A 55,147-nucleotide genomic window follows, 5' to 3' on the forward strand; every position below is an offset into this window, starting at 1 on the left:
CGGGCTCAACGCCCCGCCGGCCCGGCCGGCGAAGAGCGTCATCTCGTACGCCACGGTGCCGAGGTTGGCCGAGCGGTCGGCGACCACGCCGAGCAACGAGCCGCTGCTGATCGCGCTGATCAGCAGATAGCCCTCGGCCAGGTCCACGATCACCCGGTTGAGGCCGCCCAGCGCGTACCAGTTGGCGGCGCCTCCGGCCAGGCTGGCCATGCTGGAGACGACGGCGGCGAGCCGCTCCGCGTTGGACCGGTCGCGGATCGGGGACATGGCCATGAGCAGCCCGTCGGAGGAGACCGCGATCGCCTCCAGCACCCCCGCGGTGCTGGACGTGAACGAGTCGAGAAGCCAGTGGAAGGTGCGGGCCTCGGGACTGGGCCTCGCGACGGGTTTGTGCTTGTCGACGTTGGGCGGGAAGGAACTGGTCACCCTGCTGGATCCTCTTCGTGACGACGGTCTGGTGCACCCGGGGCGGAACTAGTCGACCACGTGGGGGTGCGTCGGCCGTCGCCGAGTCAGCTTGGCGTCACTTCCGGTCGGGTCACGTTTCGTCGTACGGCGGATCTCAGGTATCACTCAGCGTCCGGGACGTACCGTGTGCCGCATGAGATCACCGCTCTCCGCCGCGCGGATCCGGCGTGCCCTGGCCACCCGCCGTCGGCGGGTCGTCGCCGCGGTGGTGGTGGTCGTCCTGGTGGCCGCCGCCGCGGTCTGGGCGGCCCGCCCGCAGCGGCCCGACTTCCGGACGGAGTCGGCGCTGGTGACCGTCCGCTCCGGACCGGCCGGCGACCAGCCGGTCGACCTGGACACGACGCTCTACCTGCCCCGGGACGCGTCGGCCCGGCACCGGGTGCCGGCCGTGCTGCTGGCGCACGGATTCGGCGGCACCAAGGAGTCGGTCCGCTCCGACGCGGAGGACCTGGCGGCCCGGGGGTACGCCGTGCTCACCTGGACCGCCCGGGGCTTTGGTCGCAGCGGCGGTGAGATCCACCTGGACAGCCCGGACTACGAGGTGCGGGACGCCTCCCGCCTCCTCGACCGGCTCGCCGCCCGCCCGGACATCCGCCTGGACGCCGCCGGTGACCCCCGGGTCGGCGTGGTCGGGGGCTCGTACGGCGGCGGCCTGGCCCTGCTGCTGGCCGCGCAGGACCGCCGGGTCGACGCGATCGTCCCGATGGTCACCTGGAACGACATGTCTCGGGCGTTCCTGCCGGAGAGCACCGGCAAGGCGCCCACCGAGGGTGTGTTCAAGAAGGGCTGGGCCGGCATCTTCTTCGGCGGCGGCGGGAACGCCGGCTCCGGCCCGGCCGGCATCTCCGGCAGCACCGCGGGACAACCCGAGGGCGACCCCGCGTCGGCCGGCGCACCCAGTCCACAGCCCGGCGCCGGTCCCGGCACCAGCTCCGGGCGTGCCCCCGGCCGCGCCGCCGACCCGTCCTGCGGCCGGTTCGCCGCCGACGTCTGTGCCGCGTACCTGCGGATCGCCACCACCGGGCGGGCCGACGCCCAGGCGGTCGACCTGCTGCGCCGCTCCTCCCCGGCCGGGGTGCTCGACCGGATCAAGGCGCCGACCCTGCTGGTGCAGGGCGAGGCGGACACCCTCTTCCCGCTCACCGAGGCGGACGCCAACGCGCGCGGCATCGCCGCCGCCGGCACCCCCGTGCGGGTGGCCTGGTTCACCGGCGGCCACGACGGTGGCAGCGGGCCCACCTCCGACTCGGACCGGGTGAAGTTCCTGACCGCGCAGTGGCTCGACCACTACGTCAAGGGCGAGGGCCCGGCACCGGGGACGGTCTTCACGTTCTCCCGGATCGCCGGCTTCGACGCGCTCGACCGGGGTCTGGTGGCCACCGGCTACCGCACCGCCGACTACCCCGGCGTGGCCGGGCAGGGCCGTCGCGAGGTCACACTCAACGGGCCGGCCCAGCCGATCGCCAACCCGCCCAACGGCAACCCGGCGGCGATCTCGTCGGTGCCGTTCGCCGGGGCGATCGGCTCGCTGCTCGACGGGGTGGCCGGAGACATCCCCGGCCAGCACGCCCGGTTCGAGTCCGCGCCGCTGGCCGAACCGGTCGACGTGGTCGGCGCGCCGACCGTGCTGATCAGGGCGGCCTCGCCCACCGGCGAGGCGGTGCTCTTCGTCAAGCTCTACGACGTCGACCCGAACGGCGCGGCCACTCTCCCCGACGGCCTGGTCGCCCCGATCCGGCTCACCGGCCTGCCGGCGGCGATCGACGCCGCCCAGCCGGTCACGGTCGCGCTGCCGGCGATCGTGCGCCGGATCGAGGCCGGGCACCGGCTGCGGGTCGTGGTGGCCACCTCCGACCAGGCGTACGCCACCCCGGCCGCGCCGGCCGTGCACACCGTCGCCCTCGGCGGCGGCCCGCTGGCCCTGCCCACGGTCGACGCCCAGCCGATCCCCACCGCGGAAACGGTGTGGCGCTGGGCGCTGGTCGGCCTGCTCGCCGCGATCGCGGTCGGGCTCGTCGTGGTCATCCTGGTCGTCCGCCGCCGGCACCGCCGCCAGGACAGCTCGGTCCACCCCCGGTACGCGGGCGTCCCGCTGGCGGTCCGCCAGCTCCGCAAGGAGTACGCGGACGGCTTCGTCGCCGTCTCCAACGTGGACTTCGAGGTGCACCCCGGTCAGGTGGTCGGCCTGCTCGGGCCGAACGGCGCCGGCAAGACCACGACCCTGCGGGTGCTGATGGGGCTGACCCAGCCCACCGCCGGCGAGATCTACGTCTTCGGTCACCGGCTGGTGCCCGGCTCGCCGGTGCTCTCCCGGATCGGCGCGCTGGTGGAGGGGCCGGGTTTCCTGCCGCACCTGTCCGGCCTGGAGAACCTCAAGGCGTACTGGCGGGCGACCGGGCGGCCCTGGGCGGACGCGCACTTCGACGAGGCGTTGGCGATCGCCGGGCTGGGCGACTCGGTGCACCGCAAGACCCGCAAGTACAGCCACGGCATGCGGCAGCGGCTCGCCATCGCGCAGGCCATGCTGGGCCTGCCCGAGCTGCTGGTGCTCGACGAGCCGACGGACGGACTGGACCCGCCGCAGATCGCCGAGATGCGCCGGGTGCTCCAGCGGTACGCCACCGACGGCCGGGCGGTGCTGGTCTCCAGCCACCTGCTGGCGGAGGTGGAGCAGACCTGCACCCACGCGGTGGTGGTGAACAAGGGCCGGATCGTGGCCTCCGGCCCGGTCGAGGAGATCGTCGGCGAGTCGCCGAGCGTGTTGTTCGAGGTGAGCGACCCGGACGCGGCGCGCAGCGTGCTCGACCGGCTGACCGGCGTACGGGTGCTGCCGGACGGCGACGGCGGGCTGGTGGTGGACACCAACGGGACGGCCCGCAGCGAGGTGGTGGCCGAGCTGGTCCGGGCCGGCATCGGGGTGGACCGGGTGGTGCCCCGGCGCCGCCTGGAGGACGCGTTCCTCGCCCTGGTCGGCGAGAACTCTCGGGGAAGCGGGGACCGGTGATGGGACAGTCGTCATCCGTGGGCACGGTGGGCCGCGGCGGGGCGGCGGCGGGCTACCGGCCGGCGGCGACCCTGTCGTTCGGGGCCGAGTTCCGCCGACAGGCGTCCCGGCGGCGTACCCAGCTCGCGCTCGGGTTCATGGTGCTGCTGCCGCTGATCATCCTGGTCGCGTTCCAGTTCAACTCCGGCAACGAGGACCGGAACCGGAACAACCAGTTCGGCAGTCTGGTCGACCTGGCCGTCTCGGGCGGGTTGAACTTCACCCTGTTCTCGATCTTCGTGTCGTCATCCTTCCTGCTGGTCGTGGTGGTGGCGCTGTTCTGCGGGGACACGGTGGCCAGCGAGGCGAGCTGGGGCAGCCTGCGCTACCTGCTGGCCGTGCCGGTGCCCCGGGCCCGGCTGCTCACGGTGAAGCTGCTGGTCGCGCTCGCGTACTCGGCGCTGGCCCTGCTGCTGCTCGCCGGCACCGCGCTGCTCGCCGGCACCCTCCGGTACGGCTGGTCCCCGCTGCGCAGCCAGGTCTCCGCCGAGCTGGCCCCGGCGGAGGGGCTGCTCCGCATCCTCGCGGTGCTCGGCTACCTGGCGGTCGTCCTGCTGGTGGTGGCCGGCCTGGCGTTCCTGCTCTCGGTGACCACGGACGCCGCGCTCGGCGCGGTCGGCGGGGCGGTGCTGCTCTGGATCCTCTCCAGCATCCTGGACCAGATCACCGCGCTGGGCGGGCTGCGCGCCTTCCTGCCGACGCACTACAGCAGCGCCTGGCTGGGCCTGCTCTCCACACCGGTGCAGACCGACGACGTGGTACGCGGCGCCATCTCGGCGATCGCCTACGCCACCGGATTCTGGGGGTTGGCCTTCTGGCGCTTCACCCGCAAGGACGTGACGAGCTGATCTCTACCAAGCGCCGCCGCCGTGACCGACCGCCCGGCCGTCGTCGACTCTGTCGCCGCCCTCGCCCGCTGACCCCAGGCCCTCCCGCGCCACCCAGAAGGGCGTCGGCAGCTCACAAGGTGGGAACCGCCGGTGATGCGGGCGGTGGACCTGCATAGACTCGGCGGTACAACTGCATACCTCATCCAGAGGGGCTGAGGGATACGGCCCGACGACGCCCCGGCAACCACCCGCGTGCTCGACGACGAGCGACGCCGGCAGGTGCCAATTCCGTCCCCGCCGCACGAGGCGATGCGGGGAAAGATGAGAGGACATCCTCGACATGACGTCGACGCTTCCCGCCAGCTCCGGCATCGACACCACGCTCAGCCCGGCCCGCGCCCTGGTCTGTCGCGCCTGTTCCGCGCGCTACCCGCTCGCCGCCCAGCACGCCTGCTACGAGTGCTTCGGCCCGTTGGAGGTCGACTACGACATCGCCGCCCTGGCCACGGTCACCCGCGAGCAGATCGAGGCAGGCCCGAAGAACCTCTGGCGGTACGCCGGCCTGCTCCCCGCCGGTCAGGCCCCGGCCACCCGGGTGACCCTCGACCCGGGGTTCACCCCGCTGGTCGCCGCCCCGCACCTGGCCGCCGAGCTGGGCATCACCGCCCCGCTCTGGGTCAAGGACGACAGCGGCAACCCCACCCACTCGTTCAAGGACCGGGTGGTCTCGGTGGCGCTGACCGCCGCCCGGGCGCTCGGCTTCAGCCGGTACGCCTGCGCCTCCACCGGCAACCTGGCCAACTCGGTGGCCGCCCACGCGGCCCGGTCCGGGGCGCCCTCGGTGGTCTTCATCCCCAGCGACCTGGAGCAGGGCAAGGTGGTGACCACCGCCGTCTACGCCGGCGACCTGGTCGCCGTCGACGGCTCGTACGACGACGTGAACCGGCTCTGCGGCGAGCTGGTGGAGACCGACGAGTTCGAGGACACCGCCTTCGTCAACGTCAACGTCCGGCCGTACTACGCCGAGGGCTCCAAGACCCTCGGATACGAGGTGGCCGAGCAGCTCGGCTGGCGCATCCCCGCCCAGGTGGTGATCCCGATGGCCAGCGGCGAGCTGCTCACGAAGATCGACAAGGCGTTCTCCGAGCTGGTCGAGATCGGGCTGGTCGAGGCGCCGGCCGGGGGCTGGAAGGTGTTCGGCGCCCAGTCCGCCGGCTGCAACCCGATCGCCACCGCGCTGCACAACGGCAGCGACACCATCGTCCCGGTCAAGCCGACCGGCATCGCCAAGTCGTTGAACATCGGCGACCCCGCCGCCGGCCTGTACGCGCTGGAGGCGGTCCGCCGCACCGGTGGCTGGATGGAGTACGTCGACGACGAGGAGATCCGCGCCGGCATCCGGCTGCTTGCCCGGACCACCGGGGTCTTCGCCGAGACCGCCGGCGGCGTCACCGTGGCCGTGCTCCGCAAGCTGGTCGAGTCCGGGCGACTCGACCCGGCCGCCGAGACCGTCGTCTACAACACCGGCGAGGGTCTCAAGACCCTCGATGCGGTGGCTCCCCTGGTCGGTCCCACCCACCGGATCAAGCCCTCCCTCCGTGCCGCCCGCGACGCCGGCCTGCTCGGCTGACCCGGCGGTGCGGGGGAGGGTGGATCGCCCGGACGGGGGATCGGGCCGATCCGCCGGGTAACTGGATATTCGCTGTGAGTGTGAGAAACCCACCGACAAGGACTTGACGGCAGGAACCGGACGGCGCAAGATGCTCGGTGCGGGAGGGCATCCGCCGAAGACTTTTTAAGTTCTTGCGACCCAACGCCGGAGGCGTTGTGCGGACGACCCTCCCGACCAACCTCCGAAGGGGCCAGCGGAAAACCGCTGGCCCCTTCGCTGTGCGTGACGCAGGCTCAGCCCATGGGCATCACGATCGCACCGTTCGACGCCGCCAACCCGTCCGCGATCGACGAGGCGTACCGGATCGGCGTGGCGGTCGGGAAGGCCGACGTGCCGGACCTGCCGCCGTTCTGCCGGCAGCGCTTCACCGGCGCCGTCCGGCATCCGATGCCGGGCACCGTGCGGCTCTGGGCGCTGGCCCGGCTCGACGGGGTGCCGGCCGGCTACCTCGCGCTCGACCTGCCGCAGCTCGACAACACCGACAACTCCGACGTCGAGCTGGTGGTGCACCCGGCGTACCGGCGCCGGGGCGTCGGGCGGGCGCTGCACGAGCACGGCCTGCGCCTGCTGCGCGAGCGCGGCCGCAAGCGGGTCATCGCGGTGACGGTCTCGGCACTGCCCGGCGGAGTTGCCCGGCCGAAGGCGGGTGACGCCTTCGCCGCCGCCATGGGGGCCCGGCCGGCGCTCGCCGAGGTGCGCCGCCGGCTGGACGCCGACCGGCTCGACCTGGCGGCGCTGGACGGCCTGGCCGCCGAGGCGCGGGCCCACGCGACCGGCTACCGCATCGTCCGCTGGCGCGGTGACACGCCCGAGGAGTATGCCGCCGACGTGGCCTACCTCGACGGCCGGTTGATGGCCGACGCGCCTCTCGGGGATCTGGAGTGGGAGCCCGAGCAGGTCGACGTCGAGCGGCTGCGGGGCACGGAACGGGCGTTGGACGCCCGGGGCCGCCGCCGGTACCACCACGCGGCGGTGCACGAGGCGTCCGGCCGGGTGGTCGCCTGGACCCTGGTCGACCTGGGCCCGAACGCGGACTGGCACGCCTATCAGCAGATCACCATCGTCGACCCGGCGCACCGCGGCCACCGGCTCGGCCTGCTCGTCAAGATCGAGAATCTGCGGTACGTGCTCGACCACGAGCCGGCCCTGCGGTCGATCGACACCTGGAACGCCGCCGAGAACGGGCACATGGTCGGGATCAACGAGCAGCTCGGCTTCCGGCCGGTGGACGCGTGGACGGACTGGCAGCTGACGATCTGAGTTGTGACACGCCACTACTGATCTGGTGGCTTGCTGTTGCATGATGGCGGGCATGACGGAGACCCCGCACCCCCTGTACGACAGGCACGCCGACACCCTCAGCCGAGCGCTGACCGCCATCACGGAGCGCGGGTACTGGTCCGCCTATCCCGAGTCGCCCAGCCCGCGGGTGTACGGCGAGACCGCCGCCGCCGACGGCAAGGCGGCCTTCGAGGCGTACCTGAACGGTGACTTCCCTCTCGACCAGCCGGCTGACGGCACGACCGTCGCCACGGAGGTCAGCCCGTTCGGAGTGGCGCTGGACGTGCGCTACCCGCACGCCACCCCCGACCAGCTCGTGGCCGCCGCCTCCGCCGCCCTGCCGGCCTGGCGGGACGCCGGCCCGCAGGCCCGGGTGGGTGTCTGCCTCGAGATCCTCGACCGGCTGCACCGCAACGTCTTCGAGTTGGCCAACGCGGTGCAGTTCACCAGCGGCCAGGCGTTCGTGATGGCCTTCCAGGCCGGCGGCACGCACGCGCTGGACCGGGCGCTGGAGGCGATCGCCTACGCGTACGCCGAGATGACCCGCCACCCGGGCGCGGCCGGCTGGGAGAAGGCCGCCGGCAAGGGTGAGCCGCTGCGGATGAACAAGACCTTCCACGTGGTGCCGCGCGGCGTGGCGTTGGTGATCGGCTGCAACACCTTCCCGACCTGGAACTCGTACCCGGGGCTCTTCGCCTCGCTGGCCACCGGCAACCCGGTAATCATCAAGCCGCACCCGCGGGCGGTGCTGCCGCTCGCGATCACCGTGAAGTACGCCCGCCAGGTGCTCGCCGAGGCCGGCTTCGACCCGAACCTGGTGCAGCTCGCGCCAGAGGCGCCGGGCGAGAAGCTCGCCTCCACCCTGGCGCTGCACCCGGCCGTGAAGATCGTCGACTTCACCGGTTCCACCGAGTACGGCGACTGGCTGGAGGCCAACGCCCGGCAGGCGGCCGTCTACACGGAGAAGGCCGGCCTGAACACGGTCGTCATCGACTCCACCGACGACTTCGTCGGGATGTGCCGCAACCTGGGCTTCACGCTCACGCTGTACAGCGGCCAGATGTGCACCACCTCGCAGAACCTGCTGATCCCCCGGGACGGCATCGAGACCGACCAGGGCCACAAGAGCTTCGACGAGGTGGCCGCCGGGCTCGCCCAGACGGTCGGCAAGCTCACCGCCGACCCGGCCCGGGGCGTCGAGCTGACCGGCGCGATCGTCAACGACGGCGTGCTGGAGCGGCTCGAGGAGGTCACCAAGGTCGGCGAGCCGGTGCTGGAGTCGCGGACCGTCGAGCACCCGTCCTTCCCCGACGCGGTGGTGCGAACGCCGACGATCGTGAAGCTGGACGCGGCCGACACCGCGACATACTCGCAGGAGTGGTTCGGGCCGATCTCGTTCGCCATCGCGACCGACTCGACCGCGCACAGCCTGGAGATCCTGCGAACCACGGTGGGGGAGAAGGGCGCGCTGACCGCCGGCGTCTACGCCACCGACGAGGCGGTGCTGGACGCGGCCGAGGCGGCGGCGATCGACGCCGGCGTGCACCTGTCCTGCAACCTGACCGGCGGGGTCTTCGTCAACCAGTCGGCGGCGTTCTCCGACTTCCACGGCAGCGGCGCCAACCCGGCCGCCAACGCGGCGCTCACCGACGGCGCGTACGTGGCGAACCGGTTCCGCATCGTCCAGAGCCGCCGGCACGCCTGAGCCTGCGAGGAGGGGCCCTTCTCAACGCCTCCGCTGGAGGAGGGGCCCCTTCTCCGCACCTCAGGTGGCCCGTGGCGTCAGGCCGCCCTCCGCATCTGGAGTTCGCGGAGGGCGGGGATCTTGGGGTGGGGGACCCGCACGCCGGTGTCCACGAAGCCCAACCTCTGGTACGCCCGGTAGGCGCGCTCGTTGCCGACCACCACCTCCAGCATCAGTTCCGGCCGGCCACAGGCGCGGGACCAGGCGGCCACCTCGTCCACCAGCGCGCCGAGCAGTCCGGTGCCGCGCCGGGCCGGTGTCACGTAGACGGCGTAGATCACGGTCAGCCCCGGTTCGCCCGGGGCGACCGTGCCACCGGCGTGCCCGACCAGGCGACCACCGGGGTCGGCGACGAACTGGGCCGTCTCGGCGCCGTGGGAGACCGCGGCTATCCGGGCCGCGTAGTCGGCGTGCGGCCGGGCGGCGGCCTCGGCGACGGTCTCCAGGAACGCCAGCGGCGAGTCGGCGAGCATCTCCAGCCGAAGCGCCCGCATCCGGCCCGCATCTGCCGGGCGAACCCGGTGAACCGTCGTCGCGGTGCTCGCCCGGGTGATGGTGGTCGCGCTGGCCATATCGCATGCATACCGGAGAGCGGATGCCTCTCGCCCTTCCGGGTCCATGGTCGGCCCGAATATGCCCGATTTGTGGTCGTGCGCGCTTGTCACGCCTGGTGTACCGTGCGATTTCGGTCACCGATTCAGTGGTCGTCGCCGATCGCTGAACGGTGCTCCGCCGGTGCCGGTCCGCCGGTCTCCGGATCGTGGAACGCCGCGCAGAGTGAGGAAGTGCACCGTGGCACAGGGCACCGTCAAGTGGTTCAACTCCGAAAAGGGCTACGGCTTCATCGCCGTCGACGGCGGGCAGGACGTCTTCGTCCACTTCTCCGCGATCGAGATGGACGGCTACAAGGCGCTGGACGACGGCCAGCGGGTCGAGTTCGAGATCGCCCAGGGGCAGAAGGGTCCGCAGGCCGAGGGCGTCCGGGTCATCGCCTGACCCGCCGCCGCCCGTCCGGCGGTTTTTCCACCCGACCAGGGGCTGCGGTGCGGGCGCGCACCGAGGAAGATCATGAGCCGTTCCAGCCAACGCCGCTGAGGAGGGTTCATGTCCGAGCAGCCCCCGTCGGGTCCTACCGAGCCGGTGCCCCCGGCGTCGTCGGGTGCCCCGGCAGACCCGACCCGGTCCACGCCGCCGGTCGCTGGGCCGGCCTCGACGCCGGAGCATGCGGATCGGCCGGCTTCGGCCGCGCCGGGGCAGTCCACCCCGACGGATCCGGGCAGGCCCGCTGAGCCCACCCAGGCCGCCCCGGCCGCACCGCCGCAACCCGGTCAGCCCGGGTATCCGCCAGCGCCCGGCCAGCCCGGATATCCGGTGGCACCGGGCCAGCCCGGGTATCCGCCAGTGTCGGGCCAGTTCGGGTATCCGGCGGCGCCCGGTCAGTTCGGGTATCCCGTGGCACCGGGTCAGCCCGGTCAGCCCTGGTATCCGCCGGCAGGCCAGGCCGGTGAGCCGCCCGTGCCTGGTCAGTTCGCGGCGCCCGCGCCGCCCGGCCAGCCGGGGCAACCGGGGTACGGCGCGTATGGCCAGCAGCACTGGGGGGCGTACCCGCCCGATCCGGCCGGGCAGCCGCAAGGCTGGGTGTGGCCGGCCGCCGGCGGCCCCGCGCCGGTCGGTACGTACCCCGGCCACCCGTTGCCCGGCCAGCCGTACGGCTGGCACCCGGGCGTCGACCCCAACGACCCGCTGGTCACGCCGCCGTACGCGGGGATCGCCGGCTGGTTCTCCCGCTGCACGGGCGCGGTGCGCCGCGGCTGGCGGCAGCTGCTGCCGATCATGCTGCTCACCCAGGCGCTCCCGGCGGCGGTGATCTCGGTCCTCTCGCTCACCCTCGCCCCGTCGGACCAGTTCGGCACCGGGCCGGACGGTGCCCCGATCCTGCCGGACCAGTACTTCCCGGACCTCCTCACCCTCTACGGCGCGGTGTTCGTGGTGAGCCTGCTCCTCGGCCCGGTGCAGGCCACCGGGTGGGCCGCGGGCTCCTGGGTGGTCACCCGCCAGGCGGCCGGCGAGGCCGTCGGGATCGGCGCCGCCTTCCGGTACGGCCTGCGGCGCGCCCTCGGCCTCTGGGGCTGGAACATCGTCGCCACGCTGCTGATCACGGTCGGCCTGCTCTTCTGCGTGGTGCCCGGGATCTACGCGATGTTCGCGCTGGCCGTGGCCGGCCCGGTCTACCTCTTCGAGCGGGACAACCCGATCGGCCGCTCGTTCCAGATGCTCCACCGGCGGTTCGGGATGATGGTGGGCCGGGTCGCGTTGGTCGCCGTCGCGCTGGTCGTCGGCTCCGTGATCGGCGGCATGGTGGAGTTGCTCGGGCAGTTGCCGTTCGGCACCCAGCCGATGGACTCAGCGGGTACGGCGGTGGGAGCCGTCGCGGTGGCCGTGCTCTCCGCCGCGCTGGTCACTCCCGCCTACCTGGCGCAGCTCGTCGGACTGCTGGTCACGTACGCCGAGCAGCGGGCCCAGGAAGGCCCGGTGAACACCGCCCGACTGGCCGCGGAACTCGGCTGAGGGTGGGCATCGTGCTTGCACTCGGCTAGGGAGAGTGCTAAACAGGTCATTGGCACTCGCACACTGTGAGTGCCAATGGTCGGGGCGGTGGGGCCACGGCCGCATCGGCGTCTCGATGGCGCCGGTGGGGCACGAGGCCGGTCGTCGCGGGCTATCCGGCCCGGCCGAGGAGACGTCGTCGTCGCCAGGTGGCGACGTCCCCAAGGTGCGTACACCAGGCGGCCCATCCGGGGGCACACCCTCGGGTGGCCCGTGAGTGTCCAGGAGGACAACGCCGTATGGCCAAGATGATCGCGTTCGACGAAGAGGCGCGCCGCGGCCTCGAGCGGGGCATGAACCAGCTCGCCGACGCCGTGAAGGTGACGCTCGGCCCGAAGGGCCGCAACGTCGTGCTCGAGAAGAAGTGGGGTGCCCCCACCATCACCAACGATGGTGTGAGCATCGCCAAGGAGATCGAGCTCGAGGACCCGTACGAGAAGATCGGCGCCGAGCTGGTCAAGGAGGTCGCGAAGAAGACCGATGACGTGGCCGGTGACGGCACGACGACGGCGACCGTTCTGGCCCAGGCCCTGGTCCGCGAGGGCCTGCGCAACGTGGCCGCCGGCGCCAACCCGATGGCCCTGAAGCGGGGCATCGAGGCCGCCGTGGCCAGCGTCTCGGAGGAGCTGCTCAAGCTCGCCAAGGACGTGGAGACCAAGGAGCAGATCGCCTCCACCGCCTCCATTTCGGCCGGTGACCCCAGCGTCGGCGAGATCATCGCCGAGGCGATGGACAAGGTCGGCAAGGAAGGCGTCATCACCGTCGAGGAGAGCAACACCTTCGGTCTGGAGCTGGAGCTCACCGAGGGTATGCGCTTCGACAAGGGCTACATCTCCGCGTACTTCATGACCGACCCGGAGCGTATGGAGGCCGTCTTCGACGACCCGTACCTCCTGATCGTCAACAGCAAGATCTCTTCGGTGAAGGACCTGCTCCCGATCCTGGAGAAGGTCATGCAGTCCGGCAAGCCGCTGCTGATCATCGCCGAGGACATCGAGGGCGAGGCCCTGGCCACCCTCGTGGTCAACAAGGTCCGCGGCACCTTCAAGTCGGTCGCCGTCAAGGCGCCGGGCTTCGGTGACCGCCGCAAGGCCATGCTGGCCGACATCGCCATCCTCACCGGTGGCCAGGTCATCAGCGAGGAGGTCGGCCTCAAGCTGGACGCCGTCGGCCTCGACATGCTGGGCCGCGCCCGCAAGGTCGTGGTGACCAAGGACGAGACCACCATCGTCGACGGTGCCGGCGACGCCGAGCAGATCCAGGGCCGGGTCAACCAGATCCGGGCCGAGATCGAGAAGAGCGACTCCGACTACGACCGGGAGAAGCTGCAGGAGCGCCTGGCCAAGCTGGCCGGCGGTGTTGCGGTGATCAAGGTCGGCGCGGCCACCGAGGTCGAGCTCAAGGAGCGCAAGCACCGTATCGAGGACGCCGTCCGCAACGCGAAGGCGGCCGTCGAGGAGGGCATCGTCCCGGGTGGTGGCGTCGCGCTGGTGCAGGCCGGCAAGACCGCCTTCGACAAGCTGGACCTGACCGGCGACGAGGCGACCGGTGCCCAGATCGTCAAGATCGCGCTGGACGCCCCGCTGCGGCAGATCGCCGTCAACGCCGGCCTTGAGGGTGGCGTCGTCGTCGAGCACGTCCGCAACATCGAGCCGGGTCACGGCCTCAACGCCGCGACCGGCGAGTACGTCGACCTGCTCGCGTCGGGCATCATCGACCCGGCCAAGGTGACCCGTTCCGCGCTGCAGAACGCGTCGTCGATCGCCGCGCTGTTCCTCACCACCGAGGCGGTCGTGGCGGACAAGCCGGAGAAGACCCCGGCCGCCCCGGCTGGCCCGGGTGGCGGCGAGATGGACTTCTGAGTCCAGCTCCACCAGCACGATCGAAAGGGGCGGGCCGCGTCAGCGGTCCGCCCCTTTCCGTGTGCTCAGGTCGGCAGCGGCCGCTGGTTGCGTCGCTTGTGGGTCCGGTCGTACGGCGGCACGATGCGGATCGGTTCGTCCACCAGTTGCAGCGGTTCCTCGGTGGACGGCTCGTCCGCCATCTCCGCCAGTTGCTCGGCGTCGCCATAGTCGAGCCGGTCGAACGGCGGTTGGCCGGGGAGTTCGCCGACCGGGCGCCAGCTCGCCGGCTGGTCGCCGGTCCGTTCGTCATCCGTCGTCATGGCTGCCTCCTCTATTACCTGACGGTAGGCGGCGATCGATGACCGACGGGCCGGAATGGCGTTATTGGCGTCTATCTGCCTTTCGCCCTATTAATCATTCCTGTCCGGTCAACGTCTTGCGATACAGGAAGAACACCCGCTCGATCCGCGCGCCCGCGGCGCCGGAGTAGAACGGCACCGGACCCACCCAGCCGATCTGCGCCGCGCCGATGCCCGCCGTCGCCTGGTCGCGCAGGCAGCGCCGGAGCAGCACACCGCCGATGCCCGAGCCCTCGGCAGCCGGCGCCGTTCCCATCGGCCCGAACCAGCTCGGCCGGGACGAGCCGTACGCGGCGAAGCCCAGGATCTCGCCGTCCCGCTCGGCCAGGTGTGCGCCCGCGCCCGGCCGGCCCAGCGAGCCGGCCAGTTCGCCGTCCCACGTCCCGCCGAAGGTGGTGCGGGCGAACGCGGCCAGCGCCGGCAGGTCCGCCGGCTCAGCCCGGCGTACGGTCACGCCCCGCTCAGCCAGCCGGCGCTCGGCGGGCTCCGCCGTCCGCAGCGCCGGGGAGCCGTCCGCCAGGTCCGCGGTCATGTTCCACGCCGTACGGTCCTGCCGGTAGCCGAGCCGCAGCGCCGCGCAGACCGCCGGGGTGTAGCGCACGTCGATGCCCGGCCAGGCGTAGTACGGCGGATTCCCGGCGAGCACCAGCTCGGCCGCGCCGAGCCCGGCCAGCCGCCGCTCCGCCTCGGCCAGCAGGGCCCGCCCGACTCCCCGCCGTCGCTCCTGCGGCGCCACCGCCAGCAGGTCGACATGGCCGAGCCGGGGATCCCGCTGCGCCACCGAGCCGACCAGCACTCCGATCAGCTCGCCGTCGCGTACCGCGCCGAGCGGCAGCACCGGCCGGTCGGCCGCGGCGCGAACGGCGAGGGTGTCCACGATGGCCGACGCCTCGGCCGCGTCCTCCGGCAGGTCGAGGGCCCGCCGGCAGAGGTCGACGACCGCCGGCAGGCGGCCCGGGTCCAGTTCGATGATCTCCACCTTCATGTGGCTGACCATAGTGTCCCGCTGCTCCCGCCCGGTTTTAGGAACGAGCGGCGCGGACCTGCTCGAAGCGGAACTCGCGGATGAAGCAGTCCCGCGGCTGGCCGACCGCGAACAGCACGCAGTCCACGACGGATTGGGCGGTGAGGTCACCGTCCGCCTCGCGCGGACCGTCCTGCACGAAGTCCGGCGGGAAGAGAGAGATCACCCGGATCCCCTCGACTCGCAGCCGATGGGAGATGATCTCGGCGAACCCGGCCTGGGCGTGCTTGGCGGCGTAGAAGGCCGGGTGGGCGTGTGAGCGGTGGTGGCCGGACTCGCCGCAGGCGGAGATCATGTTGACGATGTCGGGTCGTACCGAGGCCCGCAGCAGCGGCAGCAGGTGCTTGGTCAGCAGCATCGTGCCGGTCACGGCACCGTCGACAGTGGCGATGAGGGCGTCGTCCTCGACATCGCCGAGGTCGACACCGTGAACGTAGCCGGCGCCGTTGTTCACCAGGACATCGACGTGGTCTGTGCGATTGGCCAGCGCTGCCGCGAAGGTGCGCACCGAGTCGGGGCGCGCCAGATCGCAGGCGAGCGCTTCGCTTGTTCCCCGGCCGCGTTGCTTGATCCATTCTGCGGTGCGCTCGGCCGCTGCCGCTTCACGGGCGGAGAGGTAGACGTGTGCGCCACGCTCAGCGAAGGCCATCGCCAGGATGCGGCCAGTGCCGCGTCCAGCGCCGGTGACAGCAACGCGCAGTCCGTCGAAGTCCACCGTGAGATCACACCAGTTGAACCTCCGTTGAGGTCAAGCGGGCTCGGGGCGCAGCCGGAATGAGGTGCTGGCCTGGCCCACGCCTGAAGGTGCGCGGGTCCTCCCCTCAGGCGGCGCGCGCGGCGCGTACGGCGGCGTAGGCGTCGATCAGGCCGGCTCCGGTCAGGTTCCGGATGCCGCCGCAGGTGTCCGTGCCGGCAGGCACGCCGGCGGGCGAGGCGGTGTCCAGGAGGATCCGCCGGGTCCGCGCCAGGTCACCGACGAGCGCCGGGTTCGCCGACCACATCAGTGCCACCACCCCCGCCACCTGCGGGGTCGCCATCGACGTGCCGTCGAGAGTGGCGTAGCCGCCCCCGGGGAACGCCGACAGCACCCCCGCCCCGGGTGCGACCAGGTCCGGCTTGGCGAGACCACCGGCGGCCGGGCCCCGGCTGGAGAAGCGGGTGACCTGGCGCGCCCGGTCCACCGCGCCGACCGTCAGCACGTCGGCGTACGGGGCCGGCGGGTCGGCGACCGAGTCGCAGTACGGGCCGGTGTTGCCGGCGGCGGCCACCACCAGGATGCCGGCGACGGCGAGCGCGGCGGTGGCCGGCCGCAGCGCCCCCGGGTCGCAGCCCTCGATCGGCGGGCAGCCCCACGAGTTGGTCAGCACATCCGGCGCCCGGTCCGGCCGGCCCTCGGTGAACGGGTTCCCGCCCACCGGGAAGGGAGCCAGCATGAACTGGAGGCAGTCGAGATAGTGGGCCGGGCTGCCCAGGTTGCGGTCCAGGTTGACGCAGCCCACCCACTGCGCACCGGGAGCGACGCCGATCCCGTCCCGGCCCACCGCGCTGCCCAGCGTGTGGGTGCCGTGCCCACCCCGGTCGCCCGGCGTGCGGCGGTGCTCCCACGGGTCGTACCAGGAGTCGTCACCGCCCCGGAAACCGGCGGCCAGCGCGGGGTGCCGGCCGTCCACTCCCGAGTCCGAACTGCCGACCACGACGCCCGCCCCGGTCACGCCCAGCTCCGACCAGACCCGGTCGGCGCCGAGCAGCGCGACGTTCCAGACCGGGCCGGTGGGCGCCGGCTGGTTCCCGCGGGCCGGGGGCGCCTCCGCCGGCAACGGGCGCAGTCGCTGACTGACCAGCACGCGGGCCACCTCCGGGCGCCCGGACAGCCAGGCCCGCACCTCCGGCCCGCCGTCCGTCTCGATGGCGTTGACCAGGTAGTACGGCGTGGGGTGCAGGCGCAGCCGGGTCAGCTCGCGGCGCAGGTCCCCCTGGGTCCGGTCGGCGGTGGTCACCAGCCGCCGGTACACCTCGGTCGCCCGGGCGTTTCGGCCGTCCCGCCCGGGCCCCCCGGCCGGGATGCCGGTCAGGTCGGCCTGTTCGCGCAGCACCACGAACAGCCGTTCGCCGTACAGGCCGGGTTGGCCGGGGACGAGGTAGACCACGGCAACGGCGGCGAGCAGCGCCGCGGCGGTCGCCGCGGCCACCCCGCGTCGGGGCGCGCGGGCACGGGGCCGGGCCAGCAGCACGCCGTACCCGATGGCGAGCAGGACCGCGGCGGCGAACGCGGCGCCGGTCGCGACCGTCACCCAGAACGGCACGTCGCGGCTGGTGGCCAGCAGTACGGTGATCTCCTCCGGGTCGGCGAACGCCAGCGGCCCGAGAAGCGCGAGGCCGACCAGCCACCGGACCGGGCGGGGGCCGGCGGGCCGACCGGCCCGTCGGGCTGCGGCCTCCAGCGCGCCCAGCACGAGGCCGAGCGGCGGCAGCAGGAACAGCGCCGGCAGTTGCGCCCCGGACTGCCCGGCCCCGGCGGCCACCAGCGCCAGGGTGACCCCGGCCACCAGGCCGCCGACCAGCACCAGGCGGGCCGGCCGGGGCGGCGTCCCGACGGCGAACCGGGCCCAGAACCTCGCCTCGAGCAGGACCCCGGCGAGTGCGCCGAGCGCGGCGGCGGCCAGGCCGGCGAGCAGCGTCTCCAGCGCCCCGCCGAGCGCGCCCACCCAGGCCCAGGGCAGCAGCGAGACGAGCCCGGCGGCGACCGCCAGCAGGATCACCGCGTCGAACCGCCGCCGGCCGGCCCGCCCGCCCCCGGGGCCGGTCACGCCGGCGGAGGCGCCGCCCGCCCGGCCGCGCGCCAGCCGGCCGAGGACCACCGCGAGCAGGGCGGCGGTGGCGGCCAGCGCGGCGAGGTACGCCTCCTCGTGCACCGGCGGCACCGCCCGCAGCAGGGTCAGCACGCCGAGCGCCAGCACCCCGGCCAGCCAGGCGCGGCCGGTGGCCCGGACCGCCCGAGAGCGGGGCAACAGCGCGAGCGCGAGGGCGGGCGCGCCCGCCAGCAGCACGGTGGCCAGCGCGACCGCCGGCCACAGCAGCACCACCCGGTCCATCCCGCTGGCCAGCACCACCTGGTCGACCACCCAGCCGACGGCCTGGCCCGGCACGGTCACGAACACGGCCCAGGCGCCGGTGAGCACCGCCGCGACCACCGGCCAGGGCCCGGTGGAGCGAGGAGCGGGAACCGGCGGCGGGAGCGGGGCTGCGGGGGGACCGACGTCCATGACCATCACGGTACGGCCCGGCGGGCACGTGTCGCCGGAGCGCCGGGACGGTTACCGTGGACAGGTGCGCGACCCCAACGTGTCCCGATCCGTGGCCGGTCAGCTCTCCGCCGAGCGCCGCGCCGACGACCTGCGCCGACTCCGTGCCGAGCGGTTCGACGTACTGGTCATCGGTGGTGGGGTGACCGGGGCCGGCGCCGCCCTCGACGCCGCGTCCCGGGGGCTGAAGGTGGCCCTGGTGGAGGCGCGGGACTTCGCGGCCGGCACCTCCAGCCGGTCCAGCAAGCTGATCCACGGCGGGCTGCGCTACCTGGAGCAGTTGGAGTTCCACCTGGTCCACGAGGCGTTGACCGAGCGTGGGCTGCTCGCCACCCGGCTCGCCCCGCACCTGGTCCGCCCGGTGCCGTTCCTGGTCCCGCTCCCCGCCGAGGGCGGGCTGCGCGATCTGCCGAGCCGCTTGTTCCGCCGCTCGTACTACGGCGCCGGAGTGGCCGCCTACGACGCGTTCGCCGGGGTGTTCGGCGGCGGGCGGGGCATGCCGTTGCACCGCCACCTCACCCGTGAGGGCGCCCACCGAGTCTTCCCGAGCCTGCGGGCGGACAAGCTGGCCGGGGCGATCCGCTACTACGACGGGCAGGTCGACGACGCCCGCCTGGTGGTGACCCTGGCCCGGACGGCGGCCAGCCTCGGCGCGACCGTGGTGACCAGCGCCCGGGCGGTCGGCCTGATCCGGCAGGCCCGCGAGGTGACCGGGGTCCGGGTCCGCGACCTGGAGGCGCCCGCCGGCTCGCCGGACGCCGAGTTCGAGGTGCGCGCCCGCACGGTGATCGCCGCGACCGGCGTGTGGAGCGACGACATGTCCCGGATGCTCAACGACGTCGGGCTGCGCCCCGGCCTGCGGGTCCGGGCCTCCAAGGGCGTGCACCTGGTGGTGCCCCGCTCGGCGATCACCGGCGAGACCGGGCTGATCCTGCGGACCGCCTCCAGCGTGCTCTTCGTCATCCCGTGGGGCGGTCACTGGATCATCGGCACCACCGACACCGACTGGCGCCTGGACCGGTCCCACCCGGCGGCGACCGCGAAGGACATCGGCTACCTGCTGGAGCAGGTCAACACGGTGCTGGAGCGGCCGCTCACCGTCGACGACATCGAAGGCGTGTACGCCGGGCTGCGCCCGCTGCTGGCCGGCGAGGCGGACTCCACCTCCAAGCTCTCCCGGGAGCACGCGGTGGTCGAGCCGATGCTCGGGCTGCTCCTGGTGGCCGGCGGCAAGTACACGACATACCGGGTGATGGCCGCGGACGTGGTCGACCGGGCCGTGCACCGGTTGGGCGGGACGCGCCCGTCGCGTACGGCCGACCTGCCGCTGCTCGGCGCCGACGGGTACGCGGCGATGTGGCGGGACCGGGCCGACCTGGCCCGCCGGCACGGGGTGCCGGTCGGGGTGGTCGAGCACCTGCTGGAGCGGTACGGCACGCTCACCCTGGACCTGCTCGCCCTGATCGACGCCGACCCGCTGCTCGGCTCCCCGCTGGCCGGCGCCCCGGAGTACCTGGCCGCCGAGGTGACGTACGCGGCTCGGGCGGAAGGGGCGGTGCATCTGGAGGACGTGCTGACCCGGCGTACCCGGATCTCCTTCGAGACCAGCCACCGGGGCCTGGAGTCGGCCGAGCACGCCGCGGAGCTGATGGGCGCGGTGCTCGGCTGGGACGAGGCGACCCGGGCCCGCGAGGTGGCCCACTACCGGGCCCGGGTGGAGGCCGAGCGGCGGTCGCAACTGATGCCCGACGACGTGGCCGCCGACGCGGCCCGGCTGGGCGCTCCGGACGTCCGTGGTTTCGCCTCGGACCGGGGTGGCGAGGGCGACAGCGTCGAGCTTCCGTCGTCCCGCTAGGCGCTCCTCGGCGGGGCCGGGCGGAGGGTGGTGGCGCTACCTGCGGGAGTGTAGGTTGCCCTGCGTGGTTCGCCCATTATGGCCCCGCGTGCTCCCGGCGTCCGCCGGTGTCCTGCTGGCGATCGCCCTGACCAGTTGCATGGTGTCCAGCCGCGCCGAGGGCGCCGGCGGACCGGACCTGGCGGGCGAGGCTTCGACCTTGGCCACCGAGGCGCGCCGGGTCTCGCTGGTGCAGAAGCTCGGCGTCGACGGCCCGGTCCGGACGCTCTACGTGGACCCGAGCGGGCGGTGGACGTGCCAGGACTGCGCCGGCGACGGGGTCGAGTCGAACGGGACACTCAAGCCGGACCAGACGCAGCGGCTGCAGCGGTTGCTCGCCGACCCGGCCCTGGTCGGGGAGACCGACGAGGCTCGCCAGTACAAGCAGGGCTGCATCGACGCGCTGACCTCCACCCTGCTGATTCCGCCGGGGCTGGCCATCTCCTCGCAGGACTGCCCGGGCGAGGAGAAGCCACCGGTGGCGAACAAGATCCTGCTCCTGCTCACCCAGGCCACCCCGGCCGAGTACCAGGGCTGAGCGGTCACACCGGGGGCTAGATTTGCCGCCATGCTCTACCTGGACCGGCCCTCGGTGCCCTGGCGGGGACGGCTCTGGTCACACCTGATCAGCGACGTCTCGTACGCGGAACTGCACGCCTTCGCCGAGGCGCTGGGCGCACCGCGCCGCGGCTTCGACCGGGACCACTACGACCTGCCGGCCGACCGGTTCCCGATGGCGGTCTGGCTCGGCGCCCGGGTGGTCCCCTCTCGCGACCTCGTCCGCCTCCTCCGCGACTCCGGTCTCCGCCGCCCGAAGCACCTCACCCGGCCCGAAGGGCCGCGAGTTCGCGGGTGAGGTTGGCCCGGGCCGGGGCCTCCCAGCGGGCGTGCGGCGTGGGGAGGCGGTAGAGGGCGGGCAGGGCCAGCAGGCTCTCCAGCACCGCCGCCCGGCCCGTGCGGAAGTTCGGGTCGGGGACGTGGGCGTACTCGTGGCGGACCGCGGCGGCGTAGTGGTCGTACCGGTCGGGTGGGGCGGCCAGGATCGCCAGGTCGGCGTCGCAGAGCAGCGCCCCGTCAGGGTCGTCCGGCCGCACCGCGTGCCCGGCGGTGAGCAGCACCAACCGGCGTACCTCGATCACCGCCTCCGTCGGCAGTCCGGCGGCGGCGAGCAGGTCGCCGGCCAGGTCGGCACTGGCCCGCTCGTTGGCGTCCCCGCCGGCCCGGGGGTCGTAGACCGCGTCGTGGCACCAGGCGGCCAGCCGGACCAGCGCCGGCCGGCGAGCCGACCCCGCGTACGCGTCGACCACGTCCAGCACCGCTCGCAGGTGTGTCGTGGTGTGGTACCGCCGGTGCGGCTCCCGCCAGGCGGCCAGCAGCCGGGCCCCGGCCCGTTCCACCCCGGCCGGTTCGGACGCCCCCGCCGCGCGGGCCGCGTCCCGCCACCGCTCGATCAGCTCGTCCACCCGGTGCAGTCTGCCCCACCGCCGCCCAGACCGGAGGATTCACCGGGTGTGGGACGGGTAGTCCCGGCCATGGCCATTGCTCGGGATCGACTACCGTCGTTCATGCGGCGTACCGCCCTGCGCGAAGGGCTGGCCGACGTCGACACGGTGCGCATCGCCGACGCGATGCAGGAGCTGCGAAACAAGGGCAAGGCGACGCTGCACGACCGGGTGCACCGGGTGCGTAAGACGTTCGGGCTGGCCCTCCAGTCCGGGGTGGCCGCCGCGCTGAGCTGGATCATCGCCTACAAGGTCCTGGGCAACCCGCAACCGGTCTTCGCCCCGATCTCCGCGGTCGGCACCCTGGCCGCCTCGGTCGGCCAGCGGTTCCGCCGGACCGTGGAGCTGATCGTCGGGGTGGCGATCGGGGTGGCCATCGGCGACTTTCTGATCTATCTGCTCGGCTCCGGCGCGTGGCAGCTCGGCCTGGTGGTGACCGCGGGGATTCTGCTCTCCATCTTCGCGGGCGCCAGCGTGGCCGTCGTGATCCAGGCCGCGGCCACCGCCGTGCTGATCGTGACGCTCAGCCCGGTCAGCAAGCACCTGGAGATCCCACGCTTCGTGGACGCGGCCGTGGGCGGCTCGGTCGCACTGCTGGTGTCCTCGATTCTGCTTCCGCTCAATCCGCTGAGCGTGATCAACCGGGCCGCCCGGCCGGCGCTGGACCTGCTCGCGGGGCAGCTCGACATCTGTGCGGAGGCGCTGCGTACGAGGGATCGGGGCGCGGCGCAGCGGGCGCTGTTCCGGTTACGGGAGAACAAGACGGAGCTGGCCGAGTTCTCGGAGGCGATCGATGGCGCCAAGGAGACCTCCACCATCTCGCCGGCCCGCTGGCACCGGCGCAACGAGTTGACCCACTACGCCGAAGCGGCCGACCCGATCGACCGGGCGATGCGCAACACCGGCACGCTGATCCGCCGTTCGGTCACCATGATCGAGGACGAGGAACCGGTCCCCGAACCGATGCCCGCCGCCGTCGCCCACCTCGCCGAGTCGGTACGCCTGCTCCGGCACGAGTTCGCCGTCGGTGAGGAGCCGCAGAAGGCCCGCGAGCGGTCGCTGCGCGCGGTCAGCGAGGCCGGCCGGGCGTACGCCGAAGGCGTGGGTTTCTCCGGGAGCGTGGTGATCGCGCAGGTCCGTACCACGGCGAGTGACCTGATGGTGGCCTCCGGGATCGAACAGGAGGAGGCGAACCGGCTGGTCCGGGAGGCGTTCGGCGGGCGGGAGCAGCGGACGGGTGGCGAGGCCGAGCAGAGCGGCGCCCCCAAACCCCCCGTCGCGCCCCCACTCGGCTGACCCCGCCCGTCAAGGTCAGGCCAGGGTGGCGAGGGCGGTGAGGAGGGCGTCCACCTCGGCGGCGGTGGTGCCGAGGCCGAGGCTGGCCCGCAGCGCGGTCGGGGGCAGGTCGCGCCGGCCGCTGCGCGTCGCCGCCTCGGCCAGCAGCCGCCGGGCCAACGGATGGGCGCAGAAGAGACCGTCCCGCACCCCGATCCGGTGCGCGCCGGCCAGCTGGGCGGCGACCTCGGCGGAGTCCCGCCCGGCGACCACGAAGGAGACGATGCCCACCCGGGGCGCGTCCGCCGCGAAGGTGCGCAGCTCCACGACATGCGGCAGGGCGGCGATCCCGTCCCGCAGCCGGGTCAGCAGCGCCCGCTCGCGGGCGTGCAGCGCGTCCCGATCCGCCGCGGCGAGCGCGGTGCAGACCGCCGCGAGAGCCACCGCGCCCAGCAGGTTCGGCGTGCCGGCCTCGTGCCGGGCCGGCCCGGTGGCCCAGTGCACCTCGTGGGTGGCCGCGCCGACGTGGCTGGTCGCCCCGCCGCCCGCCAAGTACGGCGGTGCCGCGTCCAGCCAGTCGCCGCGGCCGACCAGCACGCCGGCGCCGAACGGGGCATACAGCTTGTGGCCGGAGAGCGCCAGGTAGTCCACGTCCAGCGCGGCCAGGTCGACCGGGGCGTGCGGGGCGAGCTGCGCGGCGTCCACCAGGATCCGGGCGTCGTGCCGGCGGGCCACCCGGGCCAGCTCGGCCACCGGCCAGCGTTCCCCGGTCACGTTGCTCGCGCCGGTCACCGCGACCAGCACCGGCAGGCCCGGCCGGCCGTCGGCCACCGCCCCCGATCGGCTCGCGTCCACCCGCCGCAGCTCGCGTAGTGCGGCGTCGAGGGCGCGTACCGCCTCGGCGGGGCTGGCCGGCACGGGCAGCCGGACCGAGCCGCGTGGCCAGGGGAGCAGGTTGGCGTGGTGCTCGCCGGCGAACGTGACCACGGTGGTGCCGGCGGGCAACGCCCGGGCCAGCAGGTTGACCGAGTCGGTGGTGTTCCGGGTGAAGACCACGTGGTCGTCCGGGCGGGCGCCGACGAAGTCGGCCACCGTCTGCCGGGCCCGCTCGTAGGCCAGGGTGCAGCGCCGCGACAGCGCCCCGGCGCCGCGGTGCACGCTCGCGTACCAGGGCAGGAGCTCGGCCACCGCGTCGGCCGCGGCCCGCGCGCACGGCGCGCTGGCGGCGTGATCCAGGTTGATCTCCCCGGGTACGCCGAGCACGGCGAGCGGGTCCGGCCGGGCCGGTGCCGGCGGGCGGGACAGGGTGGGCAGGGTGGGTACGAGGGTGACGGTCATGCCGGAACCTCCCGGGTCCAGGGGACCCCGGGCATGGCTACCGGGACGGGGTCCGCGCTTGCCCAGCACGCGGTTCGGGCTGGGCCCGGTCATCACCCGGGGCACCCCACCGCGAACTCGAACGAGGGTTGCCGGCCAGCAAGCCGGGGCTTGACGCTGGCACTCGTGACCTGCTCGGGAGCATAGCGGGTGCGATGCGGCCGGACCAGAGGGCCGCGGGTGACTACGCTGACGGCATGGCCGACAACCCGCCCGGCGGCGCTCTGCCGCCGCCGCCCGCGCCCGCCGTCCAGCCGCCGGGTTCGTCGGCCCACCACATGCCGCTGCGCCGGCTCGGCTGGCGGCGGATCCTGTTGCTCGCCGTGGTGGTGCTGCTGATCGCCGCCGGCGCGTTCTTCATCCTCTTCACGCTCGGCACCAACCTCGGGGCGGAAGCCCTGCTGGTCGGCGTCGTGGCGGCGATCCTGCCGGTGCCGGTGCTGGTCGCCGCCTTCCTCTGGCTGGACCGGTACGAGCCGGAGCCGCTGAAGTACCTGATCTTCTGCTTCGCCTGGGGCGCCTTCATCGCGACGTCGATCGCGTTGAAGGTCAACGAAGCCTTTGCCGGCCTGTTCAAGCACTGGGGCCTGCCCGCCGCGCTGACCGCCGTGCTGGTCGCCCCGTTCATCGAGGAGCTGACCAAGGCGGCCGCCCCGATCCTGCTGCTGATTTTCCGCCGCCGGGAGTTCTCCGGGATCACCGACGGGTTGGTCTACTGCGGGCTTTCCGCGATCGGCTTCGCCATGGTGGAAAACATCCTCTACCTGGGTGGATACGGCTTCCGCACCGGTGTCCAGGAGTACGGCCCGGCCACCGGCGCGCAACAGGTGATCGCCATCTTCATCGTCCGGATCCTGCTCTTCGGCTTCGCCCACCCGCTGTTCACCTCGATGACCGGGGTCGGGCTGGGCATCGCCGCCCGTACGGCCGACCGGCGGGTACGCATCCTCGCCCCGATCGCGGGCCTGCTGGTCGCGATGATGCTGCACGGCACCTGGAACCTGCTGCCCACGCTGGCCGCCGCCACCGGGCAGCCGGTGATCGCCCTGTACGGCTACATCGGGGTGATGGTGCCGATCTTCTTCGGGATGGTGGGGCTGGCGGTCTGGCTGCGCGCCTGGGAGGGACGACTCACCGAGCGCACCCTGCCGGACTACGTCCGGGCCGGCTGGCTCACCCCGCCGGAGGTGGCGGCCCTGGGCAGCCTCGGACGGCGGCATGCCGCGCGTACCTGGGCCCGACGGGTGGCCGGCGACGGCGGGGTGAGGGCGATGCGGGGCTACCAGTTCGCCGCGACCCGGCTGGCGCTGCTGCGCGACGGGATGCGCCGGGGACTGGACCAGAAGCCGGCCGAGCGGGACCGGACGGCACGGGAGGAGCGGGAACTGCTGGACTCGATCGCCGCGTACCGGTCGTTCTTCGTGGGTCGGGACCCGCAGGCACCGGTCGGTGTCTGGGACGGGCAGCGCTACCACCTGCGCTTCCCGGACGGTTCGCAGCGGGCGGTCGAGGCCCCGGACGAGCCGGTGGTGCCGATCCCGGTGGTGCTGGCCCCGCCGCCCCCGGCGTACCCGGTCGGCTATGGCCCGCCGGGCTGGTACGGCCCGCGCCCTGCCGCGCCCTGGCCGCCCGGCGCCTGACCGCGTGCCGGGCCGGCCGGCGCGGTCAGCTCATCAGGCCGGTGAGGAAGTCGCCGAGGCCCTGGGCGATCATCATCAGGGCCGCTCCGATCGACTTGCACAGCTGTGCCGCGCCATTCGGGCGAAAGGCCATGTAGAAGATCAGGAACCCGACGAATCCCCAGGTCAGTAGCTTTTTGAGCAGTACTGGCATGGTCCCCCTCCCCAGGGCGCTGAGGTGCCTGGGCTTCCCGTCGGGCAGCGGCGCAAACGGCGCCCCGGGGGATGGGCAGCCGCCTACAGGTAGAGGCCGGTCGATCCGGTCGACTCGCTCTCCACCCGTTCGGCGGCGACGGCGTGCACGTCGCGCTCGCGCAGCAGGACGTACGCCCGGCCGTGCAGCTCGACCTCGGAGCGCTCGTCCGGATCGAAGAGCACCCGGTCCCCGGCGACGATGGCGCGAACGTTCGGCCCCACCCCCACCGCGGTCGCCCAGGCCAGCCGCTTGCCCACCGCCGCTGTGGCCGGGATCACGATGCCGGCGGTGGATCGGCGTTCGCCGTCGGCGCCCTCCGTGCGTACGAGCACGCGGTCGTGCAGCAGACGGATCGGCAGGCCGGAGTCGAGGTTCGGGTCGGCGGTCACGCGAAGACGCTACCGCGTACGCCGTGGCCGATCATCGGGGTGGTTCGGCGGGGTGGGACGGGAGCAATTTGTGGCCGAGCCGCCCTAAGGTGGGACGGACGGACTATCCTGTCCCCCGGTCACGGGCGGACCAACTCTGCGGGAGGTGCGCTTGAGCCGCTTCGAGCGGATGCGCGGACGGCTTCGCCGCGCGTACGAGTCCGGCCGGGAGTCGGCACGAGCCCGCCAAATCGATCCCGAGGAGGCGCCGGAGGAGCCCGGCATCGCCTCGCCGTCCGCGCCGGGCCCGACGGCCCCGAGCGAGGTGACCAGGAAGGTCGTGGACCAGCCGGCCGCCGTGCACACGTCCACCATCAGCCGGGACGACGAGGACGTGCCGCACGGGCTGCGGATCGCCGCCGCCTGGTCCTGGCGGTTGATCGTGATCGGCATCGTGACCTGGGGGCTGCTCAGGATCGTCGGCACCATCCGCATCGTGATCATCCCGTTGGCGATCGCGCTGTTGCTCTCGGCGCTGCTCGCCCCGGCGGTCGGCTGGCTGCTCAGGGCCCGCTTCCCGCGGTCGCTGGCGACCGGGGTGGTGCTGGTCGGCGGCCTGGCCACGGTGATCGGCACGCTCACCCTGGTGGTGAACGAGTTCATCCAGGGCGTGCCGGAGCTGAGCGAGAAGTCGTCGCAGGGCGTACGCCAGATCCAGAACTGGCTCAAGACCGGACCGCTGCACGTGTCGGACAACCAGCTCAACCACTACATCGACGAGGCGCAGACCTGGATAACCGGCAACTCCAGGACGTTCACCACCAGCGCCCTCTCCGCCACGGCGACGCTGGCCGAGGTGCTGACCGGCATCGTCCTCGTGCTGTTCGCGACCTTCTTCTTCCTCCGTGACGGCGCCAAGATCTGGCGCTTCCTGGTCCGGCTGCTGCCGGTGGCCGCCCGCTGGAAGGTCGACGACGCCGGCCGGGCCTCCTGGGCGACGCTGGGCGCGTATGTCCGAGCCACCGTGCTGGTCGCCTTCATCGACGCCGTCGGCATCGGCATCTTCCTGGTGATCTTCAATGTCCCGTTCCCGTTCCCGCTGGCCGCGTTGGTGTTCCTGGGGGCGTTCATCCCGATTGTCGGGGCGGCGCTCTCGGGCGGGGTGGCCGTGCTGGTGGCGCTGGTCGACAGCGGCCCGGTGACCGCCCTGATCATCCTGGGTGCGGTGATCGGGGTGCAGCAGCTGGAGGGGCACGTGCTCCAGCCGTTGATCATGGGCCGGGCGGTGGCCATCCACCCGCTCGCCGTGATCATCGGGATCGCCGGCGGGGTGGTCCTCGCCGGTATCACCGGAGCACTGGTCGCGGTGCCGCTGATCGCGGTGCTCAACACCGCGATCCGCCGGCTCGCCGCGCGGACCGTGCCGGACACCCCGCCGGACGCCGTGGTGGTCGCCTCCCAGGCGCCCTGACGTCAGCCCGGCCGCCGTCAGCTCTTGCCGAGCCGCTCCAGCGCGCCCCGGGCCACGTCGGGGCGGGTGGTGTACCAGAACGGGGGCAGCGAGCGCCGCAGGAACGGGCCGTAGCCGCGGGCGGTCTCCAGCCTGGAGTCGAGCACCGCCACCACGCCCCGGTCGCCGGTCGCCCGGATCAGGCGGCCGACGCCCTGGGCCAGCCGGACCGCCGCGATCGGCACGCTGACCGCGGCGAAGCCGGAGCCGCCGCCGGCGTCCACCGCCGCCGCCCGCGCCGCGGCGAGCGGCTCGTCCGGCCGGGGGAACGGCAGCCGGTCGATCACCACGAGCTGGCAGGCGTCACCGGGCACGTCCACCCCCTGCCAGAGCGACATCACCCCGAACAGGCAGCTCTCCCGCTCGTCCCGGAACCGGCGGACCAGCAGCGGCAGCGCCTCCTCACCCTGGAGCAGCACCGGCAGGTCGGTCCGCGCGCGGAGCAGCTCCGCCGCCTGCTGCGCGGCCCGGCGAGAGGAGAAGAGCCCGAGGGTACGCCCGCCGAGCGCCCCGACCAGCGCCAGCAGCTCCTCGCCGGCCGCCTCGGGCAGCCCGGAGACGCTGGGGCGGGGCAGGTGCGCGGCGACGTACAGGATGCCCTGCCGGGCGTAGTCGAACGGCGAGCCGACGTCGAGCGACCGCCAACCGGGCCCCTCGGTGGCCGGCACGGTCCCGACCGCGGCCCGGCTGCCCGCGGTGCTCGCCACCGGTGCGGTGGCGACACCGGGGCGGCCGGCGGCGGCCGCGGTGGCCAGCGCGGCGGCGGCCGGGGACGGCGGGGCGGGCGGCGGCGCGTCCAGCCCCAGCGCCCGGGCGACCGTGTCGAAGCGGCCGCCCAGCGCCAGGGTGGCCGAGGTGGCGACCACCGTACGTTCCTCGTACAGGTGGGTGGCGAGGGTGCCGGCGACGGAGAGCGGCGCGACCACCAGCGCCCGGCGGCTGCCGTTCTCCGGCTTCTCCACCCACGCCACGTCGTGGTCGGCCTCCTCCAGCAGCCGCTGCGCGGTGGTGGAGAGCTCGTCCAGCACCGCCTTGGCCTGCTGCTTGCGGACCGGGTCCGGGTCGTCGGCCTTGATCTCGCCGATCGCCTCCAACGCCGCCCGGGTCGCCGCGTCGAGCAGCGTGCACGCCTCGCGCAGCGCGGGTGGCAGGCCGGCGGTGAGCCGCCCGGCCGGTGCCTCGGCCAACCCCACCGCGAGGGCGTCGCCCGCCTCGGTGAGCCGCTCGGCCACCTCTGGGCGGAGCAGCGGCCGGGCCCGGCGGGCGGACCGGTCGATCAGCTCGGGGACCAGCTCGGCCTGGGCGGCCGAGGAGACGCGGTCGGCCAGCTCGTGCGCCTCGTCGACGACGAGCAGTTTGTGCGGCGGGACGATGTGCCGGCCGGCGAGCATGTCGACGGCGAGCAGGCTGTGATTGGTGACGACGACGTCGGCCTCGCGGGCCCGGGCCCGCGACGCCTCGGCGAAGCACTCCTGCCCGAACGGGCAGCGGGTCGCGCCGACGCACTCCCGGGCCGGCATCGAGGCCGACCGCCAGACCTGATCGTCGACGCCCGGGTCGAGCTCGTCCCGGTCGCCGGTGGCGGTCTCCTCCGCCCAGTCGCGCAACCGCTGCATCTGCTTGCCCAGCCGGCCGGCCTCGCCGAGCCACTTCGTGCCGGGCCGGGGCGCGTCGAAGAGGCTGTCCTCGGGCTCCTCCTCGATCGAGTTGTCCAGCCGGGCCAGGCAGAGGTAGTGGTGGCGGCCCTTCAGCACCGCGAACGTGGGGCGACGGCCGAGCAGCGGCTCCACCGCGTCGGCCAGCCGGGGCAGGTCGTGGTCGACCAGCTGGGACTGCAACGCGAGGGTGGCGGTGGAGACCACCACCGGGCCGTCCACGGTCAGCGCCGGGGCCAGGTAGGCCAGTGACTTGCCGGTGCCCGTGCCCGCCTGGACCAGCAGGTGCTCGCCGGAGGCGACGCTGCGTTCGATCGCCTCGGCCATCTGCTGCTGGCCGGGGCGGGCCGCGCCGCCGGGGACCGCGCCGACCGCCGCGGCTAGCAGGTCGCCGCCGCTGGGCCGGCTGCCCCGGCGCTTCTTTCCGACGGTGGGACCGGTGGCGGTACGGGGCGGGGTCACCGTGCGACCGTACCCGCCGTCGCCGACAGCGGCCCCGCCCATCCGCGTCGTGGCGCGTCCCGGCCGGGTTGCTTCCGGTTACCTGCCGATCGCGTCGCGTGGCCGGAATCGACTAGGGTGCCAGCATGCCGAGCGAAGTGGTCCGCGTGATCTACCGCAAGTACGACGGCAGCGCCCACCGCGACTACCCGGCCCGGCGGCTCGCCGAGGACGACCTCGGCGTGTGGCTCGGCGTACCGGCCGGCACCGAGTCGGTCTACCACGGCCGGCCCTCGGTCGAGCAGATCCCCTTCGTCCTGCTGGTGCCGCGACACGCCTGGTGGACGGGGATGTTCAACCCGCCGCCGCGGACCAGCGAGGTCTACTGCGACATCACCACCCCGGCCCGGTGGGAGGGCGACGGCACGGTCCACCTGATCGACCTCGACCTGGACGTGGTGCGCCGCCGGGAGACCGGCCTCGTCGAGCTGCGCGACGAGGACGAGTTCGCCGTGCACCGGGCGCGCTTCGGCTACCCGGACGACGTGGTCGTCGAGGCGGAGGCCGCCGCCCGGTGGCTCCTCGGCGCGCTCGAGGACGGCACCGAGCCGTTCGCCACGTCGTACCGGAAGTGGCTGGCCCTGGTGGTCTGAGCCGGCTCAGGGGTGCTGCGGCCAGCCGGTTTGTGTCCCGACCGCCGGCAGCCGGGTCACCTTCTCCGGGTTGAGCTGGTTGAAGACGCCGGTGACCCGACCCTCGTGCACGGCGAACGAGGTGACCATGCGGATCAGCCGTCCGTCCCGGTACACGGTCTCCGCCTGCCAGCCCAACGCCCCGTCCACCAGCACGGGCCGGGCCGTCACCTGCCCGGCGTACCGGCGACCCTGGCCGAACAGCCCCAGGATGAAGCGGGCCACCGTTTCGGCGCCGACCACCGGCCGGCGGGCCGCCGGGAAGTGCCCGCCGCTGTCGCCGATCAGCACCACGTCCGGGGCGAGCACCTGGACCAGTCGTTCCAGTTCGCCGGACTCCACGGCGGCAGTGAACGCGGCGAGCACCCGCTGCTGCTCGGCGAGGTCGGCGGTGTGCCTGGGGACATCCGGCGCGGCCACCGCCCGACGGGCCCGGGAGGCGAGCTGCCGGGCCGCGGCGGGGGTGGTGCCGAGCACGTCGGCGATCGTGGCGAACGGTACGGCGAAGACGTCGTGCAGCACGAACGCCACCCGCTGCTCCGGGGTCAGCCGCTCCAGCACCACGAGCAGGGCGGTGCCGAGCTGGTCGGCCCGGACCGCCCGCTCGGCCGGGTCGGGGGCGAAGCCGTCCGCCGCAGGCACCTCGGTCACCACCGGCTCCGGCAGCCACTGGCCGGGATACGCCTCCCGGCGTACCCGGGCGGAGCGGAGCACATCCAGGCAGATCCGCGAGCAGGTGGTGGTCAGCCAGGCCCGCAACTCGCGGATCTCGGCGCGGGCGGCCGGATCGGCGAGCGCGCCCGCGTACCGCAGCCAGGTCTCCTGCACCGCGTCCTCGGCCTCGCTCCGGCTGCCCAGCATCCGGTGCGCGACCGCCGTCAGGTGCCCGCGTTCCGCCTCGAACTCCGCCGCCAGGTCCCCCATGCGCCGCTCCCTTCCCCGGAGCCCACATTCTCCCCACCCCGGGACGCACCGCCGCGCCCCGCCCCGCGCCGTGCGCCCGACAAGATCCGTGCCGATTCACGGAAAGAGTGGTGTCCTGAGCCGTGGAGGCCACTCTTTCCCGGAAAGCGGCCCTCCGCGAGGACTCCCCGACCGGGGTGGTGGGTAAGGATCGGCAGATGAGCGGAGCGGACGCGGTGGTGCGGCCCGAGGGCGGGTCGGTGCGGCAGTTGCTGCGGGTGACGCCGGGGGCGGTGGATCTGGCGGCGATCGATCCCCGGTCCACCCCCGGACTGCCCGCGGCGGCCGGGAGCGGGCAGCGGCGCAGGGCGTGGGCGCTGGAGCAGGTCGAGCTGCTCGGCACGCACCTCGGCCGGCAGCAGGAGATGCTGTACGCGGCGGCGAAGGGTGCCGGCGGCCCGGAGCCGGAGACGCCGACCAGCGCCCCGTCGCAGGCGGGCGCCCACCTGGGCGGCGATCGCCCGCGCCGGGTACTGCTGGTGCTCCAGGCGATGGACTGCGGCGGCAAGGACGGCACGATAAAGCGGGTGGCCGGCGCGATGAACCCGCTCGGCCTGCACATCCGCTCGTTCGGTCCGCCGACCGAGGAGGAGCTGCGGCACGATTTCCTCTGGCGGATCCGGCGCGCCCTGCCGCCGCCCGGATACGTGGGGATCTTCAACCGCTCGCACTACGAGGACGTGCTGGTCGCCCGGGTCGAGTCGCTGGTCGACGAGCCCACCTGGCGGGCCCGCTACGACAGCATCAACGCGTTCGAGCGGGAGCTGACCGCCAACTCGGTCACTCTGGTGAAGGTGATGTTGCACATCTCATTCGCCGAGCAGGGCGAGCGGCTGATGGAGCGGCTGACCGACCCGACGAAACACTGGAAGTACAACCCGAGCGACCTGGACACCCGAGCCCACTGGGGCGACTATCAGGCCGCGTACGCCGAGGCGCTGCGCCGGTGCGACACGGACGCGGCGCCCTGGTACGTGGTGCCGGCGGACCGGAAGTGGTACCGCGACTGGGCGGTGGCCCACCTGCTCCGGGAGGCGTTCGACGCCCTGGATCTGGGGTATCCGCCCGCCGATTTCGACGTCGAGCGGGAGCGTGACCGGTTGCGGAGCGAGGGCGACAGGTTCAAGGTGAACGGCAGGTGAACGAGCGGTAAATCGGGCCTGACCAGGGGTGGGCCGACGGATTCCCGGTTCCGCGGGGTACTTAGCATGCGCAGAGCAGACGTCCAGCGGGGCGACGGCCACCCTTCCACCCACACGACGAGGTCCGTGCTGTGAAGTTTTCCATCCGCCCCACCGAGGGCGCCTTCTACGAGCTCTTCACCAGGTCGGCACAGAACCTGGTGCGGGGTACCGAACTCCTCAACGAGCTGGCCCTGCCCGGGGTCGACGTGCAGTCGGTCAGCGAGCGGCTGACCGAGGTCGAGCACGACAGCGACCAGATCACCCACGAGCTGTTCAAGAAGATCAACTCTACCTTCATCACCCCGTTCGACCGGGAGGACATCTACCGTCTGGGCTCGCTGCTCGACGACGTGATGGACCACCTGGAGGCGGTCGGCAACCTGCTCTACCTGTACGGCCTGACCAAGCTCCCGGCGCTGCCGCGTGAGCTGCACGATCTGGTGACCGTGCTCGACCAGCAGGCCAAGCTGACCGCCGACGCGATGCCGCAGCTGCGGTCGATGAAGAACCTCGAGGACTACTGGATCGAGTGCAACCGCCTCGAGAACGACGGCGACCAGGTCTACCGGATGCTGCTCGTCCGCCTCTTCTCCGGCGAGTACGACGCGCTCACGGTGCTGAAGATGAAGGAGGTGGCCGACGAGCTGGAGGCCGCCTGCGACGCCTTCGAGCACGTGGCGAACACGGTCGAGACCATCGCGGTCAAGGAGTCCTGATCCTGTGAGTCCCGAACTCATCGCCGTGGTGGCGGTGATCGTGGTCGCCATGGCGTTCGACTACACGAACGGCTTCCACGACGCGGCCAACGCGATCGCCACCAGCGTCTCGACTCGCGCGCTGACCCCCCGGGTCGCCCTCGGGCTGGCCGCCGTCGGCAACTTCGTCGGCGCGCACTTCGGCGCCGGGGTGGCCAAGACGGTCGGCGACGGCCTGGTCACCCTGCCCACCGGAGTGGCCAGTCTCGGGGTGGTCTTCGCCGGCGTGCTCGGCGCGATCGCCTGGAACCTGATCACCTGGTACTTCGGCCTGCCGTCGTCCTCCTCGCACGCCCTCTTCGGCGGCCTGGTCGGCGCGACCCTCTTCGCCGCCGACGGCGTCGTGCAGTGGGGCAACATCGTCCAGAAGGTCATCATCCCGATGGTGCTCTCGCCGGTGGTCGGCCTGGTGCTCGGCTTCCTGGTGATGATGGCGATCCTGTGGCTCTTCCGGAAGGGACAGCCGAGCAAGCTCAACCGTGGCTTCCGCTGGGCGCAGACCCTCTCCGCCGCCGCGATGTCCGTGGGCCACGGCATGCAGGACGCCGCGAAGACCATGGGCATCATCGTGCTGGCCCTCTACACCGGTGGCTTCCAGTCCGACAAGACCCACATCCCGCAGTGGGTGTTCTGGACCTCGGCGGCCATGCTGGCGGCCGGCACCTACGCGGGCGGCTGGCGGATCATCCGGACCCTCGGGCGGAAGATCATCGATCTGGGCCCGCCGGAGGGCTTCGCCGCCGAGACGGTCGCCAGCGCGGTGCTCTACTTCAACGCCCTGGTGCTGAAGGCCCCGATCTCCACCACCCACACGATCACCTCGGCGATCATGGGCGTGGGTGCCACCAAGCGGCTCTCCGCCGTGCGCTGGAACGTGGCCGGCAACATCGTGATCGCCTGGATCATCACGTTCCCGGCCGCCGCGGCCATCGCCTGCCTGGCGTACCTGCTGGTCCGCCCGCTGTTCTGAGGCTGACGGCGTGAGGGCTCCCTGCCAGCGGGCAGGGAGCCCTCACGTGTAGGAGACGCCGATCCGGGCCCGGACGTCGTCGAGCAGGGCCATCACCTCCAGCGTGGCGGAGTGCGGCACCAGTGGACTCTCGGTCAGTCCGGCGGCCAGGCAGCGCTGCACCTCGATGGCCTCGTACTGGTAACCGCCGCCGGTCAGGTCGGCCGGGATGGCCTCCGGCTCGGCCCCGAGCCGGTGCAGCACCGCCGCGCCCGGCCGGTAGAACGGCTCCGGCAGGTCGATCCGGCCCGCGGTGCCGGTGATCGAGGCGGTGATCCCGGTGGCGCCCACCATCCCGCAGCTCAGCGTCGCCACCGCGCCGGAGTCCCAGCCGAGCACGATGCCGGTGTTCTCGTCCACGCCCTCGGGGCTCAGCTTCGCCCAGGCGTGCACGTGCTGCGGCACGCCGAGCAGCAGGTGGGCCAGGCTGACCGGGTAGATCCCGAGGTCGAGCAGCGCGCCGCCGCCCAGCGCCCGGGCCCGCATCCGGTGCTCGGGCGGGAACGGCCCGGCCACCCCGAAGTCGGCCCGTACGCTGGTCACCTCGCCGATCGTCCCCGCCGCGACCAACTCGACGACCTTCCGGAGCAGCGGGTTGGCCCGCATCCACATGGCCTCCATCAGGAAGAGACCGCGGGAGCGGGCCGTCTCGACCAGCTCGGAGCTGGTGGCCAGGTCGAGCGTGCAGGGCTTCTCCACCAGCACGGCCTTGTCGCCGGCCAGGCAGGTCATCGTCGCCTCGTGGTGCGTGGCGTGCGGGGTGGCCACGTAGATCGCGTCCAGGTCCGGGTCCGCGGCCAGCTCCGCCCAGGAGGCGTACGCCCGGGGAACGTCGTGCCGGGCGGCGAAGAGCTCGGCGCTCTCCCGGGTACGGGAGCCGACCGCGACCAGCTCGGCGCCCGGCACCAGCCGCAGGTCGGCGGCGAAGCAGCCGGCGATGTACCCGGTGGCCAGAATTCCCCAACGCGTCATGCCGGCACGGTATCCCGGACCGCCCGACCGCCGAGCGGATGATCCACCCGTCGGGAACTAGGCTCGCGGAATGACGATCGACGGCTTCGCCGCATCCCCCGTCCTGGTGGAGCACGCTCGCCGGTTCCACGCCGAGGGCGGCGTTCCGGCCGTGCCCCGGGTCGCGGCCACCGTGCTGCTGCTCCGTCCGGCCGGCGCCGACTACGAGGTGTACGTCATCCGCCGGGTCGCCGCGATGGCCTTCGGCGGGATGTACGCCTTCCCCGGCGGCGGGGTGGACCGCTCCGACTCGCAGGCACACCTCGACTGGGCCGGTCCGGAGCCGGGCGAGTGGGGCGACCGCCTCGGTCTCGCCCCCGACGCTGCCCAGGCGGTGGTCTGCGCTGCCGCCCGGGAGGTCTTCGAGGAGGCCGGGGTGCTGCTGGCCGGCCCGGACGCCGCGGCCGTGGTCGGCGACGTGAGCGGGGACGAGTGGGAGTCCGCCCGCCAGGATCTGGTGGCCCGCCGGTCCGGATTCGCCGACCTGCTGGCCAGCCGGCGGCTCACCCTCCGGTCCGACCTGCTGTTGCCGTGGAGCCGGTGGATCACCCCGGAGTTCGAGCCGCGCCGCTTCGACACGTACTTCTTCGTGGCCCTGCTGCCGGAGGGACAGCGGACCCGGGACGTCTCCGGCGAGGCCGACCACACCCTGTGGATCCGCCCGGCGGACGCCCTGGCCCGGGCGGAGGCCGGCGAGCTGACCATGCTCCCGCCCACCCTGGTCACCCTGGCCCAGATCGCCGCGGCCGGCGACCTGGCCGGCGTGGCTCGCGCGGCGGCGACCCGGGACGCCGCCACCCCGGTCACCCCGCGCCTCGACCTCCCCGACAACGGCGAGGCCCGCTTCCTCCTCGACTGAGCCGGACACGCCGAGGGGCGCGGGTCTGGTCGACCGACGCCCCTCGCGGACCGGGAAACCAGCGGCTCAGCCGAAGCGGCCGGTGATGTAGTCCTCGGTCTTCTTCACGCTCGGGTTGCTGAAGATCCGCTGGGTGTTGTCGTACTCGATCAGCCGGCCCGGGTCGCCGGTCTTCTCGATGGAGAAGAAGGCGGTCCGGTCCGAGACCCGGGCGGCCTGCTGCATGTTGTGCGTGACGATGATGATGGTGAACTTGTCCTTGAGCTGGAACATCAGGTCCTCGATGGCCAGCGTGGAGATCGGGTCCAGCGCCGAGCAGGGCTCGTCCATCAGCACCACCTGCGGCTCGACCGCGATGGTGCGGGCGATGCAGAGCCGCTGCTGCTGACCGCCGGAGAGCCCGGCGCCCGGCTTGCCGAGCCGGTCCTTCACCTCGTCCCAGAGGTTCGCCGAGCGCAGCGCCTTCTCCGCCGCCTCCTCGAGGATGGACTTCTTCCGGACGCCGTTGAGCCGCAGCCCGGCCACCACGTTCTCGAAGATGCTCATGGTGGGGAACGGGTTGGGCCGCTGGAAGACCATGCCGATCATCCGGCGGACCGCGGTGACGTCGACGTCCCGGTCGTAGATGTCCTGGTTGTCGATGGTCAGGCTGCCCTCGACCCGGGCACCGGGCAGCACCTCGTGCATCCGGTTGATGGACCGCAGGAAGGTGGACTTGCCGCAGCCCGACGGGCCGATCAGGGCGGTGACCGTCTTCGGCTCGACGGTCAGGTTGATGTTCTCGATCGCCTTGAACGCGCCGTAGTAGGCGGTGACGTTGGTGGCTTCGATGCGCTTGGCCATGGTGGCGGTACCTCCGGGGTTCATCGGCCGAGCCGGTTGCGGCGGGCCAGCAACTTCGCCGCGACGGTCAGGATGAGGACGAGGGCGACCAGGGTCAGCGCCGCGGTCCACGCCCGTGCCGGCGAGTACTTGGAGGCCTCGCCGGCCTGCTGGTAGACGAAGAGAGCCAGCGACGACTGGTTGTTCTCGAACGGGTTGAAGTTGATCGCCGCGCCGCCGCCGGCGACGAGCAGCACCGGGGCGGTCTCGCCCGCGGCCCGCGCGACCGCGAGCATCACTCCGGTGACGATGCCCGGCAACGCCGTCGGCAAAACAACCCGCAGGATGGTCTTCCACTTCGGCACGCCGAGGGCGTACGCGCCCTCGCGCAGTGGAGCCGGAACGAGGCGGAGCATCTCCTCGGTGGAGCGGACCACGGTCGGCAGCATGAGCACGCTCAGCGCCAGCGCGGCGGCGAAGCCGGAGAAGCCCGGCTGGCCGTCGGGGCTGAACCACGGCGAGACGATCAGCACCCAGAAGGCCAGCACGAACAGGCCGGTGACGATCGACGGGATGCCGGTCATCACGTCCACGAAGAAGCGGATGGTGAAGGCGAACCGGCCTCGGCCGTACTCGACCACGTAGATCGCGCAGAGCACGCCGAGCGGGACGGTGATCAGCGTGGCGATGCCTACCTGCTCCAGCGTCCCGATGATGGCGTGGTAGGCGCCGCCGTTCGCGTCCCGGGCCCCGATGTTGTTCATCGAGGTGAAGAAGAAGTTGGCGTCGAGGCGCTCGGCGCCCTTGCTGACCAGGGTCCAGACCACCGAGGCCAGCGGCAGCACCGCCAGCACGAAGGCGGAGTGGATCAGCGCGCTCCAGGTCCGGTTGCGGGCCGACCGGCGGCCCTCCACCGCGTTCGCGGTGAGGAAGAGGCCGGCCAGGTAGAGCAGCGCGCCGACGACCACGACCAGGACCGGGCCGCCGATGCCGGCGCCGTAGACGATGCCGGCGGCGACCAACAGGGCCACGACGGCGATGGCGGGCGCGGCGTACGCCGGAAGCCGCTTGGCCCGCAGCGTGACCGGCTGCACGGGGGGCTGCGGGCGGTGGTTGGTGACGGTGGTGGTCATGCGGCCGACTCCGTGAACTCGCGGCGGCGATAGATGATCGCCCGCGCGGTGATGTTGACGATCAGCGTGATCGCGAAGAGCACCAGGCCGGAGGCGATCAGCGCGCCCCGCCCGGTGCCGTTGGCCTCGGCGAACTTGAGCGCGATGTTCGCGGCGATGCTGTTGCCGCCGCTCTGCAGGATGTTGAACGAGATGGCGTACGTGGAGCCGAGGGTCAGCGCCAGGGCGATGGTCTCGCCCAGCGCCCGGCCCAGGCCGAGCATCACCGCGGCGATCACGCCCGGCCGGCCGTACGGGAGGACGGCGGTGCGGATCATCTCCCAGCGGGTGGCGCCCAGCGCGAGGGCGGCCTCCTCGTTGGCGGTCGGGGTCTGCCGGAACACCTCGCGGGAGAGCGAGGTGATGATCGGCAGCACCATGATCGCCAGCACCACCGAGCCGAGCAGGATGGAGCTTCCGTACGGGCCCTCGCCGAAGATCGGGATCCAGCCGAAGTATTCGTGCAGCCAGGCGGACAGGTCGCCGACCGGCCCGACGAAGTAGTCCCGGCCCCAGAGCCCGAAGACCACGCTGGGCACGGCGGCCAGCAGGTCGATCAGGAAGCCGAGGGCGTTGCCGAGCCGGCGCGGGGCGTAGTGCGAGAGGTAGAGGGCGATGCCCAGCGCGACCGGCACCGCCATGAGCAGCGCCAGCGCCGAACTGAGCACGGTGCCGAAGGCGAGCGCGCCGATGCCGAACTTCGCCGGGTCGTCGTTCGGGAACCAGCCCTCGAAGGTCCAGAACGACTCGGTGTTGGCGCGCAGCGCCGGAACCGCCTTGGCGATCAGGAAGATCGCGATCGCCGCGATGATGACCAGTACGGCGGTGCCGGCGGCCAGGGTCAGGCCGCGGAACGCCCGTTCCGCACCGAACGCCCGGGCCCGGGGCAACGCCCCGCCGCCACCCAGGCAGCTGTCGCTCGTACCAGGGTTGCCGGAGGTCTCGGCCACACGCGCCGAGGCACCGGCAGGTCCCTCGTGGCTCGTGGCCACGCGAGTCCCGCCGGTGCCGGCGTGCGCCGAGCGGTGAGGGTTATCACCCATCTGCTCGCTCGCTTCGTATTGAGGAGGTGGTCTCGGTCAGAGCGTCAGGCGAGGCTCTTGACCGCGGTCTCGACCCGGGTGCGGACCGAGTCGGGCAGCGGGGCGTAGCCCAGCTCGACCATGGCGGCCTGGCCCTCGGCGCTGGCGGCGTGGCTCAGCAGGCCCTTGACCAGCGGCAGCTTGTCGGCCGCGAGGCCCTTGCTGCAGACGATCTCGTAGGTCACCAGGACGATCGGGTACGCCCCGGCCTCCTTGGTGTTGTAGTCGATCGACATCTTCAGGTCGTTGCCCTGGCCCTCGATCTTGGCCCCGGCGATGGCCTTGCCGGCCGAGTCGGCGGTCAGCTCGGCCCACTCACCGGCACCGTTCTGGACCTTGGCCTTCTTCAGGCCGGCGTTCTCGGCGTACGACCACTCGACGTAGCTGAGGGTGCCCTCGGTGCTCTTGACCTTGCTGGCCACACCGTCGGACTTGGCCGCGCCGACGCCGCCCGGGGCCTTCCAGGCCTTGGCGTTGCCGAAGGTCCAGTCCGCCTCGGCGGTCTTGGAGAGGTACTTGGTGAAGTTGTCGGTGGTGCCCGACTCGTCGGAGCGGTGCACCGCCTGGATCGCGGTCGACGGCAGCTTGGCGTCCGGGTTGTCGGCCTTGATCGCCGGGTCGTCCCACTTGGTCACCTTGCCGGCGAAGATCTGCGCCAGGGTGGCCGGCTTGAGCTGGAGGTTGTCCACGCCGCTGACGTTGTAGACGACGGCCACCGGGCCGATCACCATCGGCAGGTTGAGGGCCTGGCCGTCGGTGCACTTGGCGTCCGCCTGCGGCTGCTCCTCGGGCTTCAGGGCGGAGTCGGAACCGGCGAAGTCGGCGGTGCCGGCGATGAAGGCCTGGATGCCCGCGCCGGAACCGGTGGGCTCGTAGTTGATCGTGGTGCCCGCGCACTTCTGCTGGTACGCCTTGATCCACTCCGCCATCGCGTTCTTCTGGGCGGAGGAGCCCTGCGCGTTCAGCGTGCCCTTGCCGCAGTCGGCGGAGGCGGAGGCCGAGCCGGACGCCGAGGCGCCGGTAGGCTCGTTGTCCGAGCCGCAGGCGCTGAGACCGAGCACCGCGGTAAGAGCGAGGCAGGCAATGGCACCGTGCCGCTGGAGCTTCACCTGAGGGGTTTCCCTTCACATCTTTGGTCAGGTCGCCCGGGTTGGCCCGGGTGCCGGCGCTGACCGGCTGATGCAAAAGCTAGAAGTGCCAGGTAGCCGGCTCGCCCGTGGCAAGTGAACAGAGGGTGAACAGGCCCGCTCCCCGAGACGACGGTCCGCTGAGGGTGTGTTGTCCATTACATGAACTGGCGGGGAGGTGTCCCCTTTATCAGCTCATGTCCGCCGGAGCGTGACCGCGCCAGAAGCAGGTCAGCCGAGGTGGTAGTTGACGTGGGCGGACCAGCGGGCGAAGCCGAGCCGCTCGTAGAGGGCGACCGCGCCGGTGTTGGAATCGTCGACGTAGAGCATCACCCGGTCCAGCCCCCGGCGGTCCCGCAGGTAGGCCAGCCCGGCGGTGGTGAGCGCCTTGCCGAGCCCGCCCCGGTGCGCCGTCGGATCCACCCCGAGCACGTAGACCTCGCCGATCCGGGCCGAGCCCGGTCGCTCGTGGACCTTGGTCCAGTGGAAGCCGAGCAGTCGGCCGGTGGCCGAGTCCACCGCGAGCAGGAAGCCGGCCGGGTCGAACCACGGCTCGCCGAGGCGTACCCGCAGGTCCGTCCGGGTCCAGCGGCCCTGCTCCGGGTGCCGGGCGAAGGCGGCGCTGTTGACCGCCAGCCAGGCCTCGTTGTCCTCGCCGGGGCGGAACGCGCGCAGCTCCACGCCGTCGGGCAGGGCGGGCTCGGGGAGTGCCGCGGCCAGTGGGCGGCGCAACTGCCAGAGCACCCGGGCGCGGGCGAAGCCCAGGTCGACGGCCAGCGCGGCGGCGGACGGGTGGTCGCCGTGCGCCCAGGCGCGCAGCGGTCCGGACGCCGCGGCCAGCACGCCCCGGGCCAGTGCCCGCCCGGTGCCGCGCCGCCGGTAGGCCGGATGCGCCACCAGCTCCACCCCGATGCCGCCCGCCGGGTCGGTGGTGTCGAGGTGGGCGTAGCCGGTGAGGGTGTTGTCGGTGGCCCGCGCCGTGAGGTGCACCGCTGACGCCTCCGGGTCGCGCAGCCGCAGCAGCACGTGCTCGTCGAGCGGGTCCGCGCCGTCCGCGTCTCCGGCGATGCGGGCCAGCGCCAACACCTCGGCAACCTCGACCGGCGCCAGCCGGTCTGCGCGGACGACGCGGTCGGCGGACGCCTCGGTGCTGCTCATCCCGTCACCGTAGCGCCCGGCGGTTCGACGATCATGCCGGACGTGGCGACCAGGCGGTGGCGGGCGTCACGTGGCGTCGGCCGGCAGGGCCTCCAGCTGGTACCGGGCCATCAGCTCGGGCAGCAGGCGCCGCAACGCCTCGACGGTGCCCGCCCGATCGCCGCCCGCGTCGTGCATCAGCACGATCGAGCCGGGTCCGGTTTCGTTCATCACCACCGAGGTGATCCTCGTGGCGCCCGGTGCCTGCCAGTCCGACGGATCGACCGCCCAGTGCAGCGGGGCCATGCCCAGCCCCCGGCAGACCGACACGACCGGCTGCGTCCAGTTGCCGCCGGGCTGCCGGAAGTACGCGATCGGGGCGCCCGGCACCGCCGCCCGGATCGCCTCGTTGGTGCGGAGCAGGTCGGCCCGGATCGTGGCCGAGGAGCGTTGGCCCAGGCTCTCGTCGTGGTCCCAGGAGTGGTTGCAGAGTGTGTGCCCCTCCGCCACGATCGCCTGGACCAGCTCCGGGTGGCTCTGCACGTTCTCGCCCACCACGCAGAAGGTGGCCTTGACGCCGTAGTTCCGGAGCAGGGCGAGCACCTGCGGGGTGTACTGCGGGTCCGGCCCGTCGTCGAAGGTCAGCGCGATCCGGGAGGATCCGGTCGTGGTCAGGCTGCCGAACGGGCCTTCGCCATCGCCGGCCGGCAGCTGTTCACGGGCCGACGCGCTCGGGCTGCTGTCGGCCGTCGGCCCTGGGGTGCCGGCCGTCGGCCCCGGGGTGTCGTCGGCGCCGGGCGCCTGGTCGGCGTAGCGCGGAGCGTCAGCGCCGGCCGTGACCGCGCTGCTCCGGGGCTGCTGCTCGGGCAGCAGGCTACGGCCGAGCGCGTATATCGAGCCGAGCAGTGCGGCCGCCACCAGGGTCACGATCCCGACCCCGCGCAGCGTCGTGGCCGACATCAGAAGCACCACCCGTTCGGATCCGCGCACGGATCCGTCATCGCCCCCGTGGTCACCGCACGCACCGCCGCCCCCTTTGCCCCGATGAATCCGGCAGCCAGAATAGAACCGGCTAAGCGGGCAAAAAGGGGTGTAACGGAGACGATCCTCCGAAGGAAGGAGCGGTCGGAACGCGCCGGTCAGACGGGCAGCGGGGCGGGCTCCGACTCCGGCAGCGATCGCGACGGCGGCACCACGAACTTGTAGCCGACCTGGCGCACCGTGCCGATCATCGACTCGTACTCCGAGCCGAGCTTGGCGCGCAGCCGCCGGACGTGCACGTCGACCGTCCGGGTGCCGCCGAAGTAGTCGTACCCCCAGACCTCGCGGAGCAGCTGATCCCGGGTGAACACCCGGCCCGGGTGCTGGGCCAGGAACTTCAGCAGCTCGAACTCCTTGTAGGTGAGGTCGAGCGGGCGGCCCTTGAGCTTGGCGGCGTAGGTGTCCGGGTCGATGGTGAGCTCGCCCGCCCGGATCGAGCCGCCGGCGCCGGCGATCGCGCTGCTCAGCCGGCCGACCGCGAGCCGCAGTCGGGCCTCCACCTCGGCCGGTCCCGCCCCGGCCAGGATGACGTCGTCCACGCCCCAGTCGGCGTTCAGCGCGATCAGGCCGGCCTCGGTGACCACCGCGACCAGCGGCACGCCCAGCCCGGTGGCGTGCAGCATCCGGCAGGTCGCCCGGGCCTCGCTCAGCTCGGAGCGGGCGTCCACCAGGACGGCGTCCGGGGTCGGGCCGGAGACCAGCGTGCGGACGTCGCGCGGCGCGGTGCGGACGGAGTGCGGCAGCAGGTCGAGCGCGGGCAGCACCGCCGACGGTTCACCCGCGCGGGCGGTCACGAGCAGCAGGATCTCCACACGATCACCTCCGTCCCGGCGGCCGTCCGGCCGCGCGTGACCAGCGGCACTCACAGGGGGTGGCGCTGAGAACTTGCGTGGATCCCGGCGTCGATGACGGGGGCGGATAACGGCTTGAGCGTATCCGATCGCCCGCCCTTCACCTCCGCGTCCTTTCCCGTTTGTCCGATCCGCCCCCAATCGCGGCCCAGGTTTTAACGTTGCCGAAACCGTGGCCTCCGCCGGCGCCGCCTGGTCTGGCACGATCGGGGCGTGTTTCCCTCGACCTCGCCCGACACCGGCCGTGACCCGTGGGCCGACGACGCGCGTCCGGGGCCGGCCGGCCCGTCCCGTGGCTACCCGCCGGGCCCGCGTACCGGTCCGACCGACGACGGCGGGGAGCGGCCGGAGCGGAAGGGGCCGCGCCGGCTCCGCAAGGGCGGCCCGGGTCGCCGCCCGGATGACGAGTCCGACGACATGCCCGAGGAGGAGGTGCCCCCGGTTCCGGTCCGCCGGCCGCTGGCGCTGGCCGTCGCGGGCTTCGCCGCGCTGCTCGGCGTCGGCCTGGTGCTCGGCGCGCAGACCGCCGGCCCGGGGCACCGGCTGCAGTTCGCGCTCGTCGTCCTCGGCGTTCAGTTGCTCTTCGTGCTCGCCTGGACGATGGCCATGCGCCCGCCCGCGTTGCTGGTGGTCGCGCTGGTCAGCGCCGCGGCGGCCGGCATCGCCGACGCCGCGGCGGTGCAGTCCGAGATCGCCGGGCTGGCACCGCTCGGGTACGCCGCAGCCGGCGGCTTCGTGCTCGGCGTGCTCGGCCAGCTGGTCCGCCGGGTGGACCGGGTCCGGGTGACCGACTCGCTCGGCAGCACCCTGCTGATCGTGGTGGGCGTGGTCGCGTTCGCCGCCCTGATCGTGCTCGGTCGGATTCCGAAGGGCACCCAGGCGATCACCGTCTGCCTCACCGCCACCGGCGTCGCGCTGCTCGTCGCCCGGCTGACCGACGCGGTGGCGCCCTGGCCCCGGCTCGCCCCACAGGTGCCCCGGGGCGCCGCCGGCGTGGTCGCGGGCGCCATGGTCGGCACCCTGACCAGCGCGGTGCTCGGCAGCTATCTGGTCGGCTTCACCCCGACCAGCGCCGCCCTGGTCGGGCTGGTCACCGCCGCCACCGCCGTGCTGGCCGACCTCGCCGTCGGGTACGCCGAGGCGGGCCGGCTGATGGCCGGAGAGCCGCCGACCATGTGGATCGCCCGGCACATGCAGGGTCCACTGGGTGGCTTCGCGCTCGCCGCGCCGGCCGCGTACGCCATGTGCGTGCTCTTCCTCTGACGGTTGGGGGATTCGCGCCTCGGGTAAGTACCGTTGCGCCGCGAGACGGCGACGGACGGCGAGGAGGAGGCGGCGTGACAGAGGCTTACCCGGCGTACGAGGAACGGCCCCGGCGACGTGGCCGGAAGGTCCTGATCGGTTTCCTCGTCCTGCTGCTGGTCCTGGTCGGGCTCCTGGTGGTCGCCGACCGGGTGGCCGCCGGAGTGGCCGAGCGGGCCGTCGCCGACCAGGTGCGGCGGGAGGTCGCCAAGAAGGACGTGCAGGCCGCGCCGCCCAAGGTCGACGTGGGCGGCTTCCCGTTCCTCACCCAGGTGATCGCCGGGAAGTACGAGCACATCTCGATCGTGCTGACCGACGTGCGGGGCAACGTGCAGGGCGACGCGCTCGACGTGCCGCAGCTCGACGTGGACGCCCGCAACGTGAAGGCGTCGCTGAACACCCTCCGCTCGCGCCAGGGCGACGTGGTCGCCGAGTCCGTCAACGGGCGCGGCACCATCGCGTACGACAGCCTGGCCAAGCTGCTCGACCGGCCCGGGCTGACCCTGGGCGAGCGGGACGGAAAGCTCGCCGTCACCGCGCCCGTGGACATCCTCGGCACCAAGCTCACCGTCAACGGCACGGCCGACCTGACGGTCACCGACGGCAAGGTGGCGCTGCGCTTCCGCGACCTGACCGCCGAGGGCCTGCCGAACCTGCCGCTGGCCAAGCGGATGCTGACCAACTACGCCAACAGCATCTCGATCGCCGTGCCCCTGCCCGAGCTGCCGTTCCAGCTCCACGTCCGCAAGGTCGAGCCGAAGCCGGAGGGGCTGACGGTGACCGCGGACGCGCGGAACGTACCGCTCAACGCGGCCGGCTGACCGGCCCGGACTCCGCCCGCCCCGTTCGCCCGGCGGTGGGCCCGTCGGCGTCCCCGAACGAACGAGCGCCGTCCCGGATGCTGGTCGGACCGGTGGCGCCGGCCGGGCCGACTGGTAGGCTCCGTACTCATGGGGACGCTCCTCACCAAACGGCGCGCGGTCGACCTGTGCCGCGTGGCCACCTGCCTGTGTCGCCCCGTCATCTGACGGCGGGGCTGTCCTCGGCCGCCTAGCGGCCACCGGCACGCAGGGTCCGCGTACCCTCCGGTGTTCCCTTGATCGCCCGGCAGCGGCGCCGTCGCACGTACCCGTGATCCGTTCCAGCCCTGGGTCCCGCGCGTGGTGCGACAACTACCGACTTCGATCGCCATGCGCTGGCTCACCATCCATCCTCAACAGGGAGTGATCTGATGAGTCGCGACACCGCACTCGTCTCGGCCGAGTGGGCCGAGAAGAACATCGACGCCCCGGGCGTCGTCTTCGTCGAGGTCGACGAGGACACCTCGGCCTACGACACCGGCCACATCGCCGGTGCGATCAAGCTCGACTGGAGGACCGACCTCCAGGACCCGGTGCGCCGGGACTTCGTCAACAAGGCCCAGTTCGAGGCGCTGCTCTCCGAGCGGGGCGTCGCCAACGACGACATCGTGATCCTCTACGGCGGCAACAACAACTGGTTCGCCGCGTACGCGTACTGGTACTTCAAGCTCTACGGCCACCGCGACGTCAAGCTGCTCGACGGCGGCCGCAAGAAGTGGGAGCTGGACGCCCGCCCGCTGGTCAGCGACACCGTGACGCGCCCGGCGACGCAGTACGTCGCGCAGGAGCCGGACACCTCGATCCGGGCCTTCCGCGACGAGGTGGTCGCCGCGATCGGCACCAAGAACCTGGTCGACGTGCGCAGCCCCGACGAGTTCGCGGGGCGGCTGCTCGCTCCCGCCCACCTGCCGCAGGAGCAGGCCCAGCGGGCCGGCCACGTGCCGACCGCGATCAGCGTCCCGTGGTCCAAGGCGGCCAACGAGGACGGCACGTTCAAGTCCGACGACGAGCTGCGCAAGATCTACGCCGCCGCCGGGCTGGACGACAGCAAGGAGACCATCGCCTACTGCCGGATCGGCGAGCGCTCCTCGCACACCTGGTTCGTGCTCCAGGAGCTGCTCGGCCACGCCAACGTGAAGAACTACGACGGCTCCTGGACCGAGTACGGCTCGCTGGTCGGCGTGCCGGTCGCGCTCGGTGACGAGCCCGGGGAGGCCTGATCCCGATGACTGCTCCCACCGCCGCCGGTTGCGCGGCCCCCGACCAGGCCGCCCCGCTGCCGGCCAGCCTGGACCTGGAGAAGGAAACCGTCATCACCGGCCTGGTCAAGGCCGAGTCCGGTGAGGTCGTGCCGGGCGCGTACGTCCGGCTGCTCGACTCGACCGGCGAGTTCACCGCCGAGGTGGTGACCTCCCCGGCCGGGCAGTTCCGGTTCTTCGCCGCGCCGGGCGACTGGACCCTGCGGGCGCTTTCCCGGCACGGCAACGGCGACACCGCCGTCGCCGCCGCCCGCGGGATCAACGAGGTGACCGTCACGGTCGCCGCCTGACCCACGCTCTGACCGTGGCCCGTCGCCCCCGCCCGGGGGCGGCGGGCCACGCCCGTCCCACCCGACTCGAGATCCGCCCTGATTCCCGGAAAGAGTGGCTCTCCGCGCCGCGTAGGCCACTCGTTCCGGGAAAGTGGCCCCTTCCCTCGGCCTCGTGAGCGGACGGGGCGGGCGGGGGGCTCGCGGCCGCGTGACACGATTGCCCGGTGAGTGGTGCTGTCCAGGCGGGTTACGCCCCGCCGACCCGTCCCGACCAGCCGGCGCCCGGCCGGCGGTGGCTGCGCTGGCTGGTGGCCGCGACGGTGGTGTGGGGGGTGCTGCTCGCCGGGCTGACCTGGTGGTCGGTGCGACACGACCCGCCGACCGTGCGGGAGCAGCGCAGCCTGAGTCAGGCGATTCCGGTGGTCGATGGCGCGGTGGGGCGCCTGGTGGCCGCCGTGGACGGCGAGGCCTGGGAGCTGACCCCCGCCGAGGTGCAGCGCGGCTGCCGGGTCACCCCGCTGGCCGACGGCGCATCGCTGACCCGGGGCCTGGACGTGCTGGTCGCCGGGGGAAGCGAACGGGCCCTGCTGGAGCGGGTGGCGCAACGACTGCCGGCCGACTGGCGGGCCGGGGTCCGCGCCGGCTCGGAAGGCCCCCGGCTGCGCGCCGACGCGGGGGAGTTCGTCGAGGTCCGCGGGCGGGTGGTGGCCGACGGGCGGGTCCGGCTCACCGCCGCGACGGGCTGCCGTCCCGCCGACACCGAGATCGCCGACTTCCTGCCGGCGTACCCCGCCGGGTCGGAGCTGGAGGCGGCGCTGCGGGCGCTGGGCCAGCCGGTCCCGCCGGCCTCCGAGCCGATCGAGGTGCCCTGCCCGGCGGGCGGGAGCGCCCGGACGATCCGCATCGCGGCCGGCACCAGGTCGGAGTCGCTGGCGCCGCTGCGCCCGCTCGGCGTCGCCGTGGTCGACCGCCCCGAGGTGTACGCCTATCGGGCCGGGCCGGTCCTCGTGCTGGCCGACGCCACCGGCGACCGGCTCCGGCTGGCCGCCTCGACCGGCTGCGCCGGCTGAGCCGGGGCGGATCGGCCCGGGCTGTCGATCGGCCGGGCGGTGTCAGTAGACCAGGGCCTGGGCACCCTCGGTCATCGCCTCCTCGACGAAGACCGCCGCGCCGGCGATGCGTACGCCGGGGATGACGTCGCCCGGGCCGATGTCCCGGCGGGCCGCGCACTGGGTGCAGGCGGTTACCTTGCCGGTGGCCAGGATCACGTGCAGCAGCTCGGCCAGCGGCGCGGAGTGCGGCAGCTCGAACTCCTGCGCGCGCCCGGGCAGCGCGAACCAGGTCGACTCCCCGGTCAGCCAGAGCGACACGTCGACCCCGGCGGCAGCCGCCGTGGCGGCGACGGTGAAGGCCTGCGCGCAGCGTTCGGGGGAGTCCGCGCCGGCGGTGGCCTTGACGACGAGAGAGCGGGCCATGGGGCCAGCATAGGATGACCCGGATGGTTACCGAGATCGGGTTCGTCAGCCTGCTGGTCGCCGGCCTGGGCGCGCTCGCTGGTGGCCTGGTCTATCTGGCCGTACGCATTTCGAGAGGTAAATGGTGAGCGAGAATCCGCTCGAGCCGCCGCCGTGGCTGAACGCGCCGCCGGTCGACCCGTATCCGTACGAGGAGAGCCACGACCTGCGTGTCGGCCCGAAGCTGCACCCGAGCCTGGACGGCCTGCTGCCGTACATCGGGGTGTGGCGCGGGCGTGGCCGGGGCGGCTTCCCCACCATTGAGGACTTCGACTTCGCGCAGGAGATCCGGATCAGCCACGACGGCCGACCGTTCCTGTTCTACGAGTCGCGCGCCTGGATCCTCGACGAGCAGAGCCGCCCGGTCCGCCCGGCCGGTCGTGAGGTCGGCTGGTGGCGCCCGGTGATGGACGGCGATCGGGCCACCGCCGAGTTGGAAGCCTTGATGACCACGCCCACCGGCGTGATGGAGCTGCACCTCGGCAAGCGCAACGGCACCCAGATCGAGTTCGCCACCGACGCTGTGGTCCGCACGGCCACCGCCAAGGAGGTCACCGCGGGTGCCCGGCTGTTCGGCATCGTCGAAGGCGCCCTGCTGTACGCCCAGGAGATGGCCGCCATGGGCCACGCCCTGAGCCCCCACCTCTCCGCCCGGCTCATCCGCGTCGCCGGCTGATCCCCCCGCTGCTGTTGATCAAGAGGTTTGCGTCCGGAAGCCGGCCGCCGGCAGGCGCAACCTCCTGATCAACGCGATCAAGGCCGGGGGAGGGGGAAGCCGAGGAGGGTGAGCAGGTCGGCGGTGCGCGGAGACCGGGGCAGGGGGGCGCCGTCGAGGGCGCGGACCTCGGCCGGGCCGCGGAGCGACGAGGTGAGCCAGACCCCGTCGGCCGCGTGCAGCTCCGCCGGGGTGACCAGCCGTTCCTCGGCGACCAGGCCCAGGTCGGCGGTGTGGTCGAGGAGCCACCGAGCGGTCACCCCGGGCAGCACCCCGGTGGCCACCGCCGGCACCGTGCAGAGCGTGCGGCCGGTCAGCCAGACCACGTTCGCGCTCGGCCCCTCCAGCACGTACCCGTCGGTGGAGGTCCAGAGCACGTCGTCGAATCCGGCGCGGGCCGCCCAGCGGCGGGCCGCGGTGCTCGCCGCGTACGAGGTGGACTTGATCCCGGCCGGGAGCCAGTCCAGCTCCGGGCGGGACCGGGCGGCCACCCCGAGCGGCAGGGTGGCCACGGTCACGCCGTCCCGCCGGGCCTGCTTCGCCGCCGCCGGGACTTCGCTCAGCGTGGCGTAGACGGTCGGCGATCCGCCGCCCTCCGGCCCCCGCGTACAGACCAGCCGCAGCGCTCCCTCCACGTCGGGCGGCCAGCCGGCCCGGACCGCGTCGAGCAGCTCGACCAGCGCGCCGGCGGGCGGCAACGCCAGCGCGATCGCCGCCGCTCCGGCCACCAGCCGGGCCAGGTGGGCGTCGCGCAGCCAGGGCAGCCCGCCGCGCAGGTGCATGGTCTCGAAGAGGCCGTCCCCGTGCAGCACGCCCCGGTCGTCCCCGCGCAGCACCGCCTCCCCGGCCGGGACCAAGCCCCGGCCCAGCACGGCCACCCGCGATGCCTCCACGAGGGCCGAGGGTAGCCGGGTACGGCGGCGACGACCGGACCGGCGGGGCGGCCGAACTATGATCGAACGGTGTCCGAATCCTCCCTCGCGGAACTGCTCCGCTCCCGTGGCCTGCGGCTGACCGCGCAGCGACAGCTGGTCCTGCAGGCGGTCATGGAGCTGGGGCACGCGACGCCGGAGCAGGTGCACACGGCGGTCCGGGAGGTGGCCGCCGGCGTCAACATCACCACCATCTACCGCACGTTGGAACTGCTGGAACGGCTCGGCCTGGTGACGCACACGCACCTGTCGCACGGCTCGCCGACGTACCATGCGGCCGGCGAGCACCAGCACGTCCACCTGGTCTGCCGGGAGTGCGGCGCGATCGACGAGATCGAGCCGGAGCTGCTCCGCCCGCTCGTCGACCAGTTGGCCGTACAGCGGGGATTCCGGGTCGACATCGGGCACGTGGCGCTGTTCGGCGTCTGCGGGCTGTGCGAGGACGGGGAGGCAAGATGATCGACATCGCGGGTGCGGTGGCCGCCGAGGCGATCGACGAGGAGACCCGGGACCAGCCTGAGCCGGTCCACCGGGCGGCCGGGGTCGGCCCGGTGGCCGCCCACTACGGCGACCCGATGCGCGAGCAGCGCATCCTCACCACCGGCGTCGGCCTGGTCGACCGCTCGCACCGAGGCGTGGTGGCGGTGCCCGGCGAGGAGCGGCTCGGCTGGTTGCACACCCTGACCAGCCAGCACCTCGCCGCGCTGAGCGCCTGGCAGGGCAGCGAGCTGCTGGTGCTCTCTCCGCACGGGCACGTCGAGCAGCACGCCATGGTCGCCGAGGACGGCGAGACCACCTGGCTGGACACCGAGCCCGGGATGACCGCCGGGCTGCTGTCGTACCTGGAGAAGATGCGGTTCTTCAGCAAGGTCGAGCCGCGCGACGCCACGGCCGACCACGCGCTGCTGTCGCTGGTCGGCCCGGAGGCCACCGGCTCACTCGACATCCTCGGGGTCACCGGGCTGGCCGCGCCGGACCTGGTCGCGGTGCCCGGTCCGAAGTTCCGCTCCGGCGAGCTGCCGGCCCGGCCCACCGTCGTGTACGACGTGAAGCCGCTGTCGACCGGCGGGTGGGCCCGGCGGGTGGCGCTCGGTGTGGACCTGCTGGTGCCTCGCCCGGCCATGGCTGGGGTGGTGGACGAGCTGCGGGGGGCGGGCGTGCCGGTGGCCGGGCTGTGGGCGTACGAGGCGGTCCGGGTGGCCGCCCGGCAGCCCCGGGTCGGGGTGGACACCGACCACCGCACCATCCCGGCCGAGGTGGGCCTGGTCGCACCCGCCGTGCACCTGGACAAGGGCTGCTACCGGGGGCAGGAGACGGTGGCCCGGGTGCACAACATGGGCAGGCCGCCACGCCGGCTGGTCCTGCTGCACCTCGACGGGGTGACCACCGACCAGCCGCCCACCGCCGGAACGCCGGTGACCCTCGACGGCCGGGCGGTGGGTTTCGTCGGCACCGCGGTGCACCACCACGAGCTGGGTCAGGTCGCCCTCGCCGTGGTGAAGCGCAACGTCCCCGACGACGCCCGCCTGATGGTCGGCGAGACGGCTGCCGCCATCGACCCGGCGTAAGGGTGTCGTGCCGTCGACCGTAAGGCGGGAATTCTTCCGCTTTCCCGGTCGGTCGCGGATGATTCTTCCGTCGCGACGTGCTCCGTCCGTCGACCGCAGGCGGTCGGACGTCTAGGATCGCCGGCATGACGACAGGGACGTTGATCACGGTTGCCCCCACCGGTGCGGAGTCGGCCAAGGCGGAGGTGCCGGCGCTGCCGGTGACCCTCGACGAGCTGCTGCTGACCGCCAAGGAGTGCGAGGCGCTCGGCGCCGCCGTGATCCACGTCCACATCCGGGACGACGAGGCGAAGCCCACCCTCGACCAGGGCCGGCTGCGGGAGACCGTGGCGGCGCTGCGGGAGGGCACCGACCTGATCGTGCAGCTCTCCTCCGGTGGCGCGGTGACCGACCCCGAGGCCGACCGGCTGGCCGTGCTGGACGCCGCGCCGGACATGGCCTCCTGCACCATGGGCACGGTCAACTTCGGCGACGACGTCTTCATGAACCGCTGGGAGTTCATCGTCGACCTGCACACCCGGATGCAGGAGAAGGCCGTCGTCCCCGAGTACGAGATCTTCGAACTCGGCCACCTCACCGCCCTCCAGCGCCTCCTCGGCAAGTACGGCCTGCCGCACGGCGGGCACGTGCACGTCGACTTCGTGATGGGTGTGCCGGGCGGTATGCCGGGCACCACCGCGACCCTGGTCGCCGCCCAGCAGATGCTGCGCGACCTGCCGGAGGGCACCACCTTCTCGGCCACCGGGATCGGTCGCAGCACCATCCCGGTGATGCTGGCCTCCCTCTCGGCGGGTGGTCACCTCCGGGTCGGCATGGAGGACACGATCACCTACGCCAAGGGGCAGCCGGTCGAGTCCAACATGCAGCTCGTCGCCCGCGCGGTCGGCTTCGCCCAGCTCGCCCAGCGTCCGCCGCTGACCATCGCCGAGGCCCGGCAGCTGCTCGGCCTGTAAGCCGCGGCCCACCCGGCGCCCCTGTACGCCGACGGCCGACGCCGCTGGTCACCCCGGTGTCGGCCCCGTCGGCCCCGTCGGTACCTTCCACGTTGTGGGAAAGACGTACGAGGGCGGCGTGCCGCTCGCCGAGGTGGTCCGGTCCGGGTTCGTGGAGGGCGTCCACCGCGGTTCCGTGGTGGTGCTCGACGCCGCCGGTGCGCCGGTGGCTGAGGCGGGGGACGCGGCCTCGCCGATCTTCCCTCGCTCGTCCAACAAGCCGATGCAGGCGATCGGGATGCTCCGGGCCGGGTTGCCGCTGACCGAGCCGGCCGACGTGGCGCTGGTCTCGGCCAGCCACGCCGGCGAGGAGTTCCACGTGGAGCGGGTCAACGCCCTGCTGCGCCGCGCCGGCCTGACCGAGGAGGCGCTGCACTGCCCGCCGGACCTACCCGTCGGCGAGTCGGCCCGGGAGGCGGTGCTGCGGGCCGGCGGCGGGCCGACGCGGATCCAGATGAACTGCTCCGGCAAGCACACCGGAATGCTGCTGACCTGCCTCGCCGCCGGCTGGCCGCTGGACGGCTACTGGCGGCCCGAGCATCCACTCCAGCAGGGGCTGACCGCCGCGATCGAGGAGTTCACCGGGGAGCCGGCGGCGGCCGTCGGGGTGGACGGCTGTGGGGCACCCGTGCTCGCCGTCTCGCTGGCCGGGCTGGCACGGGCGTACCTGCGGCTGGTCACCGCCGAGCCCGGAACCGTCGAGCGGACCGTGGCCGACGCGATGCGGACGTATCCGGAACTGGTGGGTGGCACCCTGGCGGACGACACCCGGCTGATGCGGGGCGTACCGGGGCTGCTGGCGAAGGTCGGCGCGGAGGGCGTGATCGCGGCGGCCATCCCGGGGGTCGGCGCGGTCGCCCTCAAGATCGACGACGGCGCCGGGCGGGCCCGGATGCCGGTGCTGGTCTCGGCGCTGCGCCGGCTCGGCGTCGAGGCCCCGGTGCTGGCCGAGTATGCCGACGTGCCGCTGCTCGGCGGCGGCCTGCCGGTGGGGGCGGTGCGCCCCGTCTGGTGACCCGCGTGCCGGCGTCCGCCGCGGCAGCGGGCGGACGCCGGCTGCGCCCGGGCCACCCCGCCCGGATGCGGCGGCGGCTCAGGGCAGGAAGTCGAGCAGGGCGGCGTTGACCGGTTCGGGGCGCTCGAGGGGCAGCAGGTGGGCGGCGTCCGGGACGTCTGGCAGGCGCACCCCCTGCGGGGCCTCGGCGGCGATCCGGTCGGCGAGGCGGCGCAGGTCCGCGACGTCGTCCGCGCCGGTCCCGACCAGCACCGGCATCCGCAGCTCGGTCAGCCGGTCGATCGCCGGCGGGTCGAGTTCGCCCGCCTCGACGGCGCTGAGCGCCTTTTCGGCGGCCAGCGCCTGCCGATCCATCTCCTCGGCGAACCGGATCAACTCGGGATCCACGTCCTCCGGGCGGCGGGTCGGGCCGACCACCCAGAACCGCACCTCGCCGGCCGCGGTCGCCGCGAGGTCCTCCGGGTTCACCTCGCCGACCAGCTCCTCCCAGAGCCGTTCGGTCTCCTCGGACCACTCGTTGCCGGAGACCGGGGCGCCGAACAGGGCCAGCGCGGAGACGCGCTCCGGGTGCGCCAGTGCGGCGTCCGCCGCGACCCGGCCGCCGAACGAGCAGCCGACCAGGGCGGCGCTCGCGATGCCGAGGGCGTCCAGCAGCCCGACCACGTCGTCGTGGTGCGCGAAGGGCGCGGCTGGCAGCTCGGAGTCGCCGTATCCGCGCAGGTCGACGGCGATCACCCGATGTCGGGCGGCCAGCGCGGGCACCAGGCCTCGCCACATCCGTCGGTCCGCGATCCCGGCGTGCACCAGCACCACGGGATTGCCGCTGCCGGCCTCGTCGTACGCGAGCAGGGCGCCGTTGACTTCGATCTTGGCCACGGGGGAACCGTACGGATCGGACCCCGGGCCCGCAACCGGCTATCCGCGAGGTTGCTAACTCTGGTT

General features: G+C 73.2%; 54 protein-coding genes and 2 riboswitches. Of the genes, 31 read left to right on the forward strand and 23 right to left on the reverse strand.

What is annotated here, in order from left to right:
* A partial coding sequence (locus tag ACNAVT_RS25230; protein ID WP_416299696.1) for a roadblock/LC7 domain-containing protein occupies window positions 1-426 on the reverse strand: 426 nt, incomplete at its 3' end.
* A 175-nt stretch (window positions 427-601) separates the two neighbouring features.
* Between ACNAVT_RS25230 and ACNAVT_RS25235 the strand changes: the two genes are divergently transcribed.
* From ACNAVT_RS25235 to paaN, 5 genes are all read left to right on the forward strand, one after another.
* A complete protein-coding gene (locus ACNAVT_RS25235; RefSeq protein WP_416299698.1) occupies window positions 602-3,472 on the forward strand; it encodes an alpha/beta fold hydrolase in 2,871 nt (956 codons plus the stop codon).
* Window positions 3,472-4,359 (forward strand): ABC transporter permease, encoded by an 888-nt coding sequence (locus ACNAVT_RS25240; protein ID WP_416299700.1) that lies wholly within the window; start codon window positions 3,472-3,474, stop codon window positions 4,357-4,359. Before ACNAVT_RS25235 ends, ACNAVT_RS25240 begins: the two co-directional genes overlap by 1 nt.
* Before the next feature lie 178 nt (window positions 4,360-4,537).
* A riboswitch (SAM riboswitch) is annotated at window positions 4,538-4,669 on the forward strand.
* Window positions 4,670-4,681: 12 nt separating this feature from the next.
* A complete protein-coding gene (thrC, locus tag ACNAVT_RS25245) occupies window positions 4,682-5,971 on the forward strand; it encodes a threonine synthase (RefSeq protein ID WP_416299702.1) in 1,290 nt (429 codons plus the stop codon).
* 282 nt (window positions 5,972-6,253) lie between these two features.
* Complete coding sequence (locus tag ACNAVT_RS25250; RefSeq protein ID WP_416299704.1) at window positions 6,254-7,273, forward strand: GNAT family N-acetyltransferase; 1,020 nt, start codon at window positions 6,254-6,256, stop codon at window positions 7,271-7,273.
* Window positions 7,274-7,325: 52 nt separating this feature from the next.
* On the forward strand, window positions 7,326-8,999 hold the full coding sequence (gene paaN / locus ACNAVT_RS25255; protein ID WP_416299706.1) for a phenylacetic acid degradation protein PaaN: 1,674 nt from the start codon (window positions 7,326-7,328) through the stop codon (window positions 8,997-8,999).
* 77 nt (window positions 9,000-9,076) lie between these two features.
* Here the strand turns inward: paaN and ACNAVT_RS25260 are convergent, their stop codons facing one another.
* The gene (locus ACNAVT_RS25260; protein WP_416299708.1) at window positions 9,077-9,610 is read right to left on the reverse strand and encodes a GNAT family N-acetyltransferase; all 534 of its coding nucleotides are present in this window, start codon (window positions 9,608-9,610) and stop codon (window positions 9,077-9,079) included.
* Between the two features lie 220 nt (window positions 9,611-9,830).
* Here ACNAVT_RS25260 and ACNAVT_RS25265 point away from each other — a divergent pair, with 220 nt between their 5' ends.
* The 3 genes from ACNAVT_RS25265 (at window position 9,831) to groL (ending at window position 13,507) form a co-directional block, all read left to right on the forward strand.
* Window positions 9,831-10,034, forward strand: a complete 204-nt coding sequence (locus tag ACNAVT_RS25265) for a cold-shock protein (protein ID WP_357900887.1) — start codon at window positions 9,831-9,833, stop codon at window positions 10,032-10,034.
* Between the two features lie 519 nt (window positions 10,035-10,553).
* A complete protein-coding gene (locus tag ACNAVT_RS25270) occupies window positions 10,554-11,606 on the forward strand; it encodes a hypothetical protein (protein ID WP_416299710.1) in 1,053 nt (350 codons plus the stop codon).
* A 278-nt stretch (window positions 11,607-11,884) separates the two neighbouring features.
* Entirely contained in the window at window positions 11,885-13,507 is a 1,623-nt protein-coding gene (groL, locus tag ACNAVT_RS25275) for a chaperonin GroEL (RefSeq protein WP_416299712.1), read from the forward strand.
* 65 nt (window positions 13,508-13,572) lie between these two features.
* On the opposite strand, the gene ACNAVT_RS25280 is transcribed toward groL, so the two are convergent.
* The 4 genes from ACNAVT_RS25280 to ACNAVT_RS25295 form a co-directional block, all read right to left on the reverse strand.
* Window positions 13,573-13,809, reverse strand: a complete 237-nt coding sequence (locus tag ACNAVT_RS25280; protein WP_416299714.1) for a hypothetical protein — start codon at window positions 13,807-13,809, stop codon at window positions 13,573-13,575.
* A 94-nt stretch (window positions 13,810-13,903) separates the two neighbouring features.
* Window positions 13,904-14,833, reverse strand: a complete 930-nt coding sequence (locus ACNAVT_RS25285) for a GNAT family N-acetyltransferase (protein ID WP_416299715.1) — start codon at window positions 14,831-14,833, stop codon at window positions 13,904-13,906.
* Between the two features lie 37 nt (window positions 14,834-14,870).
* On the reverse strand, window positions 14,871-15,587 hold the full coding sequence (locus tag ACNAVT_RS25290; RefSeq protein WP_416299716.1) for an SDR family oxidoreductase: 717 nt from the start codon (window positions 15,585-15,587) through the stop codon (window positions 14,871-14,873).
* A gap of 106 nt (window positions 15,588-15,693) precedes the next feature.
* Entirely contained in the window at window positions 15,694-18,141 is a 2,448-nt protein-coding gene (locus tag ACNAVT_RS25295) for a S8 family serine peptidase (RefSeq protein ID WP_416299718.1), read from the reverse strand.
* A 73-nt stretch (window positions 18,142-18,214) separates the two neighbouring features.
* Between ACNAVT_RS25295 and ACNAVT_RS25300 the strand changes: the two genes are divergently transcribed.
* From ACNAVT_RS25300 to ACNAVT_RS25310, 3 genes are all read left to right on the forward strand, one after another.
* Window positions 18,215-20,029: a glycerol-3-phosphate dehydrogenase/oxidase gene (locus ACNAVT_RS25300; protein WP_416299809.1), complete on the forward strand. Its 1,815-nt coding sequence runs from the start codon at window positions 18,215-18,217 to the stop codon at window positions 20,027-20,029.
* Between the two features lie 88 nt (window positions 20,030-20,117).
* Window positions 20,118-20,606 (forward strand): hypothetical protein, encoded by a 489-nt coding sequence (locus ACNAVT_RS25305; RefSeq protein WP_416299720.1) that lies wholly within the window; start codon window positions 20,118-20,120, stop codon window positions 20,604-20,606.
* A gap of 30 nt (window positions 20,607-20,636) precedes the next feature.
* Window positions 20,637-20,924, forward strand: coding sequence for a DUF4031 domain-containing protein (locus ACNAVT_RS25310; RefSeq protein WP_416299722.1), 288 nt, complete (start codon window positions 20,637-20,639; stop codon window positions 20,922-20,924).
* Here ACNAVT_RS25310 and ACNAVT_RS25315 read toward each other — a convergent pair.
* Window positions 20,890-21,531, reverse strand: coding sequence for a metal-dependent phosphohydrolase (locus tag ACNAVT_RS25315; RefSeq protein WP_416299724.1), 642 nt, complete (start codon window positions 21,529-21,531; stop codon window positions 20,890-20,892). The two genes, ACNAVT_RS25310 and ACNAVT_RS25315, sit on opposite strands and share 35 nt — an antisense overlap.
* A gap of 102 nt (window positions 21,532-21,633) precedes the next feature.
* On the opposite strand from ACNAVT_RS25315, the gene ACNAVT_RS25320 reads away from it, so the two are divergent.
* Entirely contained in the window at window positions 21,634-22,866 is a 1,233-nt protein-coding gene (locus tag ACNAVT_RS25320) for an FUSC family protein (protein ID WP_416299726.1), read from the forward strand.
* Between the two features lie 15 nt (window positions 22,867-22,881).
* Here ACNAVT_RS25320 and ACNAVT_RS25325 read toward each other — a convergent pair whose 3' ends face one another.
* Window positions 22,882-24,183 carry an aminotransferase class V-fold PLP-dependent enzyme gene (locus ACNAVT_RS25325; protein WP_416299727.1) on the reverse strand — a complete coding sequence of 434 codons (1,302 nt, stop codon included), beginning with the start codon at window positions 24,181-24,183 and terminating at the stop codon, window positions 22,882-22,884.
* Window positions 24,184-24,232: 49 nt separating this feature from the next.
* A riboswitch (SAM riboswitch) is annotated at window positions 24,233-24,354 on the reverse strand.
* 23 nt (window positions 24,355-24,377) lie between these two features.
* Here ACNAVT_RS25325 and ACNAVT_RS25330 point away from each other — a divergent pair.
* Window positions 24,378-25,862, forward strand: coding sequence for a PrsW family intramembrane metalloprotease (locus tag ACNAVT_RS25330; RefSeq protein ID WP_416299728.1), 1,485 nt, complete (start codon window positions 24,378-24,380; stop codon window positions 25,860-25,862).
* A gap of 25 nt (window positions 25,863-25,887) precedes the next feature.
* Here the strand turns inward: ACNAVT_RS25330 and ACNAVT_RS25335 are convergent, their stop codons facing one another.
* Together ACNAVT_RS25335 and ACNAVT_RS25340 are read right to left on the reverse strand one after the other, a co-directional pair.
* The gene (locus ACNAVT_RS25335; protein WP_416299730.1) at window positions 25,888-26,055 is read right to left on the reverse strand and encodes a hypothetical protein; all 168 of its coding nucleotides are present in this window, start codon (window positions 26,053-26,055) and stop codon (window positions 25,888-25,890) included.
* Between the two features lie 83 nt (window positions 26,056-26,138).
* The gene (locus ACNAVT_RS25340; RefSeq protein WP_416299732.1) at window positions 26,139-26,486 is read right to left on the reverse strand and encodes a GroES family chaperonin; all 348 of its coding nucleotides are present in this window, start codon (window positions 26,484-26,486) and stop codon (window positions 26,139-26,141) included.
* Between the two features lie 169 nt (window positions 26,487-26,655).
* Here ACNAVT_RS25340 and ACNAVT_RS25345 point away from each other — a divergent pair, with 169 nt between their 5' ends.
* Window positions 26,656-27,936, forward strand: coding sequence for an AI-2E family transporter (locus ACNAVT_RS25345; protein WP_416299811.1), 1,281 nt, complete (start codon window positions 26,656-26,658; stop codon window positions 27,934-27,936).
* 17 nt (window positions 27,937-27,953) lie between these two features.
* On the opposite strand, the gene ACNAVT_RS25350 is transcribed toward ACNAVT_RS25345, so the two are convergent.
* Window positions 27,954-30,134, reverse strand: coding sequence for an ATP-dependent DNA helicase (locus ACNAVT_RS25350; protein WP_416299734.1), 2,181 nt, complete (start codon window positions 30,132-30,134; stop codon window positions 27,954-27,956).
* 83 nt (window positions 30,135-30,217) lie between these two features.
* Between ACNAVT_RS25350 and ACNAVT_RS25355 the strand changes: the two genes are divergently transcribed.
* On the forward strand, window positions 30,218-30,724 hold the full coding sequence (locus ACNAVT_RS25355) for a DUF402 domain-containing protein (protein WP_416299735.1): 507 nt from the start codon (window positions 30,218-30,220) through the stop codon (window positions 30,722-30,724).
* Between the two features lie 6 nt (window positions 30,725-30,730).
* Here the strand turns inward: ACNAVT_RS25355 and sigJ are convergent, their stop codons facing one another.
* Window positions 30,731-31,687 (reverse strand): RNA polymerase sigma factor SigJ, encoded by a 957-nt coding sequence (gene sigJ / locus ACNAVT_RS25360; protein ID WP_416299736.1) that lies wholly within the window; start codon window positions 31,685-31,687, stop codon window positions 30,731-30,733.
* Between the two features lie 197 nt (window positions 31,688-31,884).
* Between sigJ and ACNAVT_RS25365 the strand changes: the two genes are divergently transcribed.
* The 3 genes from ACNAVT_RS25365 to ACNAVT_RS25375 all read left to right on the forward strand — a co-directional run bounded on the left by ACNAVT_RS25365 (window position 31,885) and on the right by ACNAVT_RS25375 (window position 34,635).
* Window positions 31,885-32,868, forward strand: a complete 984-nt coding sequence (locus tag ACNAVT_RS25365) for a PPK2 family polyphosphate kinase (protein WP_416299738.1) — start codon at window positions 31,885-31,887, stop codon at window positions 32,866-32,868.
* A 131-nt stretch (window positions 32,869-32,999) separates the two neighbouring features.
* Window positions 33,000-33,626 carry a DUF47 domain-containing protein gene (locus ACNAVT_RS25370; protein WP_416299740.1) on the forward strand — a complete coding sequence of 209 codons (627 nt, stop codon included), beginning with the start codon at window positions 33,000-33,002 and terminating at the stop codon, window positions 33,624-33,626.
* Between the two features lie 4 nt (window positions 33,627-33,630).
* Entirely contained in the window at window positions 33,631-34,635 is a 1,005-nt protein-coding gene (locus tag ACNAVT_RS25375; RefSeq protein ID WP_416299742.1) for an inorganic phosphate transporter, read from the forward strand.
* A 42-nt stretch (window positions 34,636-34,677) separates the two neighbouring features.
* Here the strand turns inward: ACNAVT_RS25375 and ACNAVT_RS25380 are convergent, their stop codons facing one another.
* Window positions 34,678-35,646: a Gfo/Idh/MocA family protein gene (locus tag ACNAVT_RS25380; protein ID WP_416299744.1), complete on the reverse strand. Its 969-nt coding sequence runs from the start codon at window positions 35,644-35,646 to the stop codon at window positions 34,678-34,680.
* A gap of 70 nt (window positions 35,647-35,716) precedes the next feature.
* Between ACNAVT_RS25380 and ACNAVT_RS25385 the strand changes: the two genes are divergently transcribed.
* On the forward strand, window positions 35,717-36,544 hold the full coding sequence (locus ACNAVT_RS25385; protein WP_416299746.1) for an NUDIX hydrolase: 828 nt from the start codon (window positions 35,717-35,719) through the stop codon (window positions 36,542-36,544).
* Window positions 36,545-36,610: 66 nt separating this feature from the next.
* Here the strand turns inward: ACNAVT_RS25385 and pstB are convergent, their stop codons facing one another.
* The 7 genes from pstB to ACNAVT_RS25420 all read right to left on the reverse strand — a co-directional run bounded on the left by pstB (window position 36,611) and on the right by ACNAVT_RS25420 (window position 43,737).
* On the reverse strand, window positions 36,611-37,387 hold the full coding sequence (gene pstB, locus ACNAVT_RS25390) for a phosphate ABC transporter ATP-binding protein PstB (protein ID WP_416299747.1): 777 nt from the start codon (window positions 37,385-37,387) through the stop codon (window positions 36,611-36,613).
* Between the two features lie 20 nt (window positions 37,388-37,407).
* Complete coding sequence (gene pstA, locus ACNAVT_RS25395) at window positions 37,408-38,499, reverse strand: phosphate ABC transporter permease PstA (protein ID WP_416299748.1); 1,092 nt, start codon at window positions 38,497-38,499, stop codon at window positions 37,408-37,410.
* Window positions 38,496-39,581 (reverse strand): phosphate ABC transporter permease subunit PstC, encoded by a 1,086-nt coding sequence (gene pstC / locus ACNAVT_RS25400; protein WP_416299750.1) that lies wholly within the window; start codon window positions 39,579-39,581, stop codon window positions 38,496-38,498. The genes pstA and pstC overlap by 4 nt, the downstream gene beginning before the upstream one ends.
* A 44-nt stretch (window positions 39,582-39,625) precedes the next feature.
* Entirely contained in the window at window positions 39,626-40,729 is a 1,104-nt protein-coding gene (gene pstS / locus ACNAVT_RS25405; RefSeq protein WP_416299752.1) for a phosphate ABC transporter substrate-binding protein PstS, read from the reverse strand.
* Between the two features lie 249 nt (window positions 40,730-40,978).
* The gene (mshD, locus tag ACNAVT_RS25410) at window positions 40,979-41,905 is read right to left on the reverse strand and encodes a mycothiol synthase (RefSeq protein ID WP_416299754.1); all 927 of its coding nucleotides are present in this window, start codon (window positions 41,903-41,905) and stop codon (window positions 40,979-40,981) included.
* Between the two features lie 66 nt (window positions 41,906-41,971).
* The gene (locus ACNAVT_RS25415; protein ID WP_416299756.1) at window positions 41,972-42,844 is read right to left on the reverse strand and encodes a polysaccharide deacetylase family protein; all 873 of its coding nucleotides are present in this window, start codon (window positions 42,842-42,844) and stop codon (window positions 41,972-41,974) included.
* A gap of 179 nt (window positions 42,845-43,023) precedes the next feature.
* Window positions 43,024-43,737 carry a winged helix-turn-helix transcriptional regulator gene (locus ACNAVT_RS25420; RefSeq protein ID WP_416299758.1) on the reverse strand — a complete coding sequence of 238 codons (714 nt, stop codon included), beginning with the start codon at window positions 43,735-43,737 and terminating at the stop codon, window positions 43,024-43,026.
* A 252-nt stretch (window positions 43,738-43,989) separates the two neighbouring features.
* Between ACNAVT_RS25420 and ACNAVT_RS25425 the strand changes: the two genes are divergently transcribed.
* From ACNAVT_RS25425 to ACNAVT_RS25450, 6 genes are all read left to right on the forward strand, one after another.
* Window positions 43,990-45,039 carry a hypothetical protein gene (locus tag ACNAVT_RS25425; protein WP_416299759.1) on the forward strand — a complete coding sequence of 350 codons (1,050 nt, stop codon included), beginning with the start codon at window positions 43,990-43,992 and terminating at the stop codon, window positions 45,037-45,039.
* A gap of 74 nt (window positions 45,040-45,113) precedes the next feature.
* Window positions 45,114-45,899, forward strand: a complete 786-nt coding sequence (locus tag ACNAVT_RS25430; RefSeq protein ID WP_416299761.1) for a DUF2993 domain-containing protein — start codon at window positions 45,114-45,116, stop codon at window positions 45,897-45,899.
* A 129-nt stretch (window positions 45,900-46,028) separates the two neighbouring features.
* Entirely contained in the window at window positions 46,029-46,106 is a 78-nt protein-coding gene (locus ACNAVT_RS25435) for an Ms5788A family Cys-rich leader peptide (RefSeq protein ID WP_311202345.1), read from the forward strand.
* 203 nt (window positions 46,107-46,309) lie between these two features.
* Window positions 46,310-47,158 (forward strand): sulfurtransferase, encoded by an 849-nt coding sequence (locus tag ACNAVT_RS25440; protein ID WP_416299763.1) that lies wholly within the window; start codon window positions 46,310-46,312, stop codon window positions 47,156-47,158.
* A 5-nt stretch (window positions 47,159-47,163) separates the two neighbouring features.
* Window positions 47,164-47,487 (forward strand): DUF1416 domain-containing protein, encoded by a 324-nt coding sequence (locus tag ACNAVT_RS25445; protein WP_357334443.1) that lies wholly within the window; start codon window positions 47,164-47,166, stop codon window positions 47,485-47,487.
* 278 nt (window positions 47,488-47,765) lie between these two features.
* A complete protein-coding gene (locus tag ACNAVT_RS25450) occupies window positions 47,766-48,539 on the forward strand; it encodes a hypothetical protein (RefSeq protein WP_416299813.1) in 774 nt (257 codons plus the stop codon).
* Window positions 48,540-48,581: 42 nt separating this feature from the next.
* Here ACNAVT_RS25450 and ACNAVT_RS25455 read toward each other — a convergent pair whose 3' ends face one another.
* Window positions 48,582-48,944 (reverse strand): DsrE family protein, encoded by a 363-nt coding sequence (locus ACNAVT_RS25455; protein WP_416299765.1) that lies wholly within the window; start codon window positions 48,942-48,944, stop codon window positions 48,582-48,584.
* Window positions 48,945-48,967: 23 nt separating this feature from the next.
* Here ACNAVT_RS25455 and mtfM point away from each other — a divergent pair, with 23 nt between their 5' ends.
* Together mtfM and ACNAVT_RS25465 are read left to right on the forward strand one after the other, a co-directional pair.
* A complete protein-coding gene (gene mtfM, locus ACNAVT_RS25460; RefSeq protein WP_046570768.1) occupies window positions 48,968-49,072 on the forward strand; it encodes a small membrane protein MtfM in 105 nt (34 codons plus the stop codon).
* A complete protein-coding gene (locus tag ACNAVT_RS25465; RefSeq protein ID WP_416299767.1) occupies window positions 49,066-49,659 on the forward strand; it encodes an FABP family protein in 594 nt (197 codons plus the stop codon). The genes mtfM and ACNAVT_RS25465 overlap by 7 nt, the downstream gene beginning before the upstream one ends.
* 77 nt (window positions 49,660-49,736) lie before the next feature.
* Here ACNAVT_RS25465 and ACNAVT_RS25470 read toward each other — a convergent pair whose 3' ends face one another.
* Window positions 49,737-50,591 carry an aminotransferase class IV gene (locus ACNAVT_RS25470; protein ID WP_416299769.1) on the reverse strand — a complete coding sequence of 285 codons (855 nt, stop codon included), beginning with the start codon at window positions 50,589-50,591 and terminating at the stop codon, window positions 49,737-49,739.
* A 69-nt stretch (window positions 50,592-50,660) separates the two neighbouring features.
* Here ACNAVT_RS25470 and ACNAVT_RS25475 point away from each other — a divergent pair, with 69 nt between their 5' ends.
* The 4 genes from ACNAVT_RS25475 to ACNAVT_RS25490 all read left to right on the forward strand — a co-directional run bounded on the left by ACNAVT_RS25475 (window position 50,661) and on the right by ACNAVT_RS25490 (window position 54,205).
* On the forward strand, window positions 50,661-51,089 hold the full coding sequence (locus ACNAVT_RS25475) for a Fur family transcriptional regulator (protein ID WP_416299771.1): 429 nt from the start codon (window positions 50,661-50,663) through the stop codon (window positions 51,087-51,089).
* Complete coding sequence (locus ACNAVT_RS25480; protein WP_416299773.1) at window positions 51,086-52,198, forward strand: YgfZ/GcvT domain-containing protein; 1,113 nt, start codon at window positions 51,086-51,088, stop codon at window positions 52,196-52,198. Before ACNAVT_RS25475 ends, ACNAVT_RS25480 begins: the two co-directional genes overlap by 4 nt.
* Before the next feature lie 125 nt (window positions 52,199-52,323).
* Window positions 52,324-53,151: a 3-keto-5-aminohexanoate cleavage protein gene (locus ACNAVT_RS25485; protein ID WP_416299775.1), complete on the forward strand. Its 828-nt coding sequence runs from the start codon at window positions 52,324-52,326 to the stop codon at window positions 53,149-53,151.
* Between the two features lie 94 nt (window positions 53,152-53,245).
* Window positions 53,246-54,205, forward strand: a complete 960-nt coding sequence (locus tag ACNAVT_RS25490) for an asparaginase (protein WP_416299777.1) — start codon at window positions 53,246-53,248, stop codon at window positions 54,203-54,205.
* A gap of 78 nt (window positions 54,206-54,283) precedes the next feature.
* Here the strand turns inward: ACNAVT_RS25490 and ACNAVT_RS25495 are convergent, their stop codons facing one another.
* Window positions 54,284-55,081, reverse strand: a complete 798-nt coding sequence (locus ACNAVT_RS25495) for an alpha/beta fold hydrolase (RefSeq protein WP_416299779.1) — start codon at window positions 55,079-55,081, stop codon at window positions 54,284-54,286.
* Window positions 55,082-55,147: the final 66 nt, after the last annotated feature.

The sequence above is a fragment of the Micromonospora sp. SL4-19 genome, assembly GCF_047921475.1.
GTDB lineage: Bacteria > Actinomycetota > Actinomycetes > Mycobacteriales > Micromonosporaceae > Micromonospora.

Bases quoted from the DNA above. Each gene is read 5' to 3' on its own strand.
- ACNAVT_RS25285 (WP_416299715.1), bottom strand. From the start codon at position 14,833: ATGAAGGTGGAGATCATCGAACTGGACCCGGGCCGCCTGCCGGCGGTC.
- ACNAVT_RS25310 (WP_416299722.1), top strand. From the start codon at position 20,637: ATGCTCTACCTGGACCGGCCCTCGGTGCCCTGGCGGGGACGGCTCTGG.
- ACNAVT_RS25365 (WP_416299738.1), top strand. From the start codon at position 31,885: ATGAGCGGAGCGGACGCGGTGGTGCGGCCCGAGGGCGGGTCGGTGCGG.
- pstB (WP_416299747.1), bottom strand. From the start codon at position 37,387: ATGGCCAAGCGCATCGAAGCCACCAACGTCACCGCCTACTACGGCGCG.
- ACNAVT_RS25250 (WP_416299704.1), top strand. From the start codon at position 6,254: ATGGGCATCACGATCGCACCGTTCGACGCCGCCAACCCGTCCGCGATC.
- ACNAVT_RS25345 (WP_416299811.1), top strand. From the start codon at position 26,656: ATGCGCGGACGGCTTCGCCGCGCGTACGAGTCCGGCCGGGAGTCGGCA.
- pstA (WP_416299748.1), bottom strand. From the start codon at position 38,499: ATGACCACCACCGTCACCAACCACCGCCCGCAGCCCCCCGTGCAGCCG.
- ACNAVT_RS25330 (WP_416299728.1), top strand. From the start codon at position 24,378: ATGCGGCCGGACCAGAGGGCCGCGGGTGACTACGCTGACGGCATGGCC.
- thrC (WP_416299702.1), top strand. From the start codon at position 4,682: ATGACGTCGACGCTTCCCGCCAGCTCCGGCATCGACACCACGCTCAGC.
- ACNAVT_RS25385 (WP_416299746.1), top strand. From the start codon at position 35,717: ATGACGATCGACGGCTTCGCCGCATCCCCCGTCCTGGTGGAGCACGCT.
- ACNAVT_RS25235 (WP_416299698.1), top strand. From the start codon at position 602: ATGAGATCACCGCTCTCCGCCGCGCGGATCCGGCGTGCCCTGGCCACC.
- pstC (WP_416299750.1), bottom strand. From the start codon at position 39,581: ATGGGTGATAACCCTCACCGCTCGGCGCACGCCGGCACCGGCGGGACT.
- sigJ (WP_416299736.1), bottom strand. From the start codon at position 31,687: ATGGGGGACCTGGCGGCGGAGTTCGAGGCGGAACGCGGGCACCTGACG.
- ACNAVT_RS25415 (WP_416299756.1), bottom strand. From the start codon at position 42,844: ATGTCGGCCACGACGCTGCGCGGGGTCGGGATCGTGACCCTGGTGGCG.
- ACNAVT_RS25485 (WP_416299775.1), top strand. From the start codon at position 52,324: ATGACGACAGGGACGTTGATCACGGTTGCCCCCACCGGTGCGGAGTCG.
- mshD (WP_416299754.1), bottom strand. From the start codon at position 41,905: ATGAGCAGCACCGAGGCGTCCGCCGACCGCGTCGTCCGCGCAGACCGG.
- ACNAVT_RS25445 (WP_357334443.1), top strand. From the start codon at position 47,164: ATGACTGCTCCCACCGCCGCCGGTTGCGCGGCCCCCGACCAGGCCGCC.
- ACNAVT_RS25440 (WP_416299763.1), top strand. From the start codon at position 46,310: ATGAGTCGCGACACCGCACTCGTCTCGGCCGAGTGGGCCGAGAAGAAC.
- ACNAVT_RS25320 (WP_416299726.1), top strand. From the start codon at position 21,634: ATGCGGCGTACCGCCCTGCGCGAAGGGCTGGCCGACGTCGACACGGTG.
- ACNAVT_RS25260 (WP_416299708.1), bottom strand. From the start codon at position 9,610: ATGGCCAGCGCGACCACCATCACCCGGGCGAGCACCGCGACGACGGTT.
- ACNAVT_RS25465 (WP_416299767.1), top strand. From the start codon at position 49,066: ATGGTGAGCGAGAATCCGCTCGAGCCGCCGCCGTGGCTGAACGCGCCG.
- ACNAVT_RS25295 (WP_416299718.1), bottom strand. From the start codon at position 18,141: ATGGTCATGGACGTCGGTCCCCCCGCAGCCCCGCTCCCGCCGCCGGTT.
- paaN (WP_416299706.1), top strand. From the start codon at position 7,326: ATGACGGAGACCCCGCACCCCCTGTACGACAGGCACGCCGACACCCTC.
- groL (WP_416299712.1), top strand. From the start codon at position 11,885: ATGGCCAAGATGATCGCGTTCGACGAAGAGGCGCGCCGCGGCCTCGAG.
- ACNAVT_RS25380 (WP_416299744.1), bottom strand. From the start codon at position 35,646: ATGACGCGTTGGGGAATTCTGGCCACCGGGTACATCGCCGGCTGCTTC.
- ACNAVT_RS25355 (WP_416299735.1), top strand. From the start codon at position 30,218: ATGCCGAGCGAAGTGGTCCGCGTGATCTACCGCAAGTACGACGGCAGC.
- ACNAVT_RS25335 (WP_416299730.1), bottom strand. From the start codon at position 26,055: ATGCCAGTACTGCTCAAAAAGCTACTGACCTGGGGATTCGTCGGGTTC.
- mtfM (WP_046570768.1), top strand. From the start codon at position 48,968: ATGGTTACCGAGATCGGGTTCGTCAGCCTGCTGGTCGCCGGCCTGGGC.
- ACNAVT_RS25435 (WP_311202345.1), top strand. From the start codon at position 46,029: ATGGGGACGCTCCTCACCAAACGGCGCGCGGTCGACCTGTGCCGCGTG.
- ACNAVT_RS25480 (WP_416299773.1), top strand. From the start codon at position 51,086: ATGATCGACATCGCGGGTGCGGTGGCCGCCGAGGCGATCGACGAGGAG.
- ACNAVT_RS25325 (WP_416299727.1), bottom strand. From the start codon at position 24,183: ATGACCGTCACCCTCGTACCCACCCTGCCCACCCTGTCCCGCCCGCCG.
- ACNAVT_RS25280 (WP_416299714.1), bottom strand. From the start codon at position 13,809: ATGACGACGGATGACGAACGGACCGGCGACCAGCCGGCGAGCTGGCGC.
- ACNAVT_RS25350 (WP_416299734.1), bottom strand. From the start codon at position 30,134: ATGGGCGGGGCCGCTGTCGGCGACGGCGGGTACGGTCGCACGGTGACC.
- ACNAVT_RS25240 (WP_416299700.1), top strand. From the start codon at position 3,472: ATGGGACAGTCGTCATCCGTGGGCACGGTGGGCCGCGGCGGGGCGGCG.
- ACNAVT_RS25455 (WP_416299765.1), bottom strand. From the start codon at position 48,944: ATGGCCCGCTCTCTCGTCGTCAAGGCCACCGCCGGCGCGGACTCCCCC.